Genomic DNA, 57,671 nt, shown 5'->3' with positions numbered 1-57,671 from the left:
TTAAAACCTGGTTTTGAAGCTCCTGTTTGCATAGTTACTTCATTAGGTCACAGCCCAGAAGTACCTTCAAGAAACAGAACTATCTTAGCTGGCCTTGTAAGAGATCCTCATAATCCATTAGCTACAAGATTCGAATTAAGAGCACCAAATCCTCATACAAATACTTATTTAGCATTAAGTACTGCTTATTTATCAATGCTAGATGGTATATTATATGCCTTAGAAAACGGAAAAACAGAGGAAGAGCTTCTTAAGGAGCTTTCAAAAAAAGCCGGAGAAGAAGCTGAATACCTTGAAAAATCCAGAGCATATAGAGCTGAAGAAGATGTTTTCGAAGACTTTACACCAGAGGAAAGAGATGAATTCTTTGGTATAGCTCCAGCTACAGTTTATGAAAACTTGTTAGCCTTAGATAAATATCCTGAAAAAGTTAAAGTATTAAAGAAAAATGATGTATTTACTGATAAGCTTATAAACAGCTTCAGACTTGGAGTTACTAAGAGATGGACTACAGAAATAACTAGCAGAGTAATCGCTGAATATGCTTCAGAAATAAGAAGTTATAAATCGCTTCATTCTCTTGATAAAGCACTTGACCTAGATATATCTAATTGGATGGCTATAAATGATTTAAGACATTATATAATGAAGGATAGCTATACTAACAAGAGCTTATTCACAAAGATTAGAGAAGCTATTGCATCAGATGATCTAGAAACTGCTTCAGACTTACAAATAGAATTAGATGATAAAATGACTTTACTAAGATACTTATATAGTACTTATAAGAAGAATCTGCTTGATATAGATTTATAAAATATAAAAAATAGCCCTTAAGGATTTATTCTATAGGGGCTATTTTTATATTTAGTTTTACTTACACAATTGAATGATGACTAAGTAAATATCTATACATCTAATAAATAATAAGTATATTTATATGAACTTTTGTATTAAAAATATCAACTTACTTCAATATGAACAAAAAATATAATTAACTCATAATACTTTGTCATTAATTTCTATTATTTAATAAAAGTATGGAAGACTAGAAACTATTTGTAGTATAATTGAGTATATATCTTAAGATGAGGTGTAGGAAATGAGACTAGTTCCTATTGAATGCGTAAGGGAAGGTTGTTATTTAGCCAAGACTTTATTTGATGAAAGTGGAAGAACTCTACTAAAGGAAGGTATAAAACTAACTTCCCCTATAATAAAACGAATTAAAGACATACATATTTATTCCTTATATGTAACGGATGAATATAGCGAAAAAGAGATCAATGATATTATAAAACCTGAACTAAGGCAAAAATCTATTGCTCTAGTTAGAGAGACCTTTAGTGATGTAGAAAGAATTTATTCAAATCTTCATAATTCATCATTAAATAAAAAGAAAAGAGGTATACTTCTAAAACAAAAGGAAGACTATCTATCCTCCATTCATGATCTCGCTGAAGAACTTTTAGATAATATACTTTCAAATAAGAATATAATGGTAAATCTGGTAGACATTAAGAGCATGGATGCATATACATACCAGCATTGCGTAAATGTAGCTATACTTTCCCTAGTGCTTGGAATAGGTCTTCAACTAACAAAACATGAACTAATAGACCTTTGCATAGGCGCTTTATTGCATGACATCGGAAAAGTATTTATACCTAAGGAAATACTTTTAAAAGAAGGTCCTTTGACATACAGTGAGTTTGAAATAATGAAAGAGCATCCAAAGAAAGGTTATTCTTACCTAAAAAATTCTCACAGTGTTTCAGCCTTCTCAAGAATGGTAGTATTACAGCATCATGAGAGAGAAGATGGATTAGGATATCCGGATAACCAAAGCGGATCTAAGATAAACAAGCTAGCCAAAATAGTTTCCGTCGCTGATGTATATGACGCTCTAACTTCTGACAGGCCATATAGACGAGGCTTGTCCCCTAATGAGGCCTTTGAATTTATTCTAGGAAACGCTGGCACAATGTTTGATTATGACATAGTGAAAGCCTTTGCTAAAATAATAGTTCCATACCCAGAAGGTACTATAGTACAATTAAGCAACGGGGATATCTGTGTTGTTGAAAGCACTCCGCCTGACTATCCACTTAGACCTGAAGTGAAGATAGTTAAAAGTAATAACAGAAATTCTGTAGGTTCATTAGTAAGCTTAGTAAAAGAACTATCTCTAGTTATATCGTCAGTACAATATGAGGTTTAGATTAAAAAAGAATTACGTTTTACATATTTAAAAGTTATAAATAATAACTACATATAGATTTTGCGCTTAATTATTATATTTCGCTAATCTAAAAACCTTATATTTTACCTTGAACTTAAAAAGTACAGATTTGAGCATTCTGTACTTTTTTACTTACTTTCTCTACTTTTATAGCTTACGCGCCTTCTAATATTAGAACAAATGATGTTTCAAATTACCATAATGAAATCATGACCACATAGTTCCCAAGTGTCCTAACCATAACTAATATAAAAAAGAAAAACCCTGTAGTGTAATATCATTAAGTCATTAATTATTTAAAGCTATATAGTTATTGCTTAATATCTCAAAAGAATAATAATCAGTGCCCACAAAAGGATTATTGTTTACGATCTCCTCAGCTTCTTGAAAAGTATTCGCTTGAAATATAAAAGTCCCTCCATTTTTATTATAGGTTCCAGCACATAACAAATATTTTGATAAATTCATTTCTCTATATTTAGCATTAGTGTCCTTGATCTTCTGCTTTTCTGTTTGATCCAGTTTATAATTAATCTTAACAAATATTCCACTATTTTTTTTCATCTCATAAGTCCTCCCTTTTTTATCCTTGTTTAATTATATTAGCTCGTCCATAAATTTATGCCTAAAGTTTTCCCGAACATACGTTTGATTATATTGTAGCGAACACCCGTTCACATGTCAATACATTTATATACATTTTCCAACATATTATTTAAAATATTTTACAGATATTTTGTAGTATTATACGTAATTCTGTAATATTAAAATTCTAAGTGCTCTCTTTATATGCTTATTGGGTTATGGAAAGTTTACTTGACATTGTTAATTATTATTGCTAAACTAGAATTGTAAAGTTTACTTTCCATTTTAATCGGAGGTAATATTATGAAAAACAAACTTGAAGAAATTAGAAAACAGCATGGCATAACACAGGAAGAACTTGCTGAAAAATTAGAAGTATCCAGACAAACTATAGGCTCACTTGAAAACGGAAGATACAACCCTTCTATATTATTAGCATTTAAGATTTCTAGGCTTTTCAAACTTAGTATTGAAGATATCTTTATTTATGAGGAGAGTGAATAAAATGAAACCTTTCAATTATATTTTTCTTTTTTTAGTAATTATCTTACTCCTATGTTCATCAATCACTTTGTTTTTTATAGGTGGGTATACATCTAAGACCGTAACAATGATAATAGTTGCAATAGCTGTATCCGCTATCACTAGAACTATATATTCTAGAGCTTTTGTAAAACAAAAGGAAACCGATGACAGAAATATAGACATTGACGCTAAAGCTAAAGCAAAAGCCTTTGATATGGTTGGAATTATGCTAGGAATATTAATACTTATATATGCATTTCTAAACGCTCACATCCAAGTAATAGCATTTGTTGGTGTAGCATACTTACTTATATATGTGGTATATATGTTCTACTTTTCTAAATACCATAAAGAAATGTAACTCTTATTAAACATTAATTTATTACTGTATAAGAAGTTGCTGAAGTGAATTTCTATAAGCATTTGATATTTCAAAGTTTAGCCAAATAAAAATCTTACACTTATCTAGTCAATGAAAAAGACATCCTCATGAAAAGGTCATGCCTTCCATGTTGATGTCTTTTTATTTCTACTCTATTTAATTTAGCGTATATTCAAATATTGTTGAAATTAAGTGGTTATACAGGAGATGCTATATGAGCGAGCTATTAGAATTAAATGTTTTTTTCAGATGGAGTGGCTGTAAAAATCACTAATGCGTTCTTCATTAGTGATTTTTTTGCGCATCTGCCTTTTCTGAACGTATGTGAAGAAATTCTGGCAGGCGACACATTCTCTCTTTTACTCTTTATCTGAATAGTATTCTTACTGTTCTTGAGATTAAGATACATAAGATTTATAAAAAGTGATTTGTTAAATAAAGAGTAAAACTGTATGTTCGAACGTAGTGAGTTTACAGTTTTAGCCATGGAATATGAAAAAATCATATTAATTCTTTGCGTAAGCTCATTAAAGCATCGGATGAATAACCACTTAATTTTAGTACAGTATTTTAGTGACAGCTTAAATTAATATTCCTGCGCTAGGTTGAAGACCTCAAGGTCCTTATCTTCCACTTTACTTAGTTTTACTTTTACAAGGGCATTAAATGTATCTAAAGCGGTTATAACCCCTATGTTTCTTTCTACAGCAGCCCTTCTTATATGGAACCCGTCTCTCTTAGAGTCATTTCCCTTAGTTGGAGTATTTATAACCAAATCTACTTCCTTATTCTTTATAACATCTATTATATTAGGATGCTCTTCATTTAACTTTCTTACCCTCTTAGCACTTATACCAGCAGCTTCTAACAGTTCAGCAGTACCTGAAGTAGCCACAAACTCATAACCTATCTCAGAAAGAACCTTTGCTATTGGAAGGAATTCGTCCTTGTCATGGTTATTTATAGTAGCTAAAACTGCTCCCTTCTTTTTGTTAAGGATATACATGTACGCTCCTACAAAACCTTTATAAAGAGCTTCTTCTAAAGTTCTACCAACTCCAAGCACTTCTCCAGTAGATTTCATTTCAGGCCCTAGTGAAACCTCTACCTTTGGAAGCTTTTGAGTTGAGAATACTGGAACTTTAACTGATATCAGATTTGGCTCCTTATATATACCAGTGCCATAATCTAAGTCCTTAAGTTTAGCTCCTAGCATTATTCTTGTAGCTATATCTACTATAGGAACTCCACTAACCTTACTTATATAAGGTACAGTTCTTGAAGCTCTAGGATTAACCTCTATAACATAAAGCTCTCCCTTGAACTCTATGAACTGAATATTAATCATTCCTTTTATTCCTATTGCAAGAGCTAACTTATTTGTATACTCTAGGATTTTAGCCTTTATACTTGCACTTACGTTTTGGCTTGGATACATAGTTATACTATCACCTGAGTGTACCCCAGCTCTTTCTAGGTGTTCCATTATTCCAGGTATAAGAACCTCTTCTCCATCAGATATAGCATCTACTTCAATTTCTCTTCCCATTAAGTACTTATCTATTAATATAGGATTTTTTCTATCTTTTTCAAAGGCATTACTTAGGTAGAATTTTAGTTCTTCATCATCATGAGTTATCTCCATGCCTTGACCACCAAGTACGAAGGAAGGTCTTACTAGCACCGGGTAACCTAGTTCTCTTGCTTCATTAATTCCTTCTTCTAGACTCCAAATCGCCTTTCCTTTAGGTCTATAAATTCCAAGCTCCTCAAGAAGAGCATCAAACTTTTCTCTATCCTCTGCCATATCAATCTGATCTGAAGTAGTTCCAAGAGTCTTTATATTTTTTTCCTTAAGGAACTTTGCTAGCTTTATGGCAGTTTGACCACCAAATTGAAGTATAACCCCATCTGGGTTTTCCTTTTCAATTATGTTGAAGACATCTTCTTCTGTTAGAGGTTCAAAATATAGTTTGTCTGATATATTAAAGTCAGTACTTACTGTCTCAGGATTATTGTTTACTATTATAGTTTCTACACCCTGACTTCTTAAAGATTTTACACAGTGTACTGAGGCATAGTCAAACTCTATTCCCTGTCCTATTCTTATAGGCCCAGAGCCTATTACCATAACCTTTTTCTTATCACTTACTTCCACTTCATCATAAGTTTCGTAAGTAGAATAATAATAAGGAGATAGAGCTTCAAATTCTCCCCCGCAGGTATCAACCATCTTATATACTGGTCTTATACTCCATATATCTCTTAACTTATATATATCGTCTGGAGACACTTCCAAAAGATCCGCTATACCTTTATCAGAAAATCCTTTTCTTTTTAGCTTGTATAACCATTCCTTATCTAAATCGCCTATTTTAGATATTCTTAATCTCTGCTCTTCTTCAACTATCCACTTAAACTTCTCAAGGAAAAACATATCTACGCCTGTTATCTCAGCAATTTTGTCCATCCTATAATCTCTTCTAAGCATTTCTGCAAGGGCAAATATTCTTTCATCATCTGGGGTTACTACCTTTTCTTTCAATTCTTTCATAGAAAGGTTTCTAAACTTCTTAAACTCTAAAGAATATTTTCCTATTTCTAAAGATCTTATTCCCTTAAGGAATGCAGATTCAAAATCACTTCCTATAGCCATTATCTCTCCAGTAGCCATCATCTTTGTTCCTAGAGCTCTATCTGCTCCTTGGAATTTATCAAAAGGCCACTTTGGTATTTTTACAACCACATAATCTAGAGACGGCTCAAAGCAAGCGTAAGTTTTTTGAGTAACAGCATTTTTAATTTCATCTAAGGCGTATCCTAGAGCTAACTTTGCAGCAACCTTAGCTATTGGATAACCAGTTGCCTTTGATGCTAAGGCTGATGATCTAGAAACTCTAGGATTTATTTCGATTACTGCATACTCAAAAGAGTCCGGATTCAAAGCAAACTGTACATTACATCCACCTTCTATGCCAACAGCGTTAATTATATCTATAGAGGCACTTCTAAGCATTTGATATTCTTTATCTGATAGTGTTTGGCTAGGGGCAACTACTATACTGTCACCAGTATGTATTCCAACAGGATCAATATTCTCCATATTACATACTGTTATACAATTTCCGAAGCTATCTCTCATAACTTCGTATTCTACTTCCTTCCAACCCTTTACACTCTTTTCTAGCAATACTTGGCCTATAGAACTGAGTTGCAGACCTGAATCTAGTATTTCTTCTAGCTGCTCTTCATTGTCTGCTATTCCACCACCGGTTCCCCCTAGAGTATATGCAGGTCTCACTATCACCGGATACCCTATCTTCTTAGCAAATTCTTTACCTGCTTCCATGTCTGTTATAATCTCACTCTTTATAACAGGTTGACCAATTCTATGCATCATGGATCTAAAAAGTTCTCTATCTTCGCCTTCTTTTATTCCTTCTATTGATGTACCGATAACCTTAACTCCGTATTTATCAAGTATACCTTTATCATAAAGCTCAACAGCTAAATTTAATCCAGTTTGGCCTCCCATACCTGCTAAAAGGCTATCTGGCCTTTCCTCTGCAATAACCTTCTCCACAAACTTTATTGTAAGAGGTTCTAAATAAACTTTATCTGCAACCTCAGCATCAGTCATTATAGTTGCTGGGTTAGAGTTTACAAGCACTACTTCTATACCCTCTTCTTTAAGAGCTTGGCATGCTTGAGTTCCTGAATAGTCAAACTCTGCTGCTTGCCCTATTACAATTGGTCCTGAACCTATTACTAATACTTTTTTTATATCTTTTTTAATTGGCATAATGGTTACCCCCTAAGTTTTCTATACTACTAACTACTCTGCAAATTTTATAAACTCATCAAATATATAGTCGCTATCCTTTGGTCCAGGACTTGCTTCTGGATGGAACTGTACAGAGAAAATAGGCAAGCTTTCATGTCTCATTCCTTCTATAGTTCCATCATTTACACTGATATGAGTTGCTCTTACGTCTTTTGGTAGTACATCTACGTAATAACCATGGTTTTGTGAAGTAATATAAACTCTGTTTTTATCAAGATCCTTAACAGGATGATTACATCCTCTATGTCCAAACTTAAGCTTCTTAGTCTTTCCACCTAGGCTTAAGGCCAATATTTGATGACCAAGACATATGCCTATTATAGGTTTCTTACCTATAATATTTTTCACATTTTCAACAATCTCAGTTAAATCCTCTGGATCTCCAGGCCCGTTTGATAAGAAAACAAGATCTGGATTTGCCTTTAACACCTCTTCTGAAGATGTGTTTGCTGGAAAAACTGTAACCTTACAGCCTCTTCTAGCAAAGCTATTTATTATGTTTTGCTTGACACCAAAATCCATTATAGCTATATGTTTTCCTTTTCCTGCTATCTCATATGAGCTGCTAGTTGTAACTTCCCAAACAGCATCCTTATTTGAATAAAGCCTTGTCTTCTTTATAGCCTCTTCAATAGAAATATCTTCTAAGGTTATGATACCTTTCATGGTTCCATTTTCTCTTAGAATCTTTGTAAGAGCTCTTGTGTCAATGCCTTGAAGTCCTATTATCTTATTGTTATTTAAAAAAGTTTCTAACTCTAATTCGCATCTAAAATTGCTTGGTGAATCACATTTTTCTCTAACTATGAATCCTTTCACCTTCGGAGCAGAAGACTCCATGTCTTCAAGGTTTATACCATAGTTTCCGATCAAAGGATATGTCATAGTAACTATTTGTCCATAATATGATGGATCTGTAAGCACTTCTTGGTACCCTGTCATTCCTGTATTAAATACTACTTCACCAACACTTTCCTTTAGGTATCCAAAGGCTTTTCCTTCAAAAACAATACCATTTTCTAATATAAGCTTTGCTTTCATTATAGTCCTCCTTATAATCCTTTAAGGAAAATACACTTTTTACAAGCGAGGTTCCCGCCGAACTAATTCATGTATATTTATTAAATCATATTGCATAAATATTCGTCAATAACAATTTATGCATACAGTTCATCATTTATTCTAATAATGAGCCTGTACTTTTACCTAGGTTAAAATTCTACTGTTTATCTCAACAGACATAGCTTTAACATAAGATTAAATCTCGCTATGCGCCTAAATAAATGTAGTATTGTGACCATAAAGAGCATTTAATCAAAAACTCATAAGAAGCTCTTTAACGACCAATAAGTTAACCCCTGTGACATGAAAAGAATAAAACAAAAGGATATCTAAGAGATTAATAAAAACACTAATCTCTTAGATACCCTATATATTCAGCAGGATATTCAATTATAATCAAAGCTATTTGTTTAATTGCATGACAAAAAACGTGTGTCATAATCATACCCCTTTCTGGCCTCTCTGGACCAATTTAAAGTGTATTATCTACCTTAATATTTTCTTATTTATATCTATTCTAGTTTAACCATTAAACTCTGTCAAGCTTTAAAAGTTAGCAAATAGGAAAAAAAAGATTAAAGATTACTCTAATGAGTAATCTTTAATCTTAACAATATTATACCTTGCCTACAGGTATTTGTAAGTTATAAATAACCTACGTTGTACTCTTTTTGTCCTATTGAGTCCATTATATTATTATCTATACCAAGGATTTTGTCAATGTGATTATTAACCCATAAAAATATAAAATATACAGCGAAGAATTATATTTTGCATATTTATACACAAGACCATCGTATTATGTTTTCTTTAAATGCTCTTAACCTTAGGCTCTGTTCAAGTCAGTGTTGAAATTAAGCGGTCAGTGATCCGATGCTTAGATGAGCTTGCGCAAAAGATCATTTAACTCTAATTGCTGGCTCATATAACATCTACTTCATGACAATTTATATTAAACATAGGCTAAACTGATGATCTAAATGCAATTATATAGCCAGTAAATAACCAAGCTATTACAACTAAAGTCTTTAAGTATTTTACATATATGTTGTAACTTAAGTGGTATAAATCTCATATTCATATAAGGAGATAAATTTTATAGGAGATCAAAATGGATTTCTTTAATAATGATTACTTCAATCCAAACAGTCATTTCAGATTTTATGATGACGGAAGTGACATTGACGAGGTTGGTGAATATGAAGTTGATGTTAGTTTTACTTATGCTCCAATATATGAGAGCTTAGAAGAAGATATGAGAGGACCTTCTGACAGACCAGTTCCTCCTCCACCTCCAGTTAATACACCACCTATGGCTCCACCACCATCCTTCAATCCTTCAAAAAATGATCCCAAGGCAAAAACACTTGCTGGAGGACCTGAAACCTTTGGAGGAGAAGCAAAAGCTGTAAGCCCAACTTCAATTAGGCCATGTCTTTTTAGATACACTTATATATGGCAAAATAACGGAAGATCTTACTGGGCATATTTAACCTCAGTAGATCGTTACTCAGTTTCTGGATGGAGATGGATGTTCTATAGATGGGTATATTTTGGTATAGACATAAGAAGAATAGATACCTTTATATGCTACTAAGGATGTTTTAAGGAGAAGATTTATAATTTCTTCTCCTTAAAATATAATTGCCTAAGGTTTAGCTTTAAGATATCACTTAATAACTAATTTCGAGGGCCTAAATTTATATACCAATTAAACAAATATCCATTCCATATCCTCTATACCTTCACAATAAAAAATATATCCTGTTGTCTTATCAAAAATAATAATAGGTTTCATTGCACACCACCATTAATATTATTTTCAAAAGAACTATTTTTATTACATATATATATATTGCTGATTGAGGCTGTAACCCTCATTATAACTATATATTTATATAAATATAACTTTTTATAAAGTTTTGTTTTTAACTTCTTAAGAAGTTGCAACATTACTATTCATACAACGAACTAAAAAACATCTCTATCACTTTTTAGAAACCCAGTCATTGCCCTTAAGGTAAAATCTCCAAGGAAAATGAACAGCTTCTTCAGCATAATCAATTCCAATCCTAGTAGTCTCAACAATTTCTTCGTCTGACAACACTTTAGCTTCCTTAGCTTCCTCCAAATAAATACTTTCACTCTTAGTCATATCCACCCAGTTGTCATTTTTATCTATAGAAAAAGCTATACATAACTTTGAAGGTCCATTAGTAAGAGACTTACGCTGTGTTTTAGTTAAAGTATCTATATCTTTATCAAATCGTCTTTTAGCCATTTCCTCTAAACCTTCCAACGGCTCTATACCTCTTATTAGCACACCTTCAGCGGTTCCCTCTTCTTTAGTAATTATATTAAAACAGTTATACATACCGTATATAGAAAATACATATACGATACCAGGAGGACCATATAGCGGCTTAACTCTCTCTGTCATTCTTCCACCGTATGCATGAGAAGCTTTATCTATAGCCCCAATATATGCTTCTGTTTCTACTATCTTACCTTTAAAAGTTATCCCATTTATATTTCTAACCAATACTTTTCCTAAAAGCTCTCTAGAAACTGTAATAGCATCTCTTGCATAAAAATCCTTTTGTATTCTCATAGGTACCTCCTGTTTCATAATTCTTATCTATAATATTTTTTAAACATTTACCTTTTCTGCATAAATGTAAAGAATTTATACCAGTCAACAAGTTGTTGTATATTTAATACCTAATTTTAAAATACTACTATAAGTCTATCCCTAAAACTATTCATAAGTTATTTTTAAATTCTTATTCTAATCTATCTTAAGCTTAAAAAATCTTAATTTTCCTATCTGTATTATGTCTTCATCCTTTAATACAATAGTGGACAGATCACTAAGCTTTTCTCCATTAATCTTTACTGCTCCACCTGCTATGAGCCTTTTGCCTTCATTCCTACTTTTAAACAGTTCTTTTTCAGTTAAAAATCCAATAAAATCTTTATTTATAGCTTCTAACATAGCTTTCGTAATATTAAGTTCTTTTATATCAGTAGGAACATTTTTCTTTTGAAATATATTAATAAATTCTTGTTCTTCCAGCTCTGCGGCAGCCTCTCCATGGTATAACCTCACAAGCTCCTTAGCCAAGCTTAATTTGATATCCCTTGGGTTAACCTTATTTTCATCCAAGCTATTTTTCATTTCATTTACTTTGTCAGGATGTATATCAGTGGCTAACTCAAAGTATTTAATTATTTTATCATCTGGTATAGACATGGTTTTACCAAATATATCTTTAGAACTTTCATTTATACCAATGTAATTACCTAAGCTTTTGCTCATCTTTTCTGTTCCATCTATCCCCTCAAGCAAAGGCATAAAGATAGCAACCTGTCTTTCTATATTAAAATCCTGCTGAAGATTCCTTCCCATCAGTATATTAAATCTTTGATCCGTTCCTCCAAGCTCAATATCTGCTTTTAAGCTTACTGAATCGTAAGCTTGCATCAAAGGGTAGAAAAACTCATGAAGTGATATGCTCTGATTGTTTTGAAATCTTTTCTTAAAATCATCTCTTTCAAGCATTCTAGCCACAGTAGTTTTAGACGCCAGATTTATTACATCTTCAAAATTGAGCTTGGAAAGCCATTCACTGTTAAACCTTACCTTTGTCTTTTTCTCATCAAGTATTTTGAAGATTTGCTTTTCGTAAGTTTTTGCATTTTCTAAAACCTGCTCTTTAGATAATTGCTTTCTAGTTTTAGACTTTCCAGTAGGATCTCCAATCATTCCAGTAAAATCTCCCAAGACTATAACAGCTTCATGGCCAAGTTCTTGCATCTGTCTTATCTTTCTAAGCACAACTGCATGACCAAGATGTATGTCAGGAGCTGAAGGATCTAACCCTAGCTTAATTACTAATGGTCTACTTTCCTTTATTGAATTCTCTATTTTTATTCTTAGGTCATCGATATTTATTATCTCATCTACACCTTTGGATATTATTTTTATTTGCTCTTCTATATTTATCATTTCTAATAAGTTAAGACCTTCCGCTAATTACTTAGAAATTACATTTTGAATTAAGGCTCTTAAAATAATGTAATAAAATTAAGTAATTAGCTATAGCTTAACTGCACCTCCTAATCAAATTAATAATTTAAAGCTAATTTTGATAGTAAGCCCATATAAACTTATCTGCAGAATAATTTTATAAAGACTTTTCTTATCAAATTGATATAGCTGCTAAAGCTTATTAATAAAGGACTTTAGCTACTAACATAGAAATTTTTATTTCCCAGAAAATAAAACTGATAAATTGACTAGTCATTAATTGATATATTTTTAAAATTGTACTTTATTTTTGAAAATAAAAAACTCCCGCCATCTAGATTGCTCTAGAGGGCGAGAGTATAACTTCGCGGTACCACCTCAGTTTATTAATGTCTTACAACACTAACCTTTTCAAGTACAATGTTAAAACATGATACTCTAGCACTATAACCTGTGCGGGAATCGGAAAACAGCCTACTACCTTTAATAAGGGTTTGGTGTTTAGCTAATAGATGTATTCGAAATAAATTCTTTGCTTCTTCACACCAGCCAGAAGCTCTCTTAAAAAGAAATATATTTTTACTCTTTCTATATCATAGCTTTTTTATATTTTTTATATATTATACTCAACTAAACAGATTTATTCAACTAATTTATTGAAAAACTTAAAAATTCTCACCACTACTAATTGCTTTCTATCAAATATTTATGAAAGCAAATAATCTGTCTTATCCCTCTTATAATTTACAATATATCAAGATTTAATTTTAGCAATACTTTTATTACATAGTCAGTATTTTATAAATCTTTAACTTTCGATTTCATAATCTATAATCTAACCAACATCAATCATTGTAACTGTTAGTTACATATTACCATTTCTAATTACTTAACCGAGAACCAGCCATAAAAAACATTAATTGAGAGGTATCTTTCAATAATTACACTAATAAATAGATATATATGTATTTGAACTTGAGTTCCATATATTATACAATCTTTATAATTATTAACTTTAATGCAATAATATAATTAGGAGGCCAATATGGAAAAAAACATATCTTTGCAGGAGGAACAAGTCAAAATAGGCTATAAAGACTTATTAACAGAAAAACAGTATTTAAAAAATATGCTAGCTAACAGCATTTCGAGGTTTGGTGATGGTATAGATACAATTGCATTTTCTTGGCTTGTCTATCAAGTAACCGGCTCAACAGTACTTGTAGCAGCATTGTTTGCAGTAAATGCTTTACCAAATTTATTGTTTGGAATGGTTTCTGGTGTAGCATCAAATTATTTAAAAAAGAAACATGTAATGGCGATATGCGACTTAGGAAGAGGTCTTTGTGTATCTATAATTGCACTTCTATTTATAACAGGGAACCTTAGTACTTGGCACCTTTACGTAGTTACGTTTCTAAATTCATCATTTGAAGCTTTCAGAGGACCTGCTTCAACAGCTGCCGCACCTTTAATCCTCTCAAGAGAAAAATTTGACGTTGGAACCTCCTTGAGCTCTTCACTAGTTAATGCATTACAGGTCATAGGGCTTTCAACAGCACCAATTATAATCGCTGTATTCGGAATTGGAGGCGCAGTATTAGTAGATGCTGCTACTTTCTTCATTTGTGGAGCTATAGTACTATCATTAAAATATGATGATGTTGTTAAAAGAAATATATCAAATAGTCCTAGAGTCTATTTCAATGACCTAAAAGAGGGATTTTCCTATGTTATCAAAAATTACTTTGTATTAAGTATCTGCATTTTTTCAGCAGCAATAAACTTATTCCTTACTCCAATCAATGCTTTTCAGGCACCTTATGCAAAAGAAGTACTCCATAAGGGTTCAGAAGTTCTATCATTTATTAATGTTCCTGTTCTTATAGCTATGTCCATAGGAGTATTATTTGTTCCCAAAATAAAAGAAAAAATTGGTGGAAGGATTATGTTTATACTAGGAGGGGTGATAGTTGGAGCTGGTTACTCAATATTCGCTATTTTAGAATATGTTCCTCCATATTTATTATATCCAGCACTCGCTATTAATAGTTTCTTTTTAGGCTTAGGACTTATCTTTTGTAACATGCCAATTCAAATCGCTATATTTACAAAAGTAGATAAAGAATATCTATCTAGAGTTGGTGCAATTATGAGTTCCTTGATGCTTTGTGCTACTCCACTAGGTTCTTTTGTTTTTGGTGCCATCTCATCTATAGCTCCAATAAAAACACTATTTTTCACAATGGGCATAATTATCTCAGTTTTATTTTTAACTCAGATCCTAAACAAACACCTTAGGGAATTACATTAATTACTAGACTCATGCAACTTAAAGAAATACTTCTACAAATACTCCTAACGCTATAAATTTAGTTTTTTGGCGTTATTTCCCCTCAGTATATCCAGTAAAATATTATGCTCCATTAGAACCATGGGTTCATATTATTGTAACTATCTATTCACAGCAAATAAAACGACTAGTCATCTAGAGTAAGTTCTACATAAGAATATTGGCTGTATAGTAGGCATGCTATAAAAAGATGTACTTTTGTAATTGCAACAGTATCAACATTCACGATTTCTATGAGCTTACCATTGATTTTATTGGCCATATGTGTGGCTATAGTAAGATAATATAGGAGTCTTCGAATTGCATAACAGTGGAATAAAATAATCCTTTATATTAGTCTTTGTCTCATTAACAATGAACTAACATAAAGGACTATTTTATTGTTCTCTTTAACCTTAAATTTGCTAATGTAAGACTTTTTATAAGCCAAGTAAAAAACTATCAATTTAGTGCACAAATCTAGTTGATTAATTTTGATATTTCTACTTGCACAATTGAGTACTTATTTAAATCCATAGAATAACAAAGTGGCTTAATAGCACTTTAATAGACATTAAGTCACTTTTAATTTATCGCGGAGATATCATATATAACAGAATCTACAAAGGTTATATCAGTTAGTATTATAAATGCTGGTTTTTCTAAATATTTTATTTTAGGCAACCTTATAAGCACTACAGCTTTTTCAACTTGGATAATTTCAACTAAATAAGGATTCTTATATCTACCAACTTGCTTCTTCATCTAAAGTAATCTCAAGGTCTTAGACTTCATTAATAATCACCCCAATTAATATTTACTATGTACTGATAATACATCATACTATCAATTATTAAATCGACACTTTACTTGTTATTGACACAAATGAAACATATATGATTAAATATGTTATTATTAACTATAATGTTATTAAATTTAATTGATGTAATAATATGTAACATTAGGTTACAATTTAAGGAGGTAAGATGACTAATTTAGGTTCAAAAATTAAAACATTAAGAAAAGAAAAAGGGCTATCTCAGGAAGACTTAAGCAACTCTATACTTAACAGAGTAGTACTTAGTCGAATAGAAAATAATATTCAAGAGCCATCTTTAAATCAGATGATTCATATATGCAGAGTTTTACAGGTATCACTTGATGAGCTTATCTTAGATCAAGGCATCACTTCTTTTGGTAATACTAAAGATCCAATCGATCATCTATATAATTTATTTAATAAAAAATACTTCTATGATATAACTAAGTACTATGACTTAAATGTAGTTGCATTTGGAAAGATAAAGGACCCAAATAAATTCTTTTATTTAGGTAGGTCTTATTATGAAATCTCCCTTTTTAGCGCTGCTGAAAAATTTTTAAAGAAATATATAAATCATCTTACTAAATCTGAGTCAATGCTGTCAGACAATAACTATATAAATTTATGTATTTCACTAAACACTATGTTTCGTATATATGCCAACCTTAATAACAAAAAAACTGCTATAAAATATTTAAAACTAGCTGAATTTTATATATCAAAACTACATATTGAGAATACGGAAATAGGACAAATTATTTTAAGTAATATATCGACATTTTACTTACAAGAAAATCAGTATAGAAAAGTTATAAATTATTGCAGTAACTTCGAAACCTTAAAACCGGATATATGTTATCCTAACATAGTTGTAAACATACATAAAGCTGCCGCCATATCTTATTACAATTTAGGAAATTATAAAAGATCTATTATTAATACAAAAAAGGTAATAGCTCTATACTCATATCTAGATGATGAATATAGTAAAGGTGCTGCTTATCTAAATTATATAAACGCCCTAATGTATGATTCTGAATTTGATTCTGCTATTGATCTAGTTGAAAGATGTAAAAATGAATACAAAAATGAGAAAGACCTTTTCCATGAATTTTTGGTAGTAGAAATGGCTATATATTTTAATATGTGCAAGTTTCACGATGTCTTAGAAACATCTCTAAAAGTCAAGAAAAGTTATTTAAGCAAGGATTCTCTATGTGATTTTAATTTTATGATGGGTCACATAAATTCCATAGCAGAAAATAAAGATGATGCTATAAAAAGCTTCAAACTTTGTGAAAGCTTATTCATAGATAAGAAATGTAATTATGATTTGTTTGTTATTTATGATGATTTATATAAACTAACCAACGATTTTCAATTTAAAGAAAAGCAAAAAAAACTATCATTTGACTTAATGAAAAAGAATATAATTATTGATTTGACTAAAATCCCAAAATGATGTTTATCCCACTTAACCTATTTTACAAAGCTACCTTAAAATCTTTCTTATATGTTATGCAAGAAATTTAAGATAGCTTTTTTAATTATCCTCATTAATCTATTTATTCTATATAAACCTCTATAACATTGATGAATATGATATTACACCTTACTATTAACTATTAACTATTTGCTAAAACTAGGTCTATTGCTTCTTCAACGGACTTTTTATACTGCTGACCTTCAGACATTACTTTCATAGTTAGAATATTGCTCTGCATTTCTTCATCACCGATAAGTATCACATAAGGTATCCCTAACTTATTTGTGTAATTAAGCTTCTTTTGAAGCTTTCCTTCCTCAAAATAGACCTGAGTCACAATTCCAGCCTCCCTTAACTTATTAGCTGTATCTATAGAATAAGCTAGAGCACCATCCATAGGTATTATAATCACATCACATAAACTTTCCTTTTCCTTTGATTTTAAAAGCTTAGCTTCTCTCAGCTGGTAAAACAGTCTTGTTAACCCTATAGATATACCTACTCCTGGAAGCTTTTGATTGGTATAGTATTCTGCTAAGTTTTCATATCTTCCTCCAGAGCAAACTGAACCTATAGATGGATAGTCATCTAATATGGTTTCGTATACTGTTCCTGTGTAGTAATCTAACCCTCTAGCAATCTTTAAGTCTATCATATAATTTTTTTCAGGTACTTTAAACGCTCTTATATACTCTACTACAGTTTCTAATTCATTTAGGCCTTGAGTAAACTCTTCTTCTTGTATATTTAATTTATCTAGAGCTTCAATAACTTCAGTATTACTACCTGCTATCATTATAAAATTCATTATAGATGATACCTGTTCTTCCTCTAAGACAGCTAAAAGCTCTGATTTTACACTAGCCTCTCCAATTTTATCTAACTTATCTATAGATCTAAGTACAGCTGAAGCATCAACTATACCTAATGCTTTAAAGAATCCATTCAATATCTTTCTATTATTTATCCTTATCTTAAAATTCTCAAAACCTAACTCTTTGAATATAGAATATATAACTGCTGGGATCTCTGCATCATTTACTATGCTTAGTTTTCCATTGCCTATAATATCTATATCACATTGATAAAACTCTCTAAATCTTCCCTTTTGATTTCTCTCTCCTCTATAAACCTTTCCTATCTGATATCTTCTAAACGGAAAATTTAGAGAGCTCATGTTCTGAGCTACAAACCTAGCAAATGGAACAGTTAGGTCAAAGCGTAAGGATATATCACTGTCCCCCTTAGTAAAACGATATATCTGCTTTTCTGTTTCTCCACCACCCTTTGCTAAAAGCACCTCGGTTTTTTCCATTATAGGTGTATCCATTGGTACAAACCCGTATTTTTCATAATTCTTTTTTATAGTATCCAGCATCATATTAAAGTCAATCTGGTCTTTTGGTGTAAGCTCCATAAACCCTGGAAGTATTGATGGTTTAACAATATTATTACTCATTTCTATTCCTCCTAAATTGCTAATCTAATTGATTTGTTAGTTTTGATAATTTATATAAATAGTTTCTTTACCACAAATATAAGTTTTTTATTTTACCGTCCCCTCAAGGACTGTCATTAGCTAGTATTGGAAGGTTTAACTAAGAAAAAACTTAATATTTAAAAGCAAAAAAACACCCACACAGGTTTTGTACCTATGTGGGTGATAATTTCTATCCTTACACCATAGATACAAGCTAAACAGCAATAGACCTGTATCTATGGTTACTTTAACCAAGAACAAGCCTTCTATCTATGGTGATGTAATTTTACTCGGAAATTAAAATTCTCTTTTATCATAAATATACTTCTCCAAAACTAATTTTCATAATTTTAACATAATGACAAAGTATAATCAAGTAATCAAACATATAAAAATTAATTATAGGAAATCATCTAGATTTATCATTATACATTGCAATACTCTATAAGACTTTGCTTTTATTGCCTATAGTATGTATATTGATTTATAATTGTTATATATTTTATCAGAAATCTCTACAACTAACTAATTTGAATGCTATTGCTAAAGAATTCCTATAGCCAAACCTAATTTATACTTGTTCGAAAATTTCCTTTTCTAGGGATCTTAAGACCTGCACAAATTAATAATTAAGTTGGGAGATCTATACACCCTTTGTGAAAACTTAATTTATGCTTGTTATAAAATCCGGCTTCTTGTGATTTTGTGGCATTTATAAATATACCTATAACTAGATATTCACTATATTATATTTGTTTAAAAGGAGAATATAATCTTGAGAAAAGAGAAAAAGTCACCAATTAGTAAAGAAAAAAGAGAGGAGATGATTTCCTCCATACAGGAATTTTTCTACAATGAAAGAGATGAGGAAATAGGTAACTTAGCAGCTTCTGCAGTTTTAGATTTTTTTATAGAAGAGCTATCTTCAGAATTTTACAATCAAGGAATAAGCGATGCCTATAAATACATAACTGATAGAACTGAGGATTTACTTGGACTTCAAAAGTAAAACTAGATTGAACCATCTATAAATAATTATATAAAGTCTTATCTTAAATATAGTTTCCTATGAAAAAGGTGTATTTTTTAATTATACCTTATAGAAGTTTCAGTATTCATGTTGGATTGTTGTAAAGTAAAATAAGAACTACAAAGCTAGCTCATATAGTATGCTTTGTAGTTCTTATTTATTATTCTAATTCTACTACCTTAGACTGACCGTCGACTTCACATAGTATTCCTCTATCATTGACGTCTAATAAGGTTCCTTCATACTTTATATTCTTTTTACTAGTTAAATCAGTTAAAGTCTTGTTTGAATTATTTACAAAAACTCTACCTCCAGAAGTCAAGAATATATTCTTTGTACTAGTTTTATTATCTAAACTAATTCTTTGCCAGCTGCTTGTAGGTTTTTCTACGTCTCCATATACTATCTCACTAATAGAATCACTTTTTCCCTTGGCAATAAATACTGAACTGTCGCTATGACCTAGTACATTTCCTTCACTAAGATTTTTAATTCTAGTTTGTTTAGAACCAGTGTTTATTTTTACCATACCAGACTGTTCATATATTAAGTTTGCATTCACTGGATCTACTTCTATGGTATCTATACCTTGAAGATTAGTCTTAACCTTTTCCATCTGAGACATTACGTTTATTTTATATATATCACATCTATCTGATGTTTTTCCTAATTTAAAGTACATAACATTGGAGGAGGTTGCAAAGGCCATATCTTGTATATTATCCTTGCTACTTGATAAATTTATTATGTCTTTATGTAGATCTAAATCTGTAAGCTCGGTTTTATCATCCCTAACCGCATCATACTTGTAAAAACCTATATATGGTTTCTTTGCATCCTTTGTCTTTTCAGCTATTATTAAGAAGTTTCCGTCAGTTACCCATTTTGTATAGTTTATAGACATATAGTCAGCTACCTTAACAGTCTTTACTGTACCTTTAGTCCTATCCCCTATTTTTAATGCCCCATCTTCTAAATATGATATATAAGATCCATCATGAGACATTTTTACATCCTTGGCCTCACTTGGAATACTAACATCTTTCATATCACTGGCTTTTCTCTTTTCTACCTTCTCTGCTTTAATAGAAGAACCTTGAACCAAGTATACTTTTTCAAAGTATAAAAACACACCATTTTCTATAATTAATGCAATGACAGTCCATATTAAAAATGTTCTAAGCTTTTTCATAACAGTTCACCTACTTTTCCACATAAAATGCTGTGGCTACCTTTCTCTCCCCAGACCAAACATTAGGTGAGTTAATAACTTCTCCATCATAATACATGGTACTTGAATAACCACCATCAAGCTTTCCTGCATTCACTGCCCCTCTTGACATCATTATCTCTTGAACATCATACATATTTGCGCCAATTTTACTAACACTCTTTCTTCCATCTATAACAAGAAGTAATATGGTTCCATCACTTTTCTGTCCGATAGCTGTTCTAGGATTAATTCCATCTATAAACTTATCCTTAGCCTTAATCTGTCTCTGGCCATTCACGATTATAGGAACATTTGAAAAGCACATAGCTTCCTTTACATTTAGTTTTTTCAAGTCGTTTATGGTATAATCCCCAACTATAAGTACTCCACTCTTACTTATTGCAACCGCACTTTTAGCATCATCGTAATTTATATTCTCTTTTGGATATATAACCTTTCCATCAGAAATTACATATCCTCCAGGTACAGCCCCTGTACCTTCATAAAGCTTTCCATCTGGAGTCTGGTCACTGAAGGCCCCTCCATTTATTGCAGCTATGGCATTATAATCCTTGGCAAATTCGCTGGTCTTTTCCCCAACCTTACCTAAATATTTAGTCATGGCCACTCTTACCTTCTTAGGGTTCTTTACCTCAAGCATATATCCATCATATCTGTCAGTATGGAAGTCATATCTCTCTATATCATTGCCAAAAGTATTCTTTATATTAATTAAACTAGTATCTTCTTTCATTGTTGGTGCAGATTGGCTGGTTTTATCCAACAAGTCATTTATAGTTGACTCAGGTAAAAATTTAGTTATAAGATAACTGTGCCTCGTACCTAAAACAGTACCTAAAACCATCTTTCTAACATCATTATATGGACCAAATAATAATATTATAGGCGAAGTTACAATTGTAAATACTATTATGTAAACTATAAACAAAGCAAACTTTTTGTATGAAAACCTACTTTTGTTCCTTGCTTTTTTCTTCTTCATAATACAAATCCTTTCATCTATAATAATTGCCTTACTTAATATAACAAAGACATATTTAGTTTTAATTACATTTTAATTACAGCTTTAATATTTAATAAATATTTAATTTTTTTATCCTACACTAGAAGCCTGTCCAAACTATTATCACTATTATTAATATCATAACTTGATTATTAGGTTATATATCCAATGAAATCATTAAAATTAATAGTTGCAACAAATATATCTAAGGCTTTATTTATATGTTATTTTTCAATTTAAGTAACAACTTAACTTAAATCAGAACATGATAAACTACTATAATACTTCATTATTATATAATTATATGCAATTCTATACTATTATTCCAATAACATATATTTTTATACTTGCCTATTAAGTATATTACTATACACTCCATCTATTATATAACTTTAGAACTTTTATAGAAACATATTTTTATAACCGTCACAACTATAATCTACTATATCCTCCTTTCATTTGATGAAAAGAAAGTAATTATAAAGGTTAATAAAACATTTAGCATCTTCTTTATCTTTAACCTTAGGAAATGTAACCAAGCTCTTCCTTTAATATTAGAGACAGGGTTTTATTAGTCCTAAAAAAAGTAGAAGTCATGCATAAAAAACAACTAATCTTTTACGCATGACTTTTACTCATTAATATTTACAAATATCTGTTTAGCAACACTGTATTAAGAAGTCTTAAATATTTAATATGTTTATAATTAGAAACATTAGAATTTTACTCTTAACTTCTAAATATAACCTCTTCTCTTGAGAACATTATTTTGGCGAATAGAAGTGATAATATTACGTAAACTATATGCCAAGCTGCTACCACAAGAATATGCTGAGTGTTGAATATTCCTACTAAAAACTCCTTCATAAGTACTACTACATTAACTATAGGTACATGGAAGTATATAAACTTAGCAGTTTTAGCATCCATCATAAATGGGATATAAGATAATATGAATACTGGTGCCGTAATTCCTGCTAAAAATGAGTTTGCTTCTTTTATAGACTTTGCGTATATGCTTATTGCCATTTCTACTGCACAAACTGATATTAATATAAATAATGCAAATACTGAAATTAATATCAGAGCCTTAGGAGTTATATTCAAAGAGCTGCCTAGCTTAAAGTTATATACTAAGGATCCTCCCATAGCTAACATACTGGCTACCAAAGCTATAATTGATACTGTTGCAAGAGTGGCTAGCTTGCCCCACATTATTGACATTCTGCTAACTGATGTAGATAGTAGTGGTTCAAAGGTTCCTCTTTCTTTTTCTCCAGCAATGAAGTCTGCTGCAATTGAGAGAGTTGGAGTAAGCATGAATATAATTATAAATGTTGGAAGCATTCCTATCATCATAGAACCGATATCATCGCCGTTACTCTTCTTATTGTCTGCGGTGACTTGCTGTATATCAAAAGGATTTAAGAAGGTTTTATCCAATCCCTTGCTCTCAACTCTTGCATTAACAATGGATTTATAGTATGAATCAAAAATCGCTCTTATATTTGATGCAGCCATGGAGGATTTATTTGAATCCTTATCATAGACTAGCTTCAAGGTCGTTGGTTTAAGGTCTTTTATGTCTTGATCAAAACCTTCTGGTACTTCTACTATAAGAGATACATCTCCTTTTTTAAGCTTAGCATCTAAATTATCGTCATAATGAAGATTTATATTTTTCTGCTCTTTTAGTATGCTTACTATAGCAGAATCCTTATTTCCCTTAATGCCTAGATCCAGCTTCTTTTCTATATCATTTTGAGCATCTTTCATCATATAATTAACAAGACCAAACATTACTGGATATATTAGTATAGGTAAAAAGATACTAAATATTATTGTCTTCCTGTCTCTAAAGATATCCATTAGCTCTTTCTTAAATATTGTAAGGAAATTATTCATCTTTTTCACCTCCTATAAGATCAACAAATACTTCTTCCAAATCATTATTGTTATGTTTTTTCTTTAATTCTTCTATGGTTCCCTCTTCTATGAGTTCTCCTTTATTTATTATTACTACCCTATCACATAGTCTTTCAACTTCACTCATAGAGTGACTAGAGAACAATATTGTTTTATTTTCCGCCTTACATTTCTTTATAAAGTTTTGAATTATTCTTGTGGCTCTTACATCTAACCCAGTTGTAGGCTCATCAAAGAGCATAACTGATGGAGAATGCACTATTGATCTTGCAATTGAAACCTTTTGCTTCATACCCCTTGAGAACTTACCTACCTTCTTGTCTATATATTCCTTCATATCAAGTTCTTCAGCTAATTCATTGATTCTTCTATCAGCTTCCTCCTTAGTAAATCCATAAAGGTTAGCGAAGTAAAGCATGTTCTCTCTAGCTGTTAATCTATCATAAAGACCTACATCTCCACCAAATAAAATTCCTATCTCTTTTCTAACCTTTTCTGGCTCCTTTATTACATCAAAGCCGTCCACAAGAACCGTGCCGCTGGATGGCTTTAAAAGTGTAGAAACCATTCTCATTGTTGTGGTCTTTCCTGCACCATTTTCTCCAAGAAGACCTACTATTTCTCCTGGATTCACAGTAAAACTCACTTCTTTTACTGCCTTAGTATTCTTAAAATTTTTAGTTAAATTCTTAACCTCTAGCATATATATTCACCCTTTCCATCTATAACTTTTTCTTTAATTCTCTATATTTAAAAAACATCTTTGTGTTACCATATATAAATAATCCAATTATTAACGCCCAAAATACATATAGGTAAACCGACTTGACTGGATTTAGAAATACTGATGTAAAACAAAGCAGCTCTCCAACTGAAACTAAAGCTAATGCTTTTTGAATGGTTCTGAGCATCTCAGCTTTTGAATCTATATCATTAAAAATATCCATTTCCTCATTGCTTATTGCTTCACTTTTAAAGTAAATCCAATTCATACAAGTGGTCACAAACTGCCAACCTGACTCTTCAAATATATCGAGGTAATTGTCCTTGTCATATTTTTTAAGTCTTCTATAATCTAGCTTATACACTACATCCTTTGGTTCACAGACTCTAAACTTAAATCTACATACTCTCGCAGATACTAGTTCATATCCATTGAGACTCATTTCCCTTAGCCATTTCTCTTCATCTTCATGCTGCCATATAAAGAAGAGCTTGAACTTTCTTATAAACTTATCTTCACTTTCCATATTGCCCTCCAAAATATACACTATAGCTTAGCTATAACAGACTTACCATTTTCATAAAGTAATTCAATTCTTGAATGTTCCAATCTAATAATCTGTTTTCCTAAGTCTGTTAGCGAATAACTTTTTCTTCTGGAATCGAACTCATTAACTACTTCTACTATTATTTCCTCTTTAACTAGCTTGCTTATAGCTCCATACAAGGTTCCAGGTCCAAGTTTTACTTGCCCTTCAGTCATTTCTTCAACCCTCTGCATTATGCCATAACCATGTATAGTTTCTGTTAAGGAAAGAAGTATATAATAAGTAGCTTCTGTCAAAGGAATATATTTTTTAGCATCCTTCATCTGTCTTAGGTCATCTCCCTTTATTATCAGATTTTGTATCGCTGACCGATATATCGCTTACTGATATATTATTCCATTTATTTCATAATGTCAACTGTTTTAATTGAAAATTTTTTACTAATTTTAGGGCATTCACTTAATAAGCTTTCTTTGAGTGAGCTTTTTTCACATACGTCTTTCCAAAGGTATATAAGAAAAATACTACAGCCCAATAAAATTTTACAAAAAAATAGAAGCTAAAAATAATAGCCTCTAAACTCTCACATAATTATTTTAAGTTTTAAACAGTTTAATCTCAGCTCTTTGAAAATAAGTAATTAGCACTAAATACTTTAATGATCTTACTCAAAGAATTAGTAGTTATTTACTCATATCTCATCTTAATATGAGGAATGCCTGCTTCCATATATACTTCAGACTTTCTTTTAAATCCTAGAGCTTCATATAGTTCTACAACATATTGTTGTGCTGATAAGGTTATACCGTCTTCCTTAAGTTCATTTTTTATAAACTCCATAGCCTTTATCATCATCTTGCTGGCTAGACCAAGTCTTCTATGGCTTTTTGTTACTAAAACCCTTCCTATGGACGGATCTTTATAAGCAACTCCAGCTTTAATAATCCTGCAATAAGCTACCACTCTTCCATTATCTACTGCAAAGAGATGATAACAATCTTTATCTCTATCATCTAGATCTTGCTCAGTAACTCCTTGCTCTCCTATAAACACTTCCATTCTAGACTTAACTATTTCATAAAGCTCGTCTATTGTTAATTCGTTATAATGTTTCAAAATCCAATCCATAATATCTTCTCCTTTTTCATTATAACTATTCTACTAATTTTTTTAGATTAATTCTATAGGTTATAGTCATCTAAGTTCAAGTATAAATTAAGTTTAGGTATAGGAACTCTTTTTAGAGTTCCTAACTCAACTAAATAATTTATACGTGCCCGAAAATCCCCAAACCCCGGGATTTTCGAACAAGTATAAATTAAGTTTCGATATAGGAACTCTTTACTACAACTCTCTTTTTATTCTAGTTTAAATCTTTAGGATTAATCAAATAATAACATTGAAAGGAGTGTTGATTATGGCTAACAAAAAGGGTATGCATGAAAAACAAATGGAATCTGCTAGAAAGTTACTTGAACATAATGTTGGATTAACCGAAATAGTACAGCAAACAGGTTTATCACAAGAAGATGTGCTAAAAGAGAAACATAAGATGGAGAGAAGATTTGATGATTAGTTAATAGCTTACTGATATTCATCTATTTATATTATGCAGATGGATATCAGTAAGAATTGCGTCCAAATATTTATCAGCATCCTAAATTGTTATATTTAAATTGTTTTTCTAAGAAATATCAGACATATTGATTATCTATCCATTAACTATATTACCGCCATTTACATGTATGGTCTGGCCAGTAATATATGATGCATCATTTGATGCTAAAAACACATAGGCTTGAGCCAATTCCACTGGTTGCCCTGCTCTACCTAGAGGTGAGTCTGAACCAAACTTTTGAACATCTGGAGCATTAAAGCTAGCTGGTATTAATGGTGTCCATATTGGTCCTGGTGCAACAGCATTCACTCTTATTCCTGTCTCAGCAAGGTTTTGAGATAGAGATCTTGTAAAGCTAACTAATGCCCCTTTAGTGGAAGAGTAATCAATCAAAGTCTCATTACCTAGGTAAGCTGTTATAGAAGTTGTATTGATTATATTTGCTCCGCATCTCATATATGGCAGAACAGCCTTAGTTAGATAAAATGCTCCAAATACATTAGTCTTAAAAGTCTTCTCAAGTTGATCTGCACTTATATCCTTTAGACTATTTTGCACATGTTGCTCTGCTGCATTGTTAACCAAAATATCTATTTTACCCCACTGATCTATTACTTTTTTAACCACTTGGCCACAAAAGTCTTCGTACCCTATATCTCCGCTTATGAGCATACATTGTGCACCGTACTTATCTATTACTGTCTTTGTTTCCTCTGCATCATCTTCTTCGTGCAGATAAACTATGGCTACTTTAGCTCCTTCTTTTGCAAAAGCTATAGATACTGCTCTTCCTATACCACTATCTCCTCCAGTTATTATAGCAACCTTATCCTTTAATCTGTTAGATGATTGGTTATAACCTTCCATCTCATATATAGGTCTAGGATCCATCTCATTTTCAAAGCCTGGCTGTCTATCCTGATGTTGTGGAGGAAAGCTTGTAGGGAATTTATGATTCTTATCCATTTTTATCACCTCTAAAATCTAAAATATGTCTTATCTATTATTCCTTCTAATAAAGCATTTTATCCTTTTCATAAAATGTTTAATGATTGAACCTCATATTGGTTAATCCTTTATTGCTGAATACTTCTAGTATAGAGGCATATAAATATAGAAAAAATATATTTGTAGAAAGGAGTGATTTGCAATGGAATATAAAAGAATACTTGATAGTGGTGATCTAGAATCAAGAATTGAAAGAACTTTAACTGAGTTCTATTGGGTTAATAAGATAGATATTAACGCAAAAAATGATCCTTTTTCTGCAATTGTATATGTGGATCCTAAATTAGTAACCTATGATGAGGTCCTTGACTTTATAGAGTTTATAGGTGATGAACAAGATACAGCTAGATGTACAATATGCGATACTAGAGCTATAGTATCCTTAAAAGAGGGTTTTGATAGCGGCAAAGAATTTGAGTATTTGATAGGGTTAAATGAGCTTAAGATAATACTTGCAAGATCTTATGACCTACCTGATAGTAAGGTAATAGATGCTATAGTTAAGGTCCATGAAGATATTCATGTTTTAATAAAGGATAGAAAGCCACTTCCAATATAAAGTAAAGGAGCTAAAAGCAAGCTTACACTTACTTTTAGCTCCTTACTAATCTATATTTTTTTTATATCCTTAGATGCATAACAAGAACCAAAAATCACATAAAAAATAGTTTTTCATATTTCTTTTAAACTTGTTATTTAAATTAAATATAGATACAAAATATACTATAGGGAACCAACTTCAACTATTAATTTATACATGCCACAAAATCACCAGAAGCCGCGATTTTATAACAAGTATAAATTAAGTTTTCATGAAGGTTCCCTATATAATAGACCAATATTACAATTAATACTTATACAATGGCTTTATTAAAACTTCTTAGCAACTTCCTTTGCATTAGCTATAGCAGCAGCCTTGATTTCCTCAGCTTTATCTGGAGTGAAGTTTGCACCTTCTACTACTACAGACTGAACATCTGTTACTCCAAAGAATCCAAGTACAGCTTTTATATATCTATCTGCTAGTTCAAGTTCTGCAGCAGGTCCAACACTATATATACCGCCTCTTGCCTGAACATGTACAGCTTTCTTACCACTTAGTAAACCAACAGAACCTGTTTCAGTATATTTAAATGTCTTACCAGCTACTGATACTGCATCTATATAAGCTTTTAACATTGGAGGTATTCCGAAGTTCCATAGTGGAGATACGAATACATACTTGTCCGCTTCAACAAATTGATCTACTAGTGCTCCTAAAGTACCAACCTTTTGTTGTTGTGCTTCTATTAAGTCTGTGAAAGCTGTGCCTTCAGCTAACTTGCCCCAAGCTTCAAAAACATCTCCATCAATTAGAGGAATATTATTTTTGTAAACATCTATATTTATTATTTCATCTTCTGGATTGTTGTTCTTGTATTCATTTATAAATTCTTCTGCTACAGATAAGCTATAAGAAGCTTCTATAGGCTTTGGATTTGCTGTGATATATAATACCTTTGACATAATTTAATCATCCTTTCATTTTCCATAAATTATATTTTAAAATTTCTAATAATATACTTGAGTTCTTGTAATAAGTTTTATATAATTATTATACCTAATTAATAATTATTATCAACTTACTTTATGTAACTATATTAATATATACAGCTTACTTTTGTCAAGTATATATGTTAAAATAAATTTGGGAGATGATTATATGGATAAGTGTCACCAACTTTGCCCTAAGTTTGAAGCTGCTTTTTCTCTACTTGGTAAGAGATGGACTGGTTTAATAATTCGAACTTTACTAAGTGGTCCTAAAAGATTTTCAGATATATCCGAAACTATTCCAAACATGAGTGCTAGAATGCTTACAGAGCGTTTTAAGGAATTAGAAAAAGAAGGTATTATACTGAGAAATGTTTACCCTGAAATACCGGTAAGAATTGAGTATGAGCTTACTGAAAAAGGGAGAGACCTTGGAACAGCCATGGATGAAATACAAAAATGGGCTGAGAAATGGAGTTAAAATCGGCAGGCATCTGCCGATTTTCCATTTTATAAAAAAGATTTACCTTTCAATTTTCATTTTTATAATTTATTGTATTGTCTGAAGTTAATACATTAATATTTATTAAAACCACCTTAAGCAAAGAATATAATGGAACTATGATAAAGGCTCCTAAAGGACCTATTACACTAGCCGCAGTTATAACTAAGAATATGTCTGTAAGTGGATGTATATGCATAGCCTTAGACATTATAAGAGGAACTACTATCCTCCCCTTTATTCCTTGAGCTACCATAAAGAGTATAGTCAGCTTTATTATCATCGGTATACCATAGCTTATAGCTATAATATATGGAATAACCATAGATATAAAGAATCCTACGAAAGGTATAAAGGCTAGTATAAATGTGGTAGATGCCAAAACAATTGCACTAGGGATACCTATTATCTTGTATCCTATAAAAATCATGGTAGCCAAAGATATTGCAACACAAGCTTGCCCTGTGACATAAGAGGAAAGAACCTTATTTCCATCACTCATAATCTTTGATAGCACATCTTTATATCTTTTAGGAATTATCTTCAATACACTTTCTTTAAATCTTAATCCATCCTTTAGTAAATAAAATATTATGACAAGTATTAGAAGCAGCGCTGAAAATAAGTTCATAGTAAAGGAAAATACCTTTAAGCTTCTTCTTCCAATAATGTATAGGTAACCTTCTAAATATTTTGTTATTCTATCATACATCCATTGGACATCCATGTATCTACCAACATAACCATCAAACTGACTGATAAAATCATTATTGATTATTTCAGACAGATTAAATATCAGTGTCCTAAACTCCTTTATTAAATGCCTTCCTAAAAAGATAAAAAATCCAGCAAGCACTACCGAAGCTATTATCAAGGTTATCATTGCAGAAAAACTAGACTTAACTCCTTTTTTCAACAACATATCATTAAGGGGCTTTATAAGGTAAAAGAAAAATACTCCTATGATTATTGGTACCATAACAACCTTTACTATCTTTCCAGTAAAACTTAGCAGCATAGGGACTTTACTATAAATGTATACTATCAACAACAAAAGGTTTATTATTAATAGATTATAAATTACTTTCCTTTTATTCATAATTCTCTCCTAATCCTCTTGCCTTTCTTCATGTGCCAAGACTAATTGGGGGGCATCAACTATGGCAAAATCACATTACTTCTTTTCACAGGGTGTCGTCGAAGCCTCAGATCAATGACCACTCAACTTCAACAAGGCGCTTTAGCAGAGGTAATAATTAAAAAGCTAATTACTAGCTCTGTAATTAGCTTTTTCCATAACCTTAATTTGTATGCCTAGTAATATTTATAAATTAAGTTCCAGTTATTTTACTAACTTTTTTTGCGTATCTGACCTTCTAAACGCATATAAGTAAAATCTTGTAGGCGACATAAGATTTCTTTTTTACTGTTTACTCTAAATAGCTGTTCTAAAGCCTTGATATTGCTATGTTTAGATAGCAAAGAAATTTATATTTCCCTACGAAAAAGACAAGTTTTTCATTATACTTTTGTGATAGCTTTTACCCTCATGGGGGATTTCTTAACAGTAAAAAAGAGGACTACATATGGTAGTCCTCCTTTTGTAAAGGGTGTAAGATTGTTACTATAATGAAGATCTGGGGAGATCTTATTTTTTTGCTTAGGCTATGTTTAATAATTACAACATTGTACTTTAACAGAGCCTGAGTCTACAGGGATATATCTATAATTTAAATTTATCTTATGCGTTTAAGAACATTGCCATATCATCTTCAACATTAGTTATTCCACCGATACCAAAGTTTTGTACTAAAACGTTAGCTACATTTGGTGAAAGGAATGCTGGTAGAGTTGGTCCTAAATGTATGTTCTTAACTCCTAAGTGAAGTAATGATAACAATACTATAACAGCTTTTTGTTCGTACCAAGCTATATTATATGATATTGGTAATTCATTGATATCAGCTAAACCGAATACTTCTTTAAGCTTTAATGCTATTAATGCTAATGAGTATGAATCGTTACATTGACCAGCATCTAGAACTCTTGGAATTCCTCCGATATCACCTAAGTTTAACTTGTTGTACTTATATTTAGCACATCCAGCTGTAAGGATTACTGTATCCTTTGGAAGCTTTTCAGCAAATTCTGTGTAGTAGCTTCTGCTCTTAGCTCTTCCATCACAACCAGCCATTACGAAGAATCTCTTTATAGCTCCACTCTTAACTGCATCAACAACCTTATCTGCTAAAGCAAATACTTGCTCATGAGCGAATCCACCGATGATTTCTCCTGTTTCTATTTCAGTTGGTGAAGGTAATTTCTTAGCTTGTTCTATCAATGCTGAGAAATCCTTTATTCCATTGGCATCTGCATCTATATGCTTAACTCCTGGGAAGCCAGTTACACCTGTAGTGTATATTCTGTCCTTGTATGAGTCCTTTGGAGTAACTATACAGTTTGTAGTCATTAGTATTGGTCCGTTAAACTTTTCGAACTCTTCGTTTTGTTTCCACCAAGCATTTCCGTAGTTTCCTGCAAAATGAGTGTACTTCTTGAATGCTGGGTAGTAATGAGCTGGAAGCATTTCACTGTGAGTATAAACGTCTACTCCAGTTCCTTCTGTTTGCTCTAATAATTGTTCTAAATCTCTTAAGTCATGTCCACTTATTAATATAGCCGGGTTATTTCTAACACCTATATTAACCTTTGTTATTTCAGGGTTTCCGTAAGTCTTAGTATTAGCAGTATCTAATAATGCCATACCTTGAACACCAACTTCACCTGCTTTTAATGCTAATGCTACATAGTCATCAACTGTCTTTGTATCATCTAGCAACTCAGCTAATGCTTCAGCCATGAAAGCAACAACATCATCATTTTCAAAACCTAATGCTCTAGCTTGCTTTACGTAAGCAGACATACCTTTTAGTCCGTAAGTTGTTAATTCTCTTAATGATCTTATATCTTCATCTTTAGTTGAAAGAACGCCTACAGTTTCAGCCTTTTCATTGAACTCATCTATGTTAGTTGAGAACCAAGTTGTTGCTTCTGGTAGCTTGCTTTCTTCTTCTCTCTTTAATCCAACGAAAGAAAGTATTTTAGTTAACCAGTTTTCATTAGTAACTCCAACGTTTCCACCTGCTTTAGCTACTTCAGCCTTTAGTTCTTCTCTTAAAGCTAAACCTTCTCTTATTCTTGATATAAATACATCTCTATCAAAGTTTGCATTTGTTATTGTTGCAAATAAACTATCAACTATGAAGTTGTCAGCTTTTTTACTTGTAACTCCAACTTTTCTTCCTTCATTGTTTACTACTGCAAGACCTTTAACAACATATATTAATAAATCTTGTGATTTTGCTACATCTTCAGTCTTTCCACAAACACCTTTTATTGTACAGCCTTTACATCCAGCTGCTTCTTGACATTGATAACAAAACATACTCATAACTTAACCTCCAAATTAATTTATTTATTTTAAATTATCCATACCAGCTTCAGCCCTGAGCCTAAACTAGTATTTCTTGGTTTGATCTCTTCTCTACATTTCAAATTATACTAATTTACTCTACATTAATCGGTAACTTAAGTTACGAATAAAACTTTTTTTAAAAATAATAAAATTTTAGCCCGCTAAGCATGATAAGCTCATACCTAGAGGGCTGACAACTATTATACTATATATATTTCAATAAAACTTCTACATTTTAATGCATAGCCTGTCTATGATTTCTGTAGGGGTTTTATTTATATGTGTAATAAACCTTTGCACTGCTTCGCTTACCCTAGATAAGGTAGGATAGAATGCATTATTAATTATTCTTGACTTAAGCCACCCCCATAACCCCTCTATCAAATTAAGTTCTGGACTATATGGTGGTAAAAATACTAACTCTAATCTATTTTTATTCTCATATAAAAAGGGCTCAAGTAGTTTTGCATGATGTATTCTTGCATTATCTAGTATCATTACGATTTTACCCGTAGGGTATTGTTCTAGTATACACTTTAAGAATCTTTCAAATACAACTGCATCATACCTCTCATGCTCTTCACAATATACTTTTCCTGTACCATAATCCAATATCCCTATTAATTTTACTCCAGCATTTTTACCGTAGGTTGGGATTTTACGCTGCTGACCTTTCTTAAACCAAGTTTTCTGTATAGCTTGATAGTCTCTTATCATGGATTCATCTTCGAACAGAAGATGCGCTAGCTCCCCATTAATTAGTTTTTTTAGGTCTTCAAAAGTTACCTTAAATTCTTCTTGCTTTTCTTTATCAGCTTTTTTTTAGTACGTAGGTTGGTCTTGTATAGCTTAGATTTAATCTATGCAAAATTTCATGGATTCCCCTGTGACTCATGGTTATACAAAATGTTTTAATCACCCACTGCCTAATTATTTCAATAGTCCAGTTTTTTCTAGATTCAAACCCGACTTCGTCAGGAGTTTTATTTGTTACAATTTCAACTATCATGGCTTCTTGGTCTTTACTCAATTTTCTGGGAGCTCCTGTACTATGCTTCATTACTAAGCCTAGCAATCCTTTAGCTTTGTAGTTTTTAATGTAGTCTCCGACTGTATGTTGATCTAAAGAAACCATTTTAGCAATATCAACATTTGAAGCACCTTCCAAGTGCCTTAATATTACTAGGTATCTTTTATACATTCGTACATTTTTAGTTTCCTTCATAATTGACTTTAATTCATTAATTTTTTCATTTAATTCTAATGTATTATTTGAATAAATATTATCCATATAAATCACAACCTTTTAAATATTATTGTAATTATTTTGCACTTATTTGCGATTTATATATTTGGTAATATTCTACTATGAATTTTTATTATTGAAATTTATATATTTAAATTCTTTCCGCAAGCTCATTAAAGCATCGGATAATTAAATACTAAATTTCAATAAAGTCTTTAACTATTATTATAATTTAGAAAGTTCTACTGCAAGCTTAGCAGCAACTTCTGCGTTGTTGAATACTAATTTTATATTTGAATCTAGAGAAGCTCCACCAGTGATTTCTTTAACCTTAGCAAGTAAGAATGGTGTGCTTTCTTTTCCCTTTATTCCTTTTTCCTTAGCTTCTTTTAATGCATTTTCTATAGCAGTAGTTATTGTATCGTAGTCCATTTGATATTCTTCTGGAATAGGATTAGCAACCACTACTCCACCATTTAATCCAAGATCCCACTTAGCTTTTATAGCTAAAGCAAGTTCCTTTTCATCATCTACCTTGTAATCAACGCCAAAGCCGCTCTTTCTTGTATAGAAAGCTGGAAGCTCTTCTGTCTTAAAGCCTACTACAGGAACTCCGAAAGTTTCTAGGTATTCTAGAGTTAATCCTATATCAAGTATTGATTTTGCACCAGCGCAAACAACTGCAACGTTTGTATGAGCGAATTCTTGTAGATCTGCTGATATATCAAAGGTTTCTTGTGCTTCTCTATGCACTCCACCTATTCCACCTGTAGCAAATACTTTTATTCCAGCTAAAGCTGCTATTATCATAGTTGATGCAACAGTTGTAGCTCCATCAGCCTTTTTAGCTATTATGAAAGGTATATCTCTTCTTGAAGTCTTTATTACATTCTTAGCTTGACCTAAATGATCTATTTCCTCTCCGCTTAATCCAACCTTTAGAACTCCATCTAATATAGCTATTGTAGCTGGAACTGCTCCATTGTCTCTTATTATCTTTTCAACTGCAAGTGCTGTTTCAACATTTTGTGGATAAGGCATACCATGTGATATTATTGTAGATTCTAGTGCAACTACTGGTCTACCTTCCTCTATTGCCTTCTTAATTTCTGGTTTAACGTCTAAATATTTTTCTAACATTTTAAAATTCCTCCTCAATTAATTTATATATATTATCCACTGTTATATTAGGGTTTATTGTATTCTCATGACTTAAGGCCATTATAGCTGCAGCATTTCCAAATATAGCTTTTTCCTTTATGCTAAGGTTATTTAGTTCACCATAAACTAGACCTGCTATAAATGCATCTCCAGCACCTGTAGCATTCACTACCTTTATCGCTTTACCTTCTATATGTCCGTCTTCTTTGCCATCTGTGTAATAAGTGCCATCTGAACCAAGGCTTATAAATACATTATTAACGCCTGCATTTATAAAGTATCTTCCAGCTTTTTTTAAGCTAGCTTCATCTTCAATCTTTATTCCACTTAGTATCTCAGCCTCCAGCTTATTAGGCTTTATGGTATGAAAAGCACCTATTATTTCCTTTACCTTTATGGCCTTTGCAGTAGAAACAGTATCTAAAAACAACTTGTTTTCTTTGTAATTATTAGCTATATGCCTTATAACATCTTCCCTTAGGTTTGTATCCACAACAGTAATTGCTGAGTTCTCAAGCACATGCTTCTTGCTTAATACATAATTAACATCAAGCTTCTCCATAACTTCCATATGAGATATAGCTACGGCCATATCACCAGTCTCATCTAAAATTGAAAGATAGGAAGATGTACTTTGCCCCTGGGCTACCATAACATCCTTAACATCAAGGCCTAAGCTTCTACCTTCATCAAGTACCTTTTGGCCATAGACATCTTCTCCTACCACTGATAGAAACTTAGTAGCAATGCCTAGTCTAACCATGTTTTCAGCGATGTTTCTTCCAACACCACCTAAGGAGTGCTTAACTGTTCCTATATTGGAGTCTTTAAAAATTAATTTGTTACTAGGGAAGCCTTGAATATCTATATTAGCTCCACCTACAACTGTAGCATATTGACTTTCCTTAACCACATAACCTTTTCCTACAATGCTACCTTTTTTTATTAAATTAGTTATGTGTACCGCTACCGAAGATCTGGTTATTCCTAAGATATTTGCTAGTTCCTTTTGCGATATCATAGGATTTTTTCTTATAATCTGTAAAATTTCCTGCTCTCTGTTTGTCATAGCATCACCCTAACATATGCTTATTTTATTAACTTTTGCTTATATTAATAATATCACTTTCACCTCTGACTGTAAAGGTTTTATAAACAGCCTACTTGTAAATAAAATATAAACTTTTAGTATATAGATAGTATTATTGGATAATAACGATAAAACTACTCAGAATAAATAAAGATGTGCTACTTCTGTCACCAATCTATTTTTAGCATTCTTCTGACCTTTGGTACTAGAATCTTAAAATATAAATTCTATTAGAAATGATTTATCTATAATGAATTTAGTTTTATATATCACATCCACAAAGTTGGTGAATATTAAATAATATATAATAATAAGTTTAATGCCCTTAATGCTATAATCATTGTATTAATTTATTGTTTAGATGCCTTTAAACAAATCACTTTGAAAAGGAGAGACTTCTTTATATATGAAACACTATAAAGATCATGCGAGAGCAGAACTAAAGCATTGGAAATCCAAAGTAATTAAAAAACCTTCTGTGATAGATAAACTTACAAAAGGCAGTCAAAAGAAGATAAATAGTATACTCCCAGAAAAATATCATACTATTATGACTGAAGCCATAAAAAATATATCAAAGGCTGTTATATCCGGTTCAGAATTCATAACTAAAAAAACATATTCTGATATGAGTTTTTATGATAGAGAAGAATTAGTAAGAAAAAAGCTAGAAACCTATAAAACTACAGCTATGATAGAAGGTGCTGGAACTGGTGCTGGCGGATTTTTAGTAGGTCTTGCTGACTTTCCCTTATTATTAAGTATAAAGTTTAAGTTTCTTTTTGATGTAGCCTCAGTATACGGTTTTGATGTTAAAGATTATAAGGAAAGATTGTTTATACTTCATGTATTCCAGCTAGCCTTTTCCAGTCAGGAGCATATAAATAAAATCTTCTCTGAAATTGAGAACTGGGATAGTTACTCAGAGACTCTTCCTGAAGATATCAATAAGTTTGACTGGCAGACCTTTCAGCAAGAATATAGGGATTATATTGACTTAGCTAAGTTACTACAGATGCTTCCTGCCATAGGAGCTTTTGTAGGTGCCTATGTAAATTCTAAGCTTTTAGATAAACTTGGTGAGACAGCTATGAACTGTTATAGAATGAGGTTATTAAAGTAAAAAATATGTGCCTAGCTTTGTAAAAGTTATGTTCCCTCCTCTCAACTAGGGGCCAAAACTACAACTTATTACACTCAATAGGCACATATTTATTAGTTTCTAATAAAGTAATCAAACTCTAGAAAATATCTTAGGTACGTTTACTAATTCTTTTTGTAGGCTCATTAAAACATAAGATGATTAGTCCATTGATTTAAACTAGTCTTTTAATAGCCATTAACCTTTTCCAGTGAAACCTTTCATATCCAAAGTTGAGAACCACTCTAATGGAAACTTAACTTCCTTACCTGTTAGCCTTGACTTGTAGGCGGCTAATACTATCGCCATAGCCTTTTTTCCTTCTTCACCATCTACATATGGAGTTTTATTTTCTCTAATGGCATTAATCATATCCTTAAAGAGAAACTTATGTCCAAAACCATAAACAGTATCAGGATCTTTTGAACTAAACTTAGATATAAATTCATTATCCTGGCTTTCATCTTCAAAACTCCAGGTATCTATCTTATTAACAGCAATTCCTCCTATTGACACAGTTCCCTTCTCTCCAAATATGTCTAAAGTCTCCTTCAGGTTCCTTGGATATATGCAAGTTGTTCCTTCAACCATGCCTATAGCACCATTTTTAAACCTAATTATTATAGCCCCAAAATCCTCTGCATCTATCTTGCGTAAAAAGGTATCGCACTGAGCATAAACTGTATCAATTTGTCCTCCAAGCATCCATTGAAGCAAGTCTATATCATGAATACACTGATTCATCAAAGCTCCGCCATCTAACTCCCAAGTGCCTCTCCACTTAGCCTGAGTATAATAGTCCATATCTCTATTCCAAAGTATGCGAGCTGTTCCGCTTATCAGCCTACCAAACCTATTTTTTTCAACTGCTTTTCTTAATAGTTGAATAGATGAATTAAATCTATTTTGATGACAAATACAGAGCTTTACATTATTTAATTTGGCAATACATATCATATTGTCAGCATCCTCAATGGATAAGGCCATTGGTTTTTCACATATGACATTTATTCCTTTATTCATACAGTAAACTGCTATTTCAGCATGGTAGCCACTCTCTGTTGCTATGGTTATAATATCTATCTGTTCCTTTTCTATCATTTCCTGGTAGTCAGTATATACCTTAGGCAACTGCTCAGGTGGACATTTTTCTTTATATTGTTTAGCTTTGCTTACAGCTCTTTCTTCTACAATATCGCAAACACATACTAATATACCTTCATTTTTATTAGCTGCAATTGCTTCAACATGCTTATAAGATATTCGTCCACAGCCTATTATTGCAAATCTATACCTATTCATTTTTCTACACACCTTACTATTCCATTGATCATTAAATATAATTTTCCACAGCTGCTGCAGGTTTCATGTTTTTTATCCACAAAATTTAACCTTTGTCCACATTTGCAAACATATCCTATCAATTTTCCTGGGTTCCCTACCATAACCCCGTAGTCTGGAACATCCTTTGTAATAACTGAACCAGCACCTACTAAAGCATATTTACCTATATTATTTCCGCATACAATTGTAGCATTGGCACCTATACTTGCACCCATTCCTATTAAAGTGCGCTTATACTCCTTCTTTCTTTCTATAAAGCTTCTAGGATTTATAACATTAGTAAAAACACAGGAAGGCCCTAAAAACACATCATCTTCACAGATTACACCGGAATAAACTGATACGTTATTCTGTATCTTTACCCTGTCCCCTATAATAACCTCAGATGATATATATACATTCTGTCCTATATTACAATCACGCCCTATAATGCAATCCTTCATCACATGAGAAAAGTGCCATATCTTTGTGCCTTCTCCTATGACGGAAGGCTCATCTACATATGAAGAAGCATGAACAAAATAATTGTTATCCACTTTACTTTTACACCTCGAAATTATTTATAGTATCTACAATATACTGCTTTTCTTCCAAGGACAGCTCTGGATATATTGGTATAGCTAATGTCCTTTTAGATACATATTCTGCGTTAGGTAAATCACCTTCCTTATACCCTAGATCGACGTAGACTTTCTGAAGATGTAGTGGTATAGGGTAATATACACCTGTAGCTATACCTTTTTCCTTAAGATAGTAACTGAGCTTATCTCTATAGTCACTCTTAACTACATACATGTGATAGACATGCTTCGATTCAATGTTATCCTTTGGCTTTTCTATAATATTATTAAGTATATTACTATTATAAAAAGCAGCATTTTTTCTTCTCTCATGGTTCCATTCACCTATTTTTTTCAGTTTTACTCTGAGGATAGCTGCTTGGATAGTATCTAGCCTAGAGTTACATCCCACAATCTAGTTATAATACTTTGTAGGATTATATACGGTACTTTCACTATTATTAACTTCTAACTCTTCATGAATGTCATTCATAAGGTTGTATGCCCTTTTACCATAAGCTCCGCTGCCGTGAGCTCTAATAGCTCTAGCAATGTCTGCTATATCATCCTTATTTGTGACTATCATGCCTCCATCTCCAGCGCAGCTCAAATTCTTTGTAGGAAAAAACGAGAAACAAGCTGCATCACCTAATGTTCCTACCTTTTTACCGTCATACTCTGCTCCAATAGCTTGACATGCATCTTCTATAACATATAATCCATTATCCTCAGCTATAGATAGTATCTCCTTCATATTCGCAGGTAGTCCAAATAAATGTACAGGAAGTATAGCTTTTGTTTTATCAGTTATCTTATTAATAAGCTTTGAGCAATCTATATTGAAGGTATTAACATCAATATTCACAAATACAGGCTTTGCCCCTACCATAGATATGCTTTCCGCAGTTGAAAAAAAGGTGAATGGAGTTGTTATTACCTCATCACCCTCCTTTATACCTAAAGCCTTCATTGCAATTATAAGTGCATCTGTTCCATTGGCTACTGAAACTGCATTTCTTACTTTTAAACAACTTGCAAATTCTTCTTCAAATTCTTTAACCTGTTTTCCCATTATATATTCAGAAGAAGACAAAACTTCTAGCACTGCCTTATTTATATCTTTCTCTAAGCTTTTATATTGAGCTTTTAAATCAATAAGAGGAATGTTCACACTATTTCACCTTCATTAATTTTTATTCATAAAATTATAATAGATAAATAAATCAATTTCCCTTAATCTTTGTAAACTAAGATACACTTTACTATATGCAAAACACAGCATTTTAGATACCTTGCTATGTCATAGACTTAGATAAGTTAAATGAATAGACAAATAGTTCACACTATTGTTTTAAAATCATATATTAATATAAAGATACCATTTTAACTCATAAGATGATATCGCAATAAACAAATTAAGATAAAAGGAGCTGATTATTTTGGCAGCAGATGCAACCTTGCATTTTGATACCCCTGAAACTGGTTCACTCTATACCGTACAAGCTACTGGAACACTTATTCCTCGTTATGCAGGATATATTACAATAAATGTTGCTGCTAGTAGCACTAGTCTTACCTACCCTAGAACTTTAACAAACTTTAAAAAGACTTTTGCAATAAGCAATCCAACTAGCACTACAGCAACCTATAACGTTACAACAACCTTAACCATAGTTCCTAAGAGAGAAGTTAGAGACACAATTGACGTTACTTGGGGATTATCACAAACACCATAATAATTCTTTAATGTTTTGAATATAAAAATTAGAGCATTAAATTGAAAATATAAAAAGCCTCAGATAATATATTTTTGAAGTAATATATCTAATAGAATTACTCCTACCCAATATTAATTTTAAAGAAATAAGAATTAAAATAGAAAATATTAATATAAATATGGAGTGAGATATATAATATCTGGCTCCATATTTTTATATAACTGAGAAGAGAGGTGAATCTCTTGGCTAGTATCATAATTCCTGCTAATAAAAGTATTACTCTTACAGATAAACTTCCAAATGGAAATATCAATGAAGATATACTATTAGTAGGTAGTGATGGCGTAAATAAATATATTAGTTACCTTTTTTTTGATATATCCACCATACCAAGCAACGTAGCTATTAGTTATGCAGAACTAGTAATGTTTAAAGCCAATAACTTTTACAATGATTTAAGTAAGGTATTTGGCATCTACCCATGCGGCTACTTCAGTAGCTACTCAACCTATAGTAATCAACCGCAAATAGATGCATGTAATCCGACTTACTTCTATCCTATTACTTCTCAAGTCCATGTTAAAGCAGCTATAACCTATATTATTTCAGCTTGGATAAATAATGCAAAAAGAAGTACTTGCCTTATGTTATTTGGTAAAAACAACGATATTTCTGCAGCCTTTGGCTCAGCTATAAGCAAAGATATATATTTAATACCCTTTATAAAAATTACTTTCACCCCTATTCCTCAGAAACCAATTTTTATTAGCTATACTCCGCCTAGCCAGCCTAATCCACCTGTTAAAACTGGAATACCTTCAGTGGAGCAGGTTCAGGTTACAGGAACAGTAGCAGTTAACGCAAAATATAACGCTCTAATAAATGTTGCTGTAGAAAGGCAATCTACTGGCAACACAGACAACTATTATGTAGTAGATGAGTATGACAATTTAGGGAAGAATACTCCCCTTAATATAGATAAAACCTATAGTATAACTATAAATCCTAAGCCAAATCCAGGAGATAAAGAAACAGTAACTTTTAGTGGTTCCTACTCTGAGTGACTTTAGCCAATAAGCTGTTAAAGTACCGTGTTGAAATTAAGTAATAAGGCCACACATGTATAATAAATGATTTTACTTACATGTGTAGCCTCAATTAGTAGCATATTTAAACAATATTTAGATGCTTAGCTTAATATTTTTAATATATCTAATCCTCCGCTATCATATATATCAAATTCTTTAATTGATCTTAGTATCTCCTTTTTAGCCAATTCAAGATATCCATTTCTATAATAAAGCTTCCCAAGTGAAAGAAGCATGGATCTATTACTCACTAGGTTTCCTAGATTTACTGCTATAGATAACTCATCATACCGCTTATTTATAAGCATTATTTCACAAATCTCCATTACGATATCTAGGTATTCATGTTCATTTTCATCTCTACTTAGTATTGTTGTTGGTTCTTTTATAAATAATTTTATAAGTTGCTCATAGATGTCTATTCTCCTTTTATAAGACTCTCTTGTCTTCTCTTCTTTTTTTATCTCTTTAAGAAGCTTATACGCATCATTATATCTCTCTAATAATATATAGCTTATAAACTTACTGAAGAAAAACTCTATATAAGCTGGCTCTTTCTTATTTATTTCTGTTAATGCTATACAGTCTTCAAAACCACCTATTCTTATAAAACATCTTGCTTTAAGCACATTTACTCTTTCCTCAAGCGAATCATCATTACATTTATTTAAATACTCTAAAGCTGTATTGTAATCTCCTTCTTTAAAAAACAAATCAGCCATAAGAATATAGCTTTCACAAGAAACATCAAAAAAACTCTCAACTATAGTCTTAATTTCACTTATACTTTTATTTTCAAGTTTTAGAATATGCACAATATTATAAATAGGATCTATAAAGCTAGTATCTGCTTTTAAAGCCTCAATATAATAGTTATAAGCAGTTTCAAAATCTCTTAGTTCATAATAAATATTTCCTAATTCATTAAAAGCCTTTACCCCTCCAGTTCCATCAAAAAATTTTAGGTTAGCTGGCGGTTCTCCTAATTCAATACATTTCTCTAAGGCCTTTATCTGCAAAGTTGGTTTTCCCAATATTTTATAGTTCTCAGCTTTTAAAAAATATAGATCAGTGCACTCAGGATAATAGTTAATTCCTTCACCTATAAGTCTTAGAGATTCATCATATTTACCTATATCGAAGTTAACATACACCATCCTAATAAGGAGCGCATAGCCAAATCCTACATCGGGATTAAAATTATCATAACATTTATAATAAAACTCTAGTGCCTTCTCTAAATCTCCTAAGGCAGCATATTCATTACCTAAATTAAACAAAACAAATTTATCATTTGGATGCTTTTTTAGTTGATTGGTTAGTATAGTTAAATTTCTATTCCTTTTATCTGTTGATGCGATTCTCTTATTTAGATATCCGTAATGATGTACTTTTACATCCTCGCAAATAACATGATAGTTGTTTTCGCTGTAGGCTAACTGATTATGGATAGCACCTTCATAATGGAGGCCAATGTTGTTTTTAAATAATCTTGGATTAAGATTTATAATCTTATTATTCTCATCTATATAATTGCCGCAATAACTTACTCCTTGGAAGTTATATATAGCATTTTCATCAAGCTTGCTGTTTAACAATATCCTTACAAGCTCTTGGTCCTCTTTATATAATTCTTCATCTGCATCCATTATTAGAATCCAGTCCTTTGAAGCATGCTTTAAGGACTCATTTCTGGCCTCACTAAAGTTATTATTCCATTTAAAAAAGTACGTCTTAGCATTAAAACTTTTGGCAATCTCTAAAGTTCTATCTGTGGAACCAGTGTCTACTATTATAATTTCATCCACAATATCCTTGATACTAGCTAAACATCTTGGTAGGTATTCTTCCTCATTTTTAACTATCATACATAAACTTACTTGATTTTTCACGTTTTACCTCCCATATACATCTACAAAAGGAATATATTAACTCTATTTTCAACTTCTTTAGTGGCATTCTTTGTATCGAATATAAGTTTAGAATTTCCTTGAATAAAGTCATAATCATAGCTTTTATGATCAGTGGTTATAACTACTAAATCTGTACTTTTTAAAATTTCTTCAGTCAATTGAATACCCTTATATTCAAATCCTTTATATTTAAATTGCTCTATATATGGATCATAAAAATCAACCTTAGCTCCATGGTTTTTGAAGTTGTCCATAATCTTAAGTGCTGGACTTTCTCTGTAGTCAGCTACGTCTGCTTTGTAGGCTATTCCAAGCACTAGTATATATGAATTATTTAAAGGTTTATCAAATTTATTTAGTATATCTGAAGATCTCTCAACTATATAACTAGGCATATAATTATTTATTTCTCCAGCAGTTTCAATAAGCCTAGTATGGTAGTCGTACTCTCTAGCCTTCCAGGTCAAATAATAGGGATCGAGAGGAATACAGTGTCCACCAAGGCCTGGACCTGGATAAAAAGCTTGAAAACCATATGGTTTACTTTTAGCAGCATCAATGACCTCCCAAATATCTATATTCATCTTATTACAAATGATAGCCATTTCATTTATTAAGCCAATATTTATGTTTCTATAGGTATTCTCAAGTATCTTTTCCATCTCGGCCACCCTTGGGCTTGATAAAGTCATAACCTTACTATCCAATATATTTTCATAAAAACTTCTTGCAATCTCTGTGCTTTTATTACCAATACCGCCAACTATCTTAGGCGTATTTTTTGTATTATAGGAAGAATTGCCTGGATCAACTCTTTCCGGTGAAAAAGCTAAATAAAAATCCTCTTCACAGATTAGTCTAGAGGACTTTTCTAGTATTGGAAGCACCAGTTCTTCAGTGGTTCCAGGATAGGTCGTACTCTCCAATACCACAAGCATATCCTTATGAAGGAACTCAGCAACTGATTCTGTAGATCTCTTTACATAACTTATATCTGGCTGCTGATACTTATCCAGAGGAGTTGGTACACATATTAAAACCACATCAACCTTAGCTACAAAGCTAAAATCAGTCACCGCCTCCAGTTTCTCTGCCACCACCAAGGTACTAAGCTCAGAGTTTACTATATCACCTATATAATTAATCCCCTTATTGATCATATCAACCTTTTTCTCCTGGATATCAAAACCTATAACCTTGAAGCCACACTTTGCACTTTCAACAGCTAAAGGAAGCCCTACATATCCCAAGCCAACTACTCCAATAACTGCACTTTTCTTCATAATCTTTTCTTTAAGCTCAGTTTCCTTACACACTTTTGTTAACTCCTTTTATTTATCTATTAGCAACAGTGATCCTAACTTTCAATATATAATATGTTTAGCAGAAAAATGTGTTCTACCAGCTGTACTGGTTTGAGCAGTAAAAAAGAGCAAGAGCTCCCTTTTTATGAGAAACTCTTGATTTTACCCTTAGCTAATAAACTTTTCATAATCTTATTTAGCCTTCTAAGATTTTCTGTGGTATCTGCTGGATTACCTGCAACTACAATGCCGTCCTCTACATTTTTTATTACTACACTACCAATACCAACAGTTACATTGTTTCCAAGCTTTACTCCATTAATAATAGCTGCACTTGGGCCTATCCAGCTATTTCTACCAATAACTACACTGCCACTAATTTCTGCATTGGCTATTATATAAGTTCCTCTTCCAATCTTACAATTATGAGCAATAAATGCACAATCATCAATCTTTACATAGTCCTCTATAATCGTAGGTTCAATAGTGCCTTGAGCTATTGACACTAGTGCACCCACTTCAACATTGCTTCCTATAACAACACCACCTAAATGAGGAATTCTATAGGGTATTCCTTGTTCATCTCTTTCTATGCCAAAACCCTCATCACCTATGACACAGTTTTCCTTTATAATACAGTTATCTCCAATAACCGTATTCTCTCTTATCTTTGCTCCACTCTTTATGATACAATTATCACCTATGCTACAGTAGTCTCCTATAAAAGCAAAAGGCTCTATTTTAGTTCCATTTCCTATAATAACTCCTTTACCTAAAACGTACCCTAAAGCATTCACCTTATATTCGGCATAGGTTGCTTTTTCTCGCTGTAGTATATAGTTTAATATTATTGCATATTCTCTCCTAGGATTATCTACCTTTAGGACTATATTCTCTTTACTTATAAGCAAATAATCTTCATCTTTGATTATCTCTGGATTCTCTTTAATTAAAATGATGCTCTCTTTTGTACTGCTGATATTTTTAAGTATTTGTTTATCTATTTTATTTATAAATATCAAGCTATTATTTTTCGGAGAACTGGCTGTTGAAACTTGATATACATCAATATGCCTATCAATTCTATCTTTGTATTTCGTAAGATTATTAAGCTCATAACTATTAAAGCAAAATCTTCTCATAGTCCCTCCCGCTGGCTGAAATGTTCACAAAACCTATAAACTAGTTTTCCAGCACCAATCTCTTCATTATATTTCTTGTTTATCCTCATCTCATAATCTAAATCATTAATTTTTTTCTCAAATATATTACTAAAGCTATCAATATAAGTAGTTTCTGTTGTATTAAAATGTATCGGATGCAGTAGCACTTGTATTAAGTTGTTCTTTCCTTTTTCAACAAAGCTAAATATATCCTTCCCCCTAAAGTCCTTACAAGAGTCTGATATATAAAACTGATCTTTGAAAAGAGCTATATCATAGGCATTTTTATACCCTACAAACTTAGGATATCTATTGAGAATCGATGGGCAGTGAAGGCTTATGGAACATACTCTATCCCCAATTATATCTTCAATTATGGCACATTCATTTTTAACCTTGATTAATAACTTCTCTTCCTCTAAGCTGCTATATATAAGTGGATCAAAGTGTAAGCCTATTTCGAAACCCTTGTTGTGCATAGCCCTTAGCATAACTCTATTTTTCAGAGAGTTAATGTTGTATATTTCAGAAGTCGTCAGCACAAAATATGAACTCTTAACGTTTTTACCTTCCTCAAGCTTAGAAAGTTCATAAGCCTTTTTTATATCAAAGTCAATATCATGCCTTAGTATTATTCCAGAAGATATGCTTTCAGTTATTGCTTCAAAGCTGTATATATTGTTTATCATCTTCATTTTATCTAATAACTTTTCATAACTACCATAAGTAAATATGCTCATATCAATCTCCAGTAATAAAGTGTTGTACCTTATTTGGTACTATCATCATATATATAATATGAATAAAGTACTTATTTGGTATCTTAATCTTCTTGGAGGAGTAAAATGTTTATAAAATTATGGTCAAGTGAAGGCAAAGGAATCCCTGATAAAAATAAATTAAAGAGGTGTGGCTCCAATGTAATCATAGAAGATGGGGTAAGAATATTCTTTCCAGAAAATATTGAGATAGGAGATAACGTATATATAGGACATGACACCATATTAAAGGGTTACTTTAATTCGATTTTAACTATAGGTTCGAACACTTGGATAGGGCAACAATGTTTTATTCATGGTGCTGGTGGAGTTACTATCGGTCGTAATGTAGGAATTGGTCCTTTGGTAAAAATTCATGGTGCAAAACATAAAGATATAGGAATTGACATTCCAATACTATTTTCCGGACTAGATTACGCTCCTATTAACATAGAAGATGACTGTAATATAGGTATAGGTGCTGCTATACTCCCTGGAGTTACAATAGGCAAAGGTAGTAAGATAGGAGCAAACGCTGTTGTCAATCGAAGTATACCTAGATTCTCAGTAGCAGTAGGGGTTCCTGCTAAGATAATTAAAACAAGATCCTAAAAGTTGTTTCTAAGTATAAGATTAGTATAAGGAGAGCATAATTAATGGAGACTAATCCAAAGCTATTAATCACCGGAGGAACAGGTTTTATAGGCTCAAATCTAATAAACTTAACAAATAGCATATATGAAATAACTAATCTAGGTAGAAGTAAAAATTCACTATGTTCAAATATTTATTGGGACTTAAAAACACCCTTGGATTACATACCCTTGAATAATATAGACACAGTAATTCATTGTGCAGCTATAGTCAACAATCAGACTTTTGATAACAGTGATTATATAGATATTAATGTAAAGTCAACTATAATGCTACTTGACTTCTGCATAAAAAATTCTATTCCAAGGTTTATTCTTCTATCATCTGGAGGCGTCTATGGTTTTAGAGAAACCCCTGTATCAGAAGATGACTTATGTAAGCCTCAGGGAATGTACCAGATTAGTAAATACTTCTCTGAAAAAATCTGCGAGCTATATAAAGATAAGCTATCTATTACAATATTGAGACTTTTCTTTCCTTATGGCCAAGGCCAAAGCAACAGGTTAATAAGTAATCTATTCTCAAATATAATTAATCACAAAACAGTCACTCTGAATAAAGCAGGAAGTCCTAAGATAAACCCTATATACATCTATGATGTTATAAATATTTTAAAATTAGCTATTAATCTGGATATATCCGGAACCTTTAATGTATGTGGTGATGAAATTGTCTCAATAGAATCCCTTTGCCAAAAGATTGCAATGATCTGTGGTGAGAAAAATTTAAGTTTATGCTTTAAAGAGTTTTATGAAAATGACTTAATAGGTAACAACCTTAAGTTAAAAAACAGTTTTAATTATAAACCTGAATTTAACTTAAACTATGGGCTTACCTCATACTTTAATTGGATGAAAGATAATCTGTTTTTTACCTAAAGCATTATATTTATATAAAAGAAACAAATTTTAATCAATAATAAAGGTGTGTAAGAATAAATGGATGATAAAGCTACGAAGATAAAGCAAAGTATAGAAGTTAACATCGATAAAAATAACCTTGATGAGGCTTATGCGCTAGCCGAAAAGTATGTAACTATAGAACCTAATGACTCTTATGGCTATTACTTACTAGGCTACTTATCTATAGTAAAAAATCAGTACGAAAAAGCTAGGCCCATACTTGAGAAAGGCTTATGCTTAAAGGAAAACAATGCAAACTTAAATTTCACTTTTGCAAATCTATTGTGTAAGGAAGGTAACTCTAAGGAAGCTTTGAAATATTTTTGCAGAGCAAAACTGTTTGACCCATTAATAGGCTTTAATATGAATTTAAAAAGTGATTTTTCAAAACTTGATGTTGTTTTCGGTTCTATGGAGATTGCAAACCAGATGTATACCTCAGTAGACGGATTAAAAGTCTTAGGCATAAATGCCTCTTCGGTAAATTATTACCCAGGCTATTTAGGCTACGAATCTGACTACACCTTAGATCTGCCTTCTTTTAATTCTATTAATGCAGCTGATATTGAGACAAAAAAGCTAGCTTCCAATCTGATATCAGAAAATAATGTATTCCATTTTTATTTTGGAACAGCTCTAACCTTAGATTATAGTGATCTACCCTTAATTAAGGAATTAGGCAAAAAGATAGTGATGCAATACTGGGGATCTGATGTAAGAATGTACTCAAAAGCTGTGAAGCTAAATAAATATGTTAAAGTAAAAGATATGAATGAAGACGAAATAAAAAGAAAACTTGAATTTCTTTCTCATTATATACCTGATTGTTTAGTAGACTATGAACTTGCTGAGTATGTGAGAGATTTCCATGCTAATCTTCATTATATAAGACCTTCCATTGACCTATCAAAATATAAATTTATAGAAAATACAATTAAAGATAAACCCTTGATTGTTCATGCTCCTACATCACCAGAGTTTAAAGGCACCCCCTATATTTTAGAAGCAATTGAAGAACTTAAGCAATCCTATGATTTTAATTTTCAACTAGTTCAAGGTATGTCCCATGAAGAAGCCGTAAAGATATACGAGTCTTCGGATTTAATTATTGATCAAATCTTAACTGGAAGCTATGGTCTTTTCTCAATAGAAGCCATGGCCCTTGGCAAGCCGGTAATCTGCCTTATAAGCGACTTCATGAAGGAAAAATACCCAAAAGATCTACCTATAATATCTGCAAATCCTGATAACTTAAAAGATAAGCTAGAGTATTATCTTAAGAATCAAGATCTCTTGATAGACTTGGGCATTAAAGGACGAGCGTATGTTGAAAAATATCATGATAGAAATCTAATTTGCTTAGATTTGGTCAATGTCTACAATACTCTATAAAAGCTCATTCTTTTTTGTAGGGTTCCATTACGAAAACTTAAGTTATGCATGTTCGAAAATCCTGACCTCTTAGGATTTTTCAGGCATACATAACTTAATAATTGAAGCTTATCTATAAAAAATTCCTATACCAAGCTATAGTTTTTTCTAAGCCTTCTACTAGTTGAATCTTAGGTGTAAAGCCAAGTAATTCAACAGATTTATCTATACTGGGTACCCTAAGATCCACATCAACATAGGTTTTAGGAACATAAACTATCTCTGATTTAGAGCCTGCTATTTGTTTTATTAGCTGTGCCAACATACCTATGGTTATAGTACCTTTAGGATTACCTATATTAAAAGAGTGTCCTATTGCTGTATCCTTAAGCAAACATAACTCAATACCATCGATGAAGTCATCTATATAGCACCAAGATCTTATTTGATCCCCATCTCCATGAATCTGTATTTTCTGATTGCTAATAGCTCTTGTAATAAATTGGTGAACTGCACCTTCTCCTACTTGTCCTGGCCCATATATATTAAAAGGTCTTACAGTAACCACTTTAAGCCCAAATTGCTTGTAATAACTATGAGACAAGTGTTCACCTGCTAACTTACTCACAGAATATGTCCATCTCGCTTCACCTACCGGTGCTAAATTGGTATTACTATTTTCATTAACCTTATAGGCTTGAACTCCGAATACCTCACTAGTGGAAAAATCAATGAATCTTTCTATAGCTTTAGAGTAATCTTTTATAGCTTCTAAGATATTATAAGTTTCTATCATGTTTACCTTCATTGTATCAACAGGATTCTTTATTACTGATTCAATACCAGCTATAGCAGCTAAGTGTATCACTATATCTGGTCTAAACTCCCTCACACTTTTCTTTAGATGAGAAAAATCTAATATATCCCCTTGAATCAGTTCAATAGATTTATTATTCAATAGATTGGTATCTTTTATAGAATTTCTCTTCAGATTATCGTAAATAACTATGTTGTTATCCACGCACAATCTTTCACATAGCTTGCTCCCTATAAATCCTGCACCACCTGTAAGAAATAGCTTTTTCCCTTTCATATTAATCATACATCCTCCACTTATTCAATAACTGAACGTCAGAATAGACCTTTTCTATCTATTTACCCATCTTACTGCCTCAAATACTTCTGCAAACCTTTCTCCTATTTGCACTCCTCTTATCATAGATAAACTTTTAATAAACTCTTCGTTTAGATAATCCCTATGACTTTGTGATCTGTAACAGCTTAAGGCTCTTACCTTCTTTTGTATATGTCTATCCTGCAACACAAAAAACACTTGGGTATTAAAAGATAGATTATTCCATACCATCTCATAGCCTAATATGGATGACTTTTTAAAGGCTCTAACACCTTCATTGGCGATAATCTGATGATCTTGATGTATGTCTTGTAAAGAAGGCATTAAAATAAGTTCTGGCTTAAGATTCTCCCTAAGCTTTATTAAATCATCCAGAATTGTTTGTCTGTTATTTGAAAATGTCCTTACAGCATATTTATACAGATAGAGATTTTCAGGCTTAATCCCTAGTTCCTTCGTAGCCTCTCTAACCTCAACTTCTAAAGTGTTCTTAGGTAATCCACTTTGCAATGACAATTCGCATACAGAGAAAGCTGCATAGTATACCTCTGCCCCCTCTTCAACGAATCTTGCAATAGTTCCTCCACAACCCAATTCTCCATCATCAGTGTGAGGCGCTAACACTAATACTTTGTTAAACATCCTAAGCCTCCAAATCAATTAGTAGTACTCTCATAGCTAAGTTCCTCTGCATATTCCCGTAGTAGTTTTATTCTCTCCTCTTCAAAGCTATAGCCTAAGTCTATAACACCACAATCATGAATGCACCATAAGTTATCTTGTCTGGGAACCACAACCTTGTACCCCTTTTTCTTAAACTCTAAGCTTTGAGATATATCATAGAAATGCCACCCTGAAAAAACATCTTCTCTCCAGGGTATATCATATTGAGTTATCATAATTAATCCATCTAAAGCAGCTACCTCTTCGTAGTCTCCACTAACTTCTCTAAAGCTAAGAAGCTGCATAACCCCATTATGACTATCAGCAACCTTGCCATAGGTTTGATCTGCTTCCCACCATATTCCACTCTCTGGAATGTACTTGCAGCCAGCTACCCCAATCATTCCTATTGCTTCAGAGGTTTTAAATACCTTCAAGATATCATATAAAAAGTTCTTATTAACTATGAATACATCTTGATGCATAAAAACCTTGTATTTTGCATCTGAGCTATTCATTCCAATATTATAAGCATTTGCTAGAGAAGAGGCATCTTCAATCTTCATAAACTCTATCTGAAAGCCCTCAGGCTTATTTAACTGCTGTATATAAAACTTTGATTCATCATATAATTCTTTATCATTTACAGAGGTTATAAATGCAATTTTCCTATCATTCATTTTTCTCCTCCAAAGAGATTACATTCAAAATTTTTCTTAATTTATCCTTTAACATTATATTTTTTTCAATAGAATGATCTATATCTTCTATTGATATATTTTCAGATAAAACAAATTTTAAAAGTTTTTCTATACCATTTTCAATATCTATATCATTCTCAATCCTTCTAAGAATAAATTTCAATTCGGTTTCTATATCATAATCACTATTGTCAGCCACAAGTATATATCTGTTGGATATATACTGCAGCCTCATATGTTGACCACATATATCTACCAGCCTATCTAAAAGCTGATAATCCTCCTGACTAAGGTATCCCAGTATTCCTTCCCCACGTACATTGAAATAATGGTGATCTACTAGTATCTTATATATATCGGTAAAAGTGCAAATCCATAAGCTACCTTCTCCAAAAGATTGATTGTCATAGAGCCAGTCTCCATTTATGAGATGCTTAATTTTGTCAATATACATGGCATTTGGTATTATTAATATAAGACTTCCATGTGGTTTTAGATATTTCTTTATATGCTTTAGGAATTCAATTGGCTTCTTTAGATGTTGGAGAATTTCGCTGAGTATAATGTAATCGAAAAGACTCTCCTCATAATCAAATTCTATAGCCTCAGCATCTCCTATTTTGACTTTCATAAAGTTACTAGCTATTTTAGCAGCTGCAGTATTCTTCTCAATTCCAAATAGCTTAGCTTTAGGGTAAACATCTCTTAACTTTAAACAGGTAGCACCACAGCCGCAGCCTACGTCTAATATATTTATCTCTTTATTCTTCAAACACCTTATTCTACTCATAACCTCATATCTTATTAAGGTCATACTTCCAGGATCAAAGCCCCACTTTTCCATAAACTTATTATGATTGGTCAACATTATGTTATTTGTACTTACTGAGTCCCTCTTAAAGGACGTACTTCCATAATGGTGTATAAAGGTATCCTTACAGAGCATAAGCTTATACCCTTTATTCATAATCCTATAAGAGTAGTCATCATCCTCATAATTACCTGGAGTAAATCGTTCATCTAAAAGCCCTATATAATTTACGACCTCTTTCTTTATAAGCATACAAAAGCCTATAAGTTTAATTCGCTGCTCCCACTTTGATGGATCTGATATATTATGCTTTGTAGAAAATTCTATAAGCTCATCATAATCTTTATAGTCAACTTCAATGGTCTGATAGTAGGAACAACTATTGGTAACTGCCCCAACTGCACCGATTTCATCTGAGCTCCATAAAGCAATCATAAGATTAGAGAGCCAGTTGGGAGTTACAATAACATCATTATTCAAAAGCAGTATACTATCTCCCGTAGAAGCTAATATTCCTTGGTTGCAGCCTATAGGAAATCCTAAGTTTACCTCATTAAAGATGCACTTTATATCACTATTCTGCTTTAACCAATCTTTTGTTCCGTCATTTGAACTATTATCCACTACAATTAGTTCATAATCCACTTCTGTAGTATATTTTCTTATACTTTCTAAGCACTTCTTTGTATACTCTAGATTGTTATAAGTTAATATTATTATGCTAACCTTATGTTTATCTAAGTTTTTCTTCAAATATTATCAGTCCTTAAAAGTAATCAATATTATAATATGTTCACTTATAGGATTTGATAATAAAAAACTAACTGAAGCGGTTCTCTTCAGTTAGTTTTTTTGCGCATCTGCCTTTCCGAACGGATGTGAGGAAAATCTGGCAGGCGAATATAATTTATCTTTTTACTGTATTTATAAAAAGCTATTCTAAATCCTTGACATTGCTAGGCTTAATTAGTAAAAAAGAACATAATTCTTAAACAGTAAAAACTAACTGAAGCGGTTTTCTTCAGTTAGTTTTTTTATTTTTAAAGGTACTATCTGCGGATTAGATGTTGAACTTACCAACATTCTCTTCAAGGCTTTCTGAAAGCTCTCTTAAAGCTCCTGCCTTTTCATTGAAGTTCTCCATATTGGCTGAAACTTCTTGAGTTGCTGCTGAAACCTCTTCAGTACTTGCAGCAGTTTCTTCAGATATGGCAGACATATTCTGCATTCTTTCCATTATTGAATCCTTGTCTTTATTTATACTTGCTATTGATTGCTGTACATTAGTTATCATACCTGTCAACTTATCAATTGCATTAGATATTTCATTGAAGGTAATCTTAGTTTCTCTAACAGCTTCCCCTTGTTCTTTTATGGTTATCTTGGCCTCTGAAACTGACTCTACCGCTACCTTAGATCTTTCACTAACTTGTTCTATAAGCACTTCAATATCCTTAGTAGATTGAGTTGACTGTTCAGCAAGCATTCTTATTTCTTCAGCAACTATTGAGAATCCTCTTCCAGCCTCGCCGGCTCTAGCTGCTTCAATTGCTGCATTTAAAGCTAAAAGATTTGTTTGCTCTGCAATACTATTTATGGCCTTTGTTATCTCTTGAATGTTTAATGAGGAATCTCTCATTTCCTTAACTGCTACCTCGATTTTGTCCGAAGCCTTTCCAGTATCTATTGATTTTTCAGTAAGAGTATCCATAACATCCATTCCACTCTTAGCCATTTCTTCAGTATGAGTTGATACTCTGTTCATATTGTTTGTATGCTCAAGAATAATCTGTAGCTTCTTCACTAAAGCCTCAATTTCATCAACGCCTGCTTCAACATCTCTTGCTTGTTGTGTACTTCCACTGGCAACTTGATCTATGGTCTTTGCTATATCTTCTACCGCATTTGTAGTTTGGTCACTCATTGCAGCTATATTTATGGCAGTATTGTTTATTGTATCAGTTGAGTTTTTTACATTTGTTATAAGTGAACCTATGCCACTTACCATTTCATTAAAGCTTGAAGCTAATACGCTAAACTCATCTTTACCTTTTACACTTATTCTATCTGTTAAGATTCCTTTAGCTGCATTATTTAGAGCCTCTACTAATTTCTTTATGTTCTTAGTAATTCCTTTGCTAAATAAAACTGCTACTGTCACATTAATAATTAGAGCTATCAATAGTGATGCATAAAGCAATTCATTTAGCACCTTTGTATCACTATTTATCTCGCTCTTCTTTATGGAGGCCATTATCTTCCAACCGGTCGTGCTGTTAGTCTTATAGCTGGCGTATTTCGTCTCGCCAGTCTTAGTATATATGTACTCAGACATACCACTTTCACCATCTTTGACATCATTCCAGTATGTTTGTTTAGTGGTATCATTCTTACCAAGCAAAGATTTATCTGGGTGAGAAATCATTACTCCATTTTTATCACTAACAAATACATAGCCTTCATTACCTATTTTTATTTTACCCATTCTCTCAGAAAGGGTCTCTAAGTTTATATTTATAGCAATTACTCCAACTAACTTACCATTACTACTCACAGTTCTTGATACAGATATTATATTTTTACTGTCTGTAGCAGATTTATATGGTTCAGAGAACACAACATTTCCCTCGCTACCCATTGCCCCTATATACCAAGGTCTAGCTGCAGGGTCATAGGAACCTGTCGATGTTGTAGCCGTAGGGTAAATGACCACCTTTTTATCTGTAGTTGAAAATATTATTTGATCTATATCCGGATTACTTTCCTTTACATTTTGAAACAATTCATTTGCATGCTGACCATACTCTGGATGATCCATTAAATTTTTTAGATCAGAATTATTAGAAAGCATTTGAATAGTGTTTATTATGCCATTAAAATAATTATTTAGAGAATCATTTACAAGCTCTACCTCTTGATTTGTAGTTACTTTAAACTTACTTAATATTATGCCATAAGCCTTTTTATAGGATATAACACCATATGTAATAAGCGGAACCTGACATATAAGTATTAGCATAATTATTAATTTGAAGCTTATTCCCCTAAACCTTGGTACTTTTCTTTCTCTCTTTTTTGTAGTCTTTGACATTAATTCTTCCCCCTTAAAAGTCAAGCTGCATTGCTGATAAAAGTCTATATATTATCTATGTGCATATTTTCTTACTTCTCATGTTTAACGTGTACAATAAAAGGACAAACTCTTACAATAAACACTATTAATACAAATAAAAAGCATAATATATAAAAGTCCTAATTACAATTTTTGACAACACATAGACTTTTATCAACATCTTCATATATTTATCGACAATATTGTCATTTTTTAACTAGTAAAATATATAAAATTAAAACTTTATTTAATTTAATACAATTTTAAATTTAAATAAACAACCTCACTATTAGCTTCATGTTATAATGCTAAACTTTTAACATGTATCTCATATTTTTATTTTTCGTATTTTCCTAGACAGTAAAAAAGTCGCTGAAGAGATCTTCTTCAGTGAGTTTTTTGCGCATCTGCCTTTCCGAATGCATATGAGGAAAACCTGGCAGGC

The 57,671-nt window shown here is 32.0% G+C and carries 50 protein-coding genes, 1 pseudogene and 1 other annotated feature (1 of these 52 only partly in view); of the genes and pseudogenes, 18 read left to right on the top strand and 33 right to left on the bottom strand.

What is annotated here, in order from left to right:
• On the top strand, nucleotides 1–816 hold the 3' portion of the coding sequence (locus C1I91_RS02510) for a type I glutamate--ammonia ligase (protein ID WP_128211079.1). The gene continues 1,092 nt to the left of window position 1, outside the view; the window shows 816 of its 1,908 coding nt (coding positions 1,093–1,908); its start codon lies beyond the left edge, outside the window; its stop codon occupies nucleotides 814–816.
• A gap of 286 nt (nucleotides 817–1,102) precedes the next feature.
• On the top strand, nucleotides 1,103–2,221 hold the full coding sequence (locus tag C1I91_RS02505) for an HD-GYP domain-containing protein (protein ID WP_128211078.1): 1,119 nt from the start codon (nucleotides 1,103–1,105) through the stop codon (nucleotides 2,219–2,221).
• A 309-nt stretch (nucleotides 2,222–2,530) separates the two neighbouring features.
• Here C1I91_RS02505 and C1I91_RS02500 read toward each other — a convergent pair whose 3' ends face one another.
• On the bottom strand, nucleotides 2,531–2,806 hold the full coding sequence (locus C1I91_RS02500) for a YciI family protein (RefSeq protein ID WP_128211077.1): 276 nt from the start codon (nucleotides 2,804–2,806) through the stop codon (nucleotides 2,531–2,533).
• Nucleotides 2,807–3,130: 324 nt separating this feature from the next.
• Here C1I91_RS02500 and C1I91_RS02495 point away from each other — a divergent pair, with 324 nt between their 5' ends.
• From C1I91_RS02495 to C1I91_RS27985, 3 genes are all read left to right on the top strand, one after another.
• Nucleotides 3,131–3,331 carry a helix-turn-helix transcriptional regulator gene (locus C1I91_RS02495; protein WP_128211076.1) on the top strand — a complete coding sequence of 67 codons (201 nt, stop codon included), beginning with the start codon at nucleotides 3,131–3,133 and terminating at the stop codon, nucleotides 3,329–3,331.
• A 1-nt stretch (nucleotide 3,332) separates the two neighbouring features.
• Nucleotides 3,333–3,713 (top strand): hypothetical protein, encoded by a 381-nt coding sequence (locus C1I91_RS02490; protein ID WP_238475912.1) that lies wholly within the window; start codon nucleotides 3,333–3,335, stop codon nucleotides 3,711–3,713.
• A 473-nt stretch (nucleotides 3,714–4,186) separates the two neighbouring features.
• Nucleotides 4,187–4,324 (top strand): hypothetical protein, encoded by a 138-nt coding sequence (locus C1I91_RS27985; protein ID WP_164880421.1) that lies wholly within the window; start codon nucleotides 4,187–4,189, stop codon nucleotides 4,322–4,324.
• Here the strand turns inward: C1I91_RS27985 and carB are convergent.
• Nucleotides 4,321–7,536, bottom strand: a complete 3,216-nt coding sequence (gene carB, locus C1I91_RS02485) for a carbamoyl-phosphate synthase large subunit (protein WP_128211075.1) — start codon at nucleotides 7,534–7,536, stop codon at nucleotides 4,321–4,323. The two genes, C1I91_RS27985 and carB, sit on opposite strands and share 4 nt — an antisense overlap.
• 33 nt (nucleotides 7,537–7,569) lie before the next feature.
• A complete protein-coding gene (gene carA / locus C1I91_RS02480) occupies nucleotides 7,570–8,619 on the bottom strand; it encodes a glutamine-hydrolyzing carbamoyl-phosphate synthase small subunit (protein ID WP_128211074.1) in 1,050 nt (349 codons plus the stop codon).
• A 1,132-nt stretch (nucleotides 8,620–9,751) separates the two neighbouring features.
• Between carA and C1I91_RS02475 the strand changes: the two genes are divergently transcribed.
• Entirely contained in the window at nucleotides 9,752–10,237 is a 486-nt protein-coding gene (locus C1I91_RS02475; protein ID WP_128211073.1) for a hypothetical protein, read from the top strand.
• A gap of 390 nt (nucleotides 10,238–10,627) precedes the next feature.
• Here the strand turns inward: C1I91_RS02475 and C1I91_RS02470 are convergent, their stop codons facing one another.
• Nucleotides 10,628–11,251, bottom strand: a complete 624-nt coding sequence (locus C1I91_RS02470; RefSeq protein ID WP_128211072.1) for a DNA-3-methyladenine glycosylase — start codon at nucleotides 11,249–11,251, stop codon at nucleotides 10,628–10,630.
• Nucleotides 11,252–11,428: 177 nt separating this feature from the next.
• Entirely contained in the window at nucleotides 11,429–12,649 is a 1,221-nt protein-coding gene (gene tyrS / locus C1I91_RS02465) for a tyrosine--tRNA ligase (protein ID WP_128211071.1), read from the bottom strand.
• Between the two features lie 365 nt (nucleotides 12,650–13,014).
• Nucleotides 13,015–13,276 (bottom strand) — a binding site (T-box leader).
• A 439-nt stretch (nucleotides 13,277–13,715) separates the two neighbouring features.
• On the opposite strand from tyrS, the gene C1I91_RS02460 reads away from it, so the two are divergent.
• On the top strand, nucleotides 13,716–14,984 hold the full coding sequence (locus C1I91_RS02460) for an MFS transporter (RefSeq protein WP_128211070.1): 1,269 nt from the start codon (nucleotides 13,716–13,718) through the stop codon (nucleotides 14,982–14,984).
• 603 nt (nucleotides 14,985–15,587) lie between these two features.
• Here C1I91_RS02460 and C1I91_RS02455 read toward each other — a convergent pair.
• Nucleotides 15,588–15,767, bottom strand: a complete 180-nt coding sequence (locus C1I91_RS02455; RefSeq protein WP_128211069.1) for a hypothetical protein — start codon at nucleotides 15,765–15,767, stop codon at nucleotides 15,588–15,590.
• Between the two features lie 221 nt (nucleotides 15,768–15,988).
• Here C1I91_RS02455 and C1I91_RS02450 point away from each other — a divergent pair, with 221 nt between their 5' ends.
• Complete coding sequence (locus C1I91_RS02450; protein ID WP_128211068.1) at nucleotides 15,989–17,287, top strand: helix-turn-helix domain-containing protein; 1,299 nt, start codon at nucleotides 15,989–15,991, stop codon at nucleotides 17,285–17,287.
• Between the two features lie 163 nt (nucleotides 17,288–17,450).
• Here the strand turns inward: C1I91_RS02450 and hisS are convergent, their stop codons facing one another.
• Nucleotides 17,451–18,770, bottom strand: a complete 1,320-nt coding sequence (gene hisS, locus C1I91_RS02445; protein WP_128211067.1) for a histidine--tRNA ligase — start codon at nucleotides 18,768–18,770, stop codon at nucleotides 17,451–17,453.
• Between the two features lie 796 nt (nucleotides 18,771–19,566).
• Between hisS and C1I91_RS02440 the strand changes: the two genes are divergently transcribed.
• Nucleotides 19,567–19,800 (top strand): DUF2164 domain-containing protein, encoded by a 234-nt coding sequence (locus C1I91_RS02440; RefSeq protein WP_128211066.1) that lies wholly within the window; start codon nucleotides 19,567–19,569, stop codon nucleotides 19,798–19,800.
• 181 nt (nucleotides 19,801–19,981) lie between these two features.
• Here C1I91_RS02440 and C1I91_RS02435 read toward each other — a convergent pair whose 3' ends face one another.
• The 7 genes from C1I91_RS02435 to C1I91_RS02405 form a co-directional block, all read right to left on the bottom strand.
• Complete coding sequence (locus tag C1I91_RS02435) at nucleotides 19,982–21,013, bottom strand: hypothetical protein (RefSeq protein ID WP_128211065.1); 1,032 nt, start codon at nucleotides 21,011–21,013, stop codon at nucleotides 19,982–19,984.
• A 10-nt stretch (nucleotides 21,014–21,023) separates the two neighbouring features.
• A complete protein-coding gene (locus tag C1I91_RS02430; protein ID WP_128211064.1) occupies nucleotides 21,024–22,037 on the bottom strand; it encodes a phosphodiester glycosidase family protein in 1,014 nt (337 codons plus the stop codon).
• Between the two features lie 750 nt (nucleotides 22,038–22,787).
• Complete coding sequence (locus C1I91_RS02425; protein ID WP_128211063.1) at nucleotides 22,788–23,963, bottom strand: ABC transporter permease; 1,176 nt, start codon at nucleotides 23,961–23,963, stop codon at nucleotides 22,788–22,790.
• On the bottom strand, nucleotides 23,956–24,687 hold the full coding sequence (locus tag C1I91_RS02420) for an ABC transporter ATP-binding protein (protein ID WP_128211062.1): 732 nt from the start codon (nucleotides 24,685–24,687) through the stop codon (nucleotides 23,956–23,958). Before C1I91_RS02420 ends, C1I91_RS02425 begins: the two co-directional genes overlap by 8 nt.
• 19 nt (nucleotides 24,688–24,706) lie before the next feature.
• Entirely contained in the window at nucleotides 24,707–25,234 is a 528-nt protein-coding gene (locus C1I91_RS02415) for a DUF2812 domain-containing protein (protein ID WP_128211061.1), read from the bottom strand.
• Between the two features lie 20 nt (nucleotides 25,235–25,254).
• Entirely contained in the window at nucleotides 25,255–25,578 is a 324-nt protein-coding gene (locus C1I91_RS02410) for a PadR family transcriptional regulator (protein ID WP_128211060.1), read from the bottom strand.
• Nucleotides 25,579–25,942: 364 nt separating this feature from the next.
• Nucleotides 25,943–26,383 carry a GNAT family N-acetyltransferase gene (locus C1I91_RS02405; protein WP_128211059.1) on the bottom strand — a complete coding sequence of 147 codons (441 nt, stop codon included), beginning with the start codon at nucleotides 26,381–26,383 and terminating at the stop codon, nucleotides 25,943–25,945.
• Between the two features lie 289 nt (nucleotides 26,384–26,672).
• On the opposite strand from C1I91_RS02405, the gene C1I91_RS27980 reads away from it, so the two are divergent.
• Entirely contained in the window at nucleotides 26,673–26,831 is a 159-nt protein-coding gene (locus C1I91_RS27980) for a hypothetical protein (RefSeq protein ID WP_164880392.1), read from the top strand.
• A 135-nt stretch (nucleotides 26,832–26,966) separates the two neighbouring features.
• Here the strand turns inward: C1I91_RS27980 and C1I91_RS02400 are convergent, their stop codons facing one another.
• Nucleotides 26,967–27,839 (bottom strand): SDR family oxidoreductase, encoded by an 873-nt coding sequence (locus C1I91_RS02400; protein ID WP_128211058.1) that lies wholly within the window; start codon nucleotides 27,837–27,839, stop codon nucleotides 26,967–26,969.
• Between the two features lie 184 nt (nucleotides 27,840–28,023).
• Here C1I91_RS02400 and C1I91_RS02395 point away from each other — a divergent pair, with 184 nt between their 5' ends.
• The gene (locus tag C1I91_RS02395; protein ID WP_128211057.1) at nucleotides 28,024–28,440 is read left to right on the top strand and encodes a hypothetical protein; all 417 of its coding nucleotides are present in this window, start codon (nucleotides 28,024–28,026) and stop codon (nucleotides 28,438–28,440) included.
• Between the two features lie 311 nt (nucleotides 28,441–28,751).
• Here C1I91_RS02395 and C1I91_RS02390 read toward each other — a convergent pair whose 3' ends face one another.
• The gene (locus tag C1I91_RS02390) at nucleotides 28,752–29,387 is read right to left on the bottom strand and encodes an FMN-dependent NADH-azoreductase (protein ID WP_128211056.1); all 636 of its coding nucleotides are present in this window, start codon (nucleotides 29,385–29,387) and stop codon (nucleotides 28,752–28,754) included.
• A 196-nt stretch (nucleotides 29,388–29,583) separates the two neighbouring features.
• Between C1I91_RS02390 and C1I91_RS02385 the strand changes: the two genes are divergently transcribed.
• A complete protein-coding gene (locus C1I91_RS02385) occupies nucleotides 29,584–29,895 on the top strand; it encodes a winged helix-turn-helix transcriptional regulator (protein WP_128211055.1) in 312 nt (103 codons plus the stop codon).
• 49 nt (nucleotides 29,896–29,944) lie between these two features.
• Here the strand turns inward: C1I91_RS02385 and C1I91_RS02380 are convergent, their stop codons facing one another.
• From C1I91_RS02380 to C1I91_RS02360, 5 genes are all read right to left on the bottom strand, one after another.
• On the bottom strand, nucleotides 29,945–31,015 hold the full coding sequence (locus tag C1I91_RS02380; RefSeq protein WP_128211054.1) for an AI-2E family transporter: 1,071 nt from the start codon (nucleotides 31,013–31,015) through the stop codon (nucleotides 29,945–29,947).
• A 642-nt stretch (nucleotides 31,016–31,657) separates the two neighbouring features.
• Nucleotides 31,658–33,367: a hydroxylamine reductase gene (gene hcp, locus C1I91_RS02375; protein WP_128211053.1), complete on the bottom strand. Its 1,710-nt coding sequence runs from the start codon at nucleotides 33,365–33,367 to the stop codon at nucleotides 31,658–31,660.
• A 252-nt stretch (nucleotides 33,368–33,619) separates the two neighbouring features.
• A protein-coding gene (locus tag C1I91_RS02370) for an IS630 family transposase (protein ID WP_238475849.1) occupies nucleotides 33,620–34,682 on the bottom strand; the annotation gives its coding sequence in 2 pieces (ribosomal slippage) (nucleotides 33,620–34,213 and nucleotides 34,215–34,682; 1,062 coding nt in all).
• A gap of 180 nt (nucleotides 34,683–34,862) precedes the next feature.
• Nucleotides 34,863–35,777 carry a pseudouridine-5'-phosphate glycosidase gene (locus C1I91_RS02365; RefSeq protein ID WP_128211052.1) on the bottom strand — a complete coding sequence of 305 codons (915 nt, stop codon included), beginning with the start codon at nucleotides 35,775–35,777 and terminating at the stop codon, nucleotides 34,863–34,865.
• A 1-nt stretch (nucleotide 35,778) separates the two neighbouring features.
• Nucleotides 35,779–36,867, bottom strand: a complete 1,089-nt coding sequence (locus C1I91_RS02360; RefSeq protein ID WP_128211051.1) for a PfkB family carbohydrate kinase — start codon at nucleotides 36,865–36,867, stop codon at nucleotides 35,779–35,781.
• A 427-nt stretch (nucleotides 36,868–37,294) separates the two neighbouring features.
• Between C1I91_RS02360 and C1I91_RS02355 the strand changes: the two genes are divergently transcribed.
• Entirely contained in the window at nucleotides 37,295–38,011 is a 717-nt protein-coding gene (locus tag C1I91_RS02355; protein ID WP_128211050.1) for an EcsC family protein, read from the top strand.
• Between the two features lie 216 nt (nucleotides 38,012–38,227).
• On the opposite strand, the gene C1I91_RS02350 is transcribed toward C1I91_RS02355, so the two are convergent.
• The 3 genes and pseudogenes from C1I91_RS02350 to C1I91_RS02340 form a co-directional block, all read right to left on the bottom strand.
• Nucleotides 38,228–39,331 (bottom strand): Gfo/Idh/MocA family protein, encoded by a 1,104-nt coding sequence (locus tag C1I91_RS02350; protein ID WP_128211049.1) that lies wholly within the window; start codon nucleotides 39,329–39,331, stop codon nucleotides 38,228–38,230.
• The gene (locus C1I91_RS02345) at nucleotides 39,328–39,909 is read right to left on the bottom strand and encodes an acyltransferase (protein ID WP_128211048.1); all 582 of its coding nucleotides are present in this window, start codon (nucleotides 39,907–39,909) and stop codon (nucleotides 39,328–39,330) included. Before C1I91_RS02345 ends, C1I91_RS02350 begins: the two co-directional genes overlap by 4 nt.
• Nucleotides 39,910–39,916: 7 nt before the next feature.
• A pseudogene (locus tag C1I91_RS02340) lies at nucleotides 39,917–41,104 on the bottom strand (DegT/DnrJ/EryC1/StrS family aminotransferase).
• 268 nt (nucleotides 41,105–41,372) lie between these two features.
• Between C1I91_RS02340 and C1I91_RS02335 the strand changes: the two are divergent.
• The gene (locus C1I91_RS02335; protein WP_128211047.1) at nucleotides 41,373–41,669 is read left to right on the top strand and encodes a hypothetical protein; all 297 of its coding nucleotides are present in this window, start codon (nucleotides 41,373–41,375) and stop codon (nucleotides 41,667–41,669) included.
• A gap of 224 nt (nucleotides 41,670–41,893) precedes the next feature.
• Nucleotides 41,894–42,715, top strand: coding sequence for a DNRLRE domain-containing protein (locus C1I91_RS02330; RefSeq protein ID WP_164880420.1), 822 nt, complete (start codon nucleotides 41,894–41,896; stop codon nucleotides 42,713–42,715).
• A gap of 125 nt (nucleotides 42,716–42,840) precedes the next feature.
• On the opposite strand, the gene C1I91_RS02325 is transcribed toward C1I91_RS02330, so the two are convergent.
• The 4 genes from C1I91_RS02325 to C1I91_RS02310 form a co-directional block, all read right to left on the bottom strand.
• Nucleotides 42,841–44,631, bottom strand: a complete 1,791-nt coding sequence (locus tag C1I91_RS02325) for a tetratricopeptide repeat-containing glycosyltransferase family 2 protein (protein ID WP_128211045.1) — start codon at nucleotides 44,629–44,631, stop codon at nucleotides 42,841–42,843.
• 20 nt (nucleotides 44,632–44,651) lie between these two features.
• Nucleotides 44,652–45,935 (bottom strand): nucleotide sugar dehydrogenase, encoded by a 1,284-nt coding sequence (locus C1I91_RS02320; protein WP_128215892.1) that lies wholly within the window; start codon nucleotides 45,933–45,935, stop codon nucleotides 44,652–44,654.
• Between the two features lie 164 nt (nucleotides 45,936–46,099).
• Nucleotides 46,100–47,098 (bottom strand): UDP-3-O-(3-hydroxymyristoyl)glucosamine N-acyltransferase, encoded by a 999-nt coding sequence (locus C1I91_RS02315; protein ID WP_128211044.1) that lies wholly within the window; start codon nucleotides 47,096–47,098, stop codon nucleotides 46,100–46,102.
• Nucleotides 47,095–47,859 carry a polysaccharide deacetylase family protein gene (locus C1I91_RS02310; protein ID WP_128211043.1) on the bottom strand — a complete coding sequence of 255 codons (765 nt, stop codon included), beginning with the start codon at nucleotides 47,857–47,859 and terminating at the stop codon, nucleotides 47,095–47,097. The genes C1I91_RS02315 and C1I91_RS02310 overlap by 4 nt, the downstream gene beginning before the upstream one ends.
• Before the next feature lie 105 nt (nucleotides 47,860–47,964).
• On the opposite strand from C1I91_RS02310, the gene C1I91_RS02305 reads away from it, so the two are divergent.
• From C1I91_RS02305 to C1I91_RS02295, 3 genes are read left to right on the top strand one after another with little or no spacing between them, the layout of a single operon-like run.
• Nucleotides 47,965–48,489 (top strand): acyltransferase, encoded by a 525-nt coding sequence (locus C1I91_RS02305; protein WP_205694273.1) that lies wholly within the window; start codon nucleotides 47,965–47,967, stop codon nucleotides 48,487–48,489.
• Between the two features lie 44 nt (nucleotides 48,490–48,533).
• On the top strand, nucleotides 48,534–49,409 hold the full coding sequence (locus C1I91_RS02300; protein WP_128211042.1) for an NAD-dependent epimerase/dehydratase family protein: 876 nt from the start codon (nucleotides 48,534–48,536) through the stop codon (nucleotides 49,407–49,409).
• Nucleotides 49,410–49,469: 60 nt separating this feature from the next.
• Entirely contained in the window at nucleotides 49,470–50,825 is a 1,356-nt protein-coding gene (locus tag C1I91_RS02295) for a glycosyltransferase (RefSeq protein WP_128211041.1), read from the top strand.
• Nucleotides 50,826–50,937: 112 nt separating this feature from the next.
• Here the strand turns inward: C1I91_RS02295 and C1I91_RS02290 are convergent, their stop codons facing one another.
• The 5 genes from C1I91_RS02290 to C1I91_RS02270 form a co-directional block, all read right to left on the bottom strand.
• Nucleotides 50,938–51,906: an NAD-dependent epimerase/dehydratase family protein gene (locus C1I91_RS02290; protein ID WP_238475911.1), complete on the bottom strand. Its 969-nt coding sequence runs from the start codon at nucleotides 51,904–51,906 to the stop codon at nucleotides 50,938–50,940.
• 45 nt (nucleotides 51,907–51,951) lie between these two features.
• On the bottom strand, nucleotides 51,952–52,581 hold the full coding sequence (locus C1I91_RS02285) for a PIG-L deacetylase family protein (protein ID WP_128211040.1): 630 nt from the start codon (nucleotides 52,579–52,581) through the stop codon (nucleotides 51,952–51,954).
• Nucleotides 52,582–52,595: 14 nt separating this feature from the next.
• Nucleotides 52,596–53,282: a glycosyltransferase family protein gene (locus C1I91_RS02280; RefSeq protein ID WP_128211039.1), complete on the bottom strand. Its 687-nt coding sequence runs from the start codon at nucleotides 53,280–53,282 to the stop codon at nucleotides 52,596–52,598.
• Entirely contained in the window at nucleotides 53,275–54,867 is a 1,593-nt protein-coding gene (locus C1I91_RS02275) for a glycosyltransferase (RefSeq protein WP_128211038.1), read from the bottom strand. Before C1I91_RS02275 ends, C1I91_RS02280 begins: the two co-directional genes overlap by 8 nt.
• Nucleotides 54,868–55,174: 307 nt before the next feature.
• Nucleotides 55,175–57,205, bottom strand: coding sequence for a methyl-accepting chemotaxis protein (locus tag C1I91_RS02270; protein ID WP_128211037.1), 2,031 nt, complete (start codon nucleotides 57,203–57,205; stop codon nucleotides 55,175–55,177).
• Nucleotides 57,206–57,671 lie beyond the last annotated feature (466 nt).

The sequence above is a fragment of the Clostridium manihotivorum genome (assembly GCF_004015185.1).
Taxonomy (GTDB): Bacteria; Bacillota; Clostridia; order Clostridiales; family Clostridiaceae; genus Clostridium_AR; species Clostridium_AR manihotivorum.
The sequence above is the reverse complement of the archived record's forward strand: the minus strand, read 5'-3'. Positions and strand labels throughout refer to the sequence as shown.

Coding starts and splice junctions, on each gene's coding strand:
- C1I91_RS02300 (WP_128211042.1), top strand. CDS start 48,534: ATGGAGACTAATCCAAAGCTATTAATCACCGGAGGAACAGGTTTTATA.
- C1I91_RS02505 (WP_128211078.1), top strand. CDS start 1,103: ATGAGACTAGTTCCTATTGAATGCGTAAGGGAAGGTTGTTATTTAGCC.
- C1I91_RS02470 (WP_128211072.1), bottom strand. CDS start 11,251: ATGAGAATACAAAAGGATTTTTATGCAAGAGATGCTATTACAGTTTCT.
- C1I91_RS02295 (WP_128211041.1), top strand. CDS start 49,470: ATGGATGATAAAGCTACGAAGATAAAGCAAAGTATAGAAGTTAACATC.
- C1I91_RS02435 (WP_128211065.1), bottom strand. CDS start 21,013: ATGAAAAAGCTTAGAACATTTTTAATATGGACTGTCATTGCATTAATT.
- carA (WP_128211074.1), bottom strand. CDS start 8,619: ATGAAAGCAAAGCTTATATTAGAAAATGGTATTGTTTTTGAAGGAAAA.
- C1I91_RS02385 (WP_128211055.1), top strand. CDS start 29,584: ATGGATAAGTGTCACCAACTTTGCCCTAAGTTTGAAGCTGCTTTTTCT.
- C1I91_RS02390 (WP_128211056.1), bottom strand. CDS start 29,387: ATGTCAAAGGTATTATATATCACAGCAAATCCAAAGCCTATAGAAGCT.
- C1I91_RS02315 (WP_128211044.1), bottom strand. CDS start 47,098: ATGAGAAGATTTTGCTTTAATAGTTATGAGCTTAATAATCTTACGAAA.
- C1I91_RS02475 (WP_128211073.1), top strand. CDS start 9,752: ATGGATTTCTTTAATAATGATTACTTCAATCCAAACAGTCATTTCAGA.
- C1I91_RS02360 (WP_128211051.1), bottom strand. CDS start 36,867: ATGACAAACAGAGAGCAGGAAATTTTACAGATTATAAGAAAAAATCCT.
- C1I91_RS02405 (WP_128211059.1), bottom strand. CDS start 26,383: ATGGATTGGATTTTGAAACATTATAACGAATTAACAATAGACGAGCTT.
- C1I91_RS02430 (WP_128211064.1), bottom strand. CDS start 22,037: ATGAAGAAGAAAAAAGCAAGGAACAAAAGTAGGTTTTCATACAAAAAG.
- C1I91_RS02270 (WP_128211037.1), bottom strand. CDS start 57,205: ATGTCAAAGACTACAAAAAAGAGAGAAAGAAAAGTACCAAGGTTTAGG.
- C1I91_RS02280 (WP_128211039.1), bottom strand. CDS start 53,282: ATGAATGATAGGAAAATTGCATTTATAACCTCTGTAAATGATAAAGAA.
- C1I91_RS02425 (WP_128211063.1), bottom strand. CDS start 23,963: ATGAATAATTTCCTTACAATATTTAAGAAAGAGCTAATGGATATCTTT.
- tyrS (WP_128211071.1), bottom strand. CDS start 12,649: ATGATAAATATAGAAGAGCAAATAAAAATAATATCCAAAGGTGTAGAT.
- C1I91_RS02500 (WP_128211077.1), bottom strand. CDS start 2,806: ATGAAAAAAAATAGTGGAATATTTGTTAAGATTAATTATAAACTGGAT.
- C1I91_RS02290 (WP_238475911.1), bottom strand. CDS start 51,906: ATGATTAATATGAAAGGGAAAAAGCTATTTCTTACAGGTGGTGCAGGA.
- C1I91_RS02285 (WP_128211040.1), bottom strand. CDS start 52,581: ATGTTTAACAAAGTATTAGTGTTAGCGCCTCACACTGATGATGGAGAA.
- C1I91_RS02410 (WP_128211060.1), bottom strand. CDS start 25,578: ATGAAGGATGCTAAAAAATATATTCCTTTGACAGAAGCTACTTATTAT.
- carB (WP_128211075.1), bottom strand. CDS start 7,536: ATGCCAATTAAAAAAGATATAAAAAAAGTATTAGTAATAGGTTCAGGA.
- C1I91_RS02365 (WP_128211052.1), bottom strand. CDS start 35,777: ATGTTAGAAAAATATTTAGACGTTAAACCAGAAATTAAGAAGGCAATA.
- C1I91_RS02355 (WP_128211050.1), top strand. CDS start 37,295: ATGAAACACTATAAAGATCATGCGAGAGCAGAACTAAAGCATTGGAAA.
- C1I91_RS02320 (WP_128215892.1), bottom strand. CDS start 45,935: ATGAAGAAAAGTGCAGTTATTGGAGTAGTTGGCTTGGGATATGTAGGG.
- C1I91_RS02305 (WP_205694273.1), top strand. CDS start 47,965: ATGTTTATAAAATTATGGTCAAGTGAAGGCAAAGGAATCCCTGATAAA.
- C1I91_RS02415 (WP_128211061.1), bottom strand. CDS start 25,234: ATGGAAAGTGAAGATAAGTTTATAAGAAAGTTCAAGCTCTTCTTTATA.
- C1I91_RS02495 (WP_128211076.1), top strand. CDS start 3,131: ATGAAAAACAAACTTGAAGAAATTAGAAAACAGCATGGCATAACACAG.
- hcp (WP_128211053.1), bottom strand. CDS start 33,367: ATGAGTATGTTTTGTTATCAATGTCAAGAAGCAGCTGGATGTAAAGGC.
- C1I91_RS02455 (WP_128211069.1), bottom strand. CDS start 15,767: ATGAAGAAGCAAGTTGGTAGATATAAGAATCCTTATTTAGTTGAAATT.
- C1I91_RS02490 (WP_238475912.1), top strand. CDS start 3,333: ATGAAACCTTTCAATTATATTTTTCTTTTTTTAGTAATTATCTTACTC.
- hisS (WP_128211067.1), bottom strand. CDS start 18,770: ATGAGTAATAATATTGTTAAACCATCAATACTTCCAGGGTTTATGGAG.
- C1I91_RS02400 (WP_128211058.1), bottom strand. CDS start 27,839: ATGGATAAGAATCATAAATTCCCTACAAGCTTTCCTCCACAACATCAG.
- C1I91_RS02380 (WP_128211054.1), bottom strand. CDS start 31,015: ATGAATAAAAGGAAAGTAATTTATAATCTATTAATAATAAACCTTTTG.
- C1I91_RS02395 (WP_128211057.1), top strand. CDS start 28,024: ATGGAATATAAAAGAATACTTGATAGTGGTGATCTAGAATCAAGAATT.
- C1I91_RS02350 (WP_128211049.1), bottom strand. CDS start 39,331: ATGAATAGGTATAGATTTGCAATAATAGGCTGTGGACGAATATCTTAT.
- C1I91_RS27985 (WP_164880421.1), top strand. CDS start 4,187: ATGTTCGAACGTAGTGAGTTTACAGTTTTAGCCATGGAATATGAAAAA.
- C1I91_RS02310 (WP_128211043.1), bottom strand. CDS start 47,859: ATGAGCATATTTACTTATGGTAGTTATGAAAAGTTATTAGATAAAATG.
- C1I91_RS02460 (WP_128211070.1), top strand. CDS start 13,716: ATGGAAAAAAACATATCTTTGCAGGAGGAACAAGTCAAAATAGGCTAT.
- C1I91_RS27980 (WP_164880392.1), top strand. CDS start 26,673: ATGGCTAACAAAAAGGGTATGCATGAAAAACAAATGGAATCTGCTAGA.
- C1I91_RS02450 (WP_128211068.1), top strand. CDS start 15,989: ATGACTAATTTAGGTTCAAAAATTAAAACATTAAGAAAAGAAAAAGGG.
- C1I91_RS02420 (WP_128211062.1), bottom strand. CDS start 24,687: ATGCTAGAGGTTAAGAATTTAACTAAAAATTTTAAGAATACTAAGGCA.